The 55,836-nt window shown below is 53.7% G+C and carries 59 protein-coding genes (1 of these 59 only partly in view); 23 read left to right on the forward strand and 36 right to left on the reverse strand.

All coding sequences use genetic code 11. The annotated features are described in order from the left end of the window. Positions 1-29: 29 nt before the first annotated feature. Positions 30-596, reverse strand: a complete 567-nt coding sequence (locus tag QWF21_RS16625) for an acyl-CoA thioesterase (protein ID WP_330089241.1) — start codon at positions 594-596, stop codon at positions 30-32. 264 nt (positions 597-860) lie between these two features. Here QWF21_RS16625 and QWF21_RS16630 point away from each other — a divergent pair, with 264 nt between their 5' ends. Next, entirely contained in the window at positions 861-2,042 is a 1,182-nt protein-coding gene (locus QWF21_RS16630; protein ID WP_330089178.1) for an ATP-binding protein, read from the forward strand. 76 nt (positions 2,043-2,118) lie between these two features. Here the strand turns inward: QWF21_RS16630 and QWF21_RS16635 are convergent, their stop codons facing one another. The 5 genes from QWF21_RS16635 to QWF21_RS16655 all read right to left on the reverse strand — a co-directional run bounded on the left by QWF21_RS16635 (position 2,119) and on the right by QWF21_RS16655 (position 6,207). Further along, positions 2,119-2,457, reverse strand: a complete 339-nt coding sequence (locus tag QWF21_RS16635) for a DUF2288 domain-containing protein (protein WP_330089179.1) — start codon at positions 2,455-2,457, stop codon at positions 2,119-2,121. Between the two features lie 85 nt (positions 2,458-2,542). Then, a complete protein-coding gene (locus QWF21_RS16640; RefSeq protein ID WP_330089180.1) occupies positions 2,543-3,892 on the reverse strand; it encodes a sigma 54-interacting transcriptional regulator in 1,350 nt (449 codons plus the stop codon). Then, the gene (locus QWF21_RS16645; protein ID WP_330089181.1) at positions 3,879-4,472 is read right to left on the reverse strand and encodes a hypothetical protein; all 594 of its coding nucleotides are present in this window, start codon (positions 4,470-4,472) and stop codon (positions 3,879-3,881) included. The genes QWF21_RS16640 and QWF21_RS16645 overlap by 14 nt, the downstream gene beginning before the upstream one ends. Next, positions 4,469-5,887: a sensor histidine kinase gene (locus QWF21_RS16650; protein ID WP_330089182.1), complete on the reverse strand. Its 1,419-nt coding sequence runs from the start codon at positions 5,885-5,887 to the stop codon at positions 4,469-4,471. The genes QWF21_RS16645 and QWF21_RS16650 overlap by 4 nt, the downstream gene beginning before the upstream one ends. A 137-nt stretch (positions 5,888-6,024) precedes the next feature. Further along, positions 6,025-6,207 carry a hypothetical protein gene (locus QWF21_RS16655; RefSeq protein WP_330089183.1) on the reverse strand — a complete coding sequence of 61 codons (183 nt, stop codon included), beginning with the start codon at positions 6,205-6,207 and terminating at the stop codon, positions 6,025-6,027. A 581-nt stretch (positions 6,208-6,788) separates the two neighbouring features. On the opposite strand from QWF21_RS16655, the gene leuA reads away from it, so the two are divergent. The 6 genes from leuA to QWF21_RS16685 all read left to right on the forward strand — a co-directional run bounded on the left by leuA (position 6,789) and on the right by QWF21_RS16685 (position 12,551). Continuing rightward, a complete protein-coding gene (gene leuA / locus QWF21_RS16660; RefSeq protein ID WP_330089184.1) occupies positions 6,789-8,363 on the forward strand; it encodes a 2-isopropylmalate synthase in 1,575 nt (524 codons plus the stop codon). Further along, positions 8,360-9,433: a 3-isopropylmalate dehydrogenase gene (gene leuB / locus QWF21_RS16665; RefSeq protein WP_330089185.1), complete on the forward strand. Its 1,074-nt coding sequence runs from the start codon at positions 8,360-8,362 to the stop codon at positions 9,431-9,433. Before leuA ends, leuB begins: the two co-directional genes overlap by 4 nt. A 2-nt stretch (positions 9,434-9,435) precedes the next feature. Further along, positions 9,436-10,842 (forward strand): 3-isopropylmalate dehydratase large subunit, encoded by a 1,407-nt coding sequence (gene leuC, locus QWF21_RS16670; protein WP_330089186.1) that lies wholly within the window; start codon positions 9,436-9,438, stop codon positions 10,840-10,842. Further along, the gene (gene leuD, locus QWF21_RS16675; RefSeq protein ID WP_330089187.1) at positions 10,839-11,453 is read left to right on the forward strand and encodes a 3-isopropylmalate dehydratase small subunit; all 615 of its coding nucleotides are present in this window, start codon (positions 10,839-10,841) and stop codon (positions 11,451-11,453) included. Before leuC ends, leuD begins: the two co-directional genes overlap by 4 nt. A gap of 128 nt (positions 11,454-11,581) precedes the next feature. Beyond that, complete coding sequence (locus QWF21_RS16680; protein WP_330089188.1) at positions 11,582-11,902, forward strand: heavy metal-binding domain-containing protein; 321 nt, start codon at positions 11,582-11,584, stop codon at positions 11,900-11,902. Positions 11,903-12,155: 253 nt separating this feature from the next. Continuing rightward, positions 12,156-12,551: a DUF4019 domain-containing protein gene (locus QWF21_RS16685; protein WP_330089189.1), complete on the forward strand. Its 396-nt coding sequence runs from the start codon at positions 12,156-12,158 to the stop codon at positions 12,549-12,551. 16 nt (positions 12,552-12,567) lie between these two features. On the opposite strand, the gene QWF21_RS16690 is transcribed toward QWF21_RS16685, so the two are convergent. Both QWF21_RS16690 and QWF21_RS16695 read right to left on the reverse strand, forming a co-directional pair. Further along, positions 12,568-12,987, reverse strand: coding sequence for a hypothetical protein (locus tag QWF21_RS16690; RefSeq protein WP_330089190.1), 420 nt, complete (start codon positions 12,985-12,987; stop codon positions 12,568-12,570). 67 nt (positions 12,988-13,054) lie between these two features. Further along, on the reverse strand, positions 13,055-14,032 hold the full coding sequence (locus QWF21_RS16695; protein ID WP_330089191.1) for a DUF3667 domain-containing protein: 978 nt from the start codon (positions 14,030-14,032) through the stop codon (positions 13,055-13,057). Positions 14,033-14,188: 156 nt separating this feature from the next. On the opposite strand from QWF21_RS16695, the gene sthA reads away from it, so the two are divergent. Further along, positions 14,189-15,622 (forward strand): Si-specific NAD(P)(+) transhydrogenase, encoded by a 1,434-nt coding sequence (sthA, locus tag QWF21_RS16700; protein WP_330089192.1) that lies wholly within the window; start codon positions 14,189-14,191, stop codon positions 15,620-15,622. Between the two features lie 64 nt (positions 15,623-15,686). On the opposite strand, the gene hemE is transcribed toward sthA, so the two are convergent. After that, complete coding sequence (hemE, locus tag QWF21_RS16705) at positions 15,687-16,760, reverse strand: uroporphyrinogen decarboxylase (protein WP_330089193.1); 1,074 nt, start codon at positions 16,758-16,760, stop codon at positions 15,687-15,689. Between the two features lie 249 nt (positions 16,761-17,009). Then, positions 17,010-17,825, reverse strand: coding sequence for an NAD(+) diphosphatase (gene nudC, locus QWF21_RS16710; protein ID WP_330089194.1), 816 nt, complete (start codon positions 17,823-17,825; stop codon positions 17,010-17,012). A 163-nt stretch (positions 17,826-17,988) separates the two neighbouring features. Here nudC and rsd point away from each other — a divergent pair, with 163 nt between their 5' ends. Continuing rightward, positions 17,989-18,474 carry a sigma D regulator gene (rsd, locus tag QWF21_RS16715; RefSeq protein ID WP_330089195.1) on the forward strand — a complete coding sequence of 162 codons (486 nt, stop codon included), beginning with the start codon at positions 17,989-17,991 and terminating at the stop codon, positions 18,472-18,474. A 65-nt stretch (positions 18,475-18,539) separates the two neighbouring features. Here rsd and fkpA read toward each other — a convergent pair whose 3' ends face one another. Continuing rightward, a complete protein-coding gene (fkpA, locus tag QWF21_RS16720) occupies positions 18,540-19,271 on the reverse strand; it encodes an FKBP-type peptidyl-prolyl cis-trans isomerase (RefSeq protein WP_330089196.1) in 732 nt (243 codons plus the stop codon). Positions 19,272-19,351: 80 nt separating this feature from the next. On the opposite strand from fkpA, the gene QWF21_RS16725 reads away from it, so the two are divergent. After that, positions 19,352-20,350 carry a WD40 repeat domain-containing protein gene (locus QWF21_RS16725; protein WP_330089197.1) on the forward strand — a complete coding sequence of 333 codons (999 nt, stop codon included), beginning with the start codon at positions 19,352-19,354 and terminating at the stop codon, positions 20,348-20,350. 45 nt (positions 20,351-20,395) lie between these two features. Continuing rightward, on the forward strand, positions 20,396-20,623 hold the full coding sequence (locus QWF21_RS16730) for a SlyX family protein (RefSeq protein ID WP_330089198.1): 228 nt from the start codon (positions 20,396-20,398) through the stop codon (positions 20,621-20,623). Positions 20,624-20,627: 4 nt separating this feature from the next. Here QWF21_RS16730 and QWF21_RS16735 read toward each other — a convergent pair whose 3' ends face one another. Further along, on the reverse strand, positions 20,628-20,834 hold the full coding sequence (locus QWF21_RS16735; RefSeq protein ID WP_330089199.1) for a YheV family putative zinc ribbon protein: 207 nt from the start codon (positions 20,832-20,834) through the stop codon (positions 20,628-20,630). 142 nt (positions 20,835-20,976) lie between these two features. Here QWF21_RS16735 and QWF21_RS16740 point away from each other — a divergent pair, with 142 nt between their 5' ends. Together QWF21_RS16740 and QWF21_RS16745 are read left to right on the forward strand one after the other, a co-directional pair. After that, positions 20,977-22,878, forward strand: coding sequence for an ATP-binding cassette domain-containing protein (locus QWF21_RS16740; RefSeq protein ID WP_330089200.1), 1,902 nt, complete (start codon positions 20,977-20,979; stop codon positions 22,876-22,878). Continuing rightward, positions 22,871-23,347 (forward strand): TIGR02444 family protein, encoded by a 477-nt coding sequence (locus QWF21_RS16745; RefSeq protein ID WP_330089201.1) that lies wholly within the window; start codon positions 22,871-22,873, stop codon positions 23,345-23,347. Before QWF21_RS16740 ends, QWF21_RS16745 begins: the two co-directional genes overlap by 8 nt. Positions 23,348-23,373: 26 nt before the next feature. On the opposite strand, the gene QWF21_RS16750 is transcribed toward QWF21_RS16745, so the two are convergent. Continuing rightward, a complete protein-coding gene (locus QWF21_RS16750) occupies positions 23,374-23,631 on the reverse strand; it encodes a hypothetical protein (protein ID WP_330089202.1) in 258 nt (85 codons plus the stop codon). 138 nt (positions 23,632-23,769) lie between these two features. Here QWF21_RS16750 and QWF21_RS16755 point away from each other — a divergent pair, with 138 nt between their 5' ends. The 4 genes from QWF21_RS16755 (at position 23,770) to QWF21_RS16770 (ending at position 25,546) form a co-directional block, all read left to right on the forward strand. After that, positions 23,770-24,171 carry a helix-turn-helix domain-containing protein gene (locus tag QWF21_RS16755; RefSeq protein WP_330089203.1) on the forward strand — a complete coding sequence of 134 codons (402 nt, stop codon included), beginning with the start codon at positions 23,770-23,772 and terminating at the stop codon, positions 24,169-24,171. A gap of 119 nt (positions 24,172-24,290) precedes the next feature. Next, complete coding sequence (locus QWF21_RS16760; protein WP_330089204.1) at positions 24,291-24,431, forward strand: DUF3149 domain-containing protein; 141 nt, start codon at positions 24,291-24,293, stop codon at positions 24,429-24,431. 168 nt (positions 24,432-24,599) lie between these two features. Continuing rightward, complete coding sequence (locus QWF21_RS16765) at positions 24,600-24,902, forward strand: hypothetical protein (protein WP_330089205.1); 303 nt, start codon at positions 24,600-24,602, stop codon at positions 24,900-24,902. An 83-nt stretch (positions 24,903-24,985) separates the two neighbouring features. Next, on the forward strand, positions 24,986-25,546 hold the full coding sequence (locus tag QWF21_RS16770) for a CBS domain-containing protein (RefSeq protein ID WP_330089206.1): 561 nt from the start codon (positions 24,986-24,988) through the stop codon (positions 25,544-25,546). 65 nt (positions 25,547-25,611) lie between these two features. Here the strand turns inward: QWF21_RS16770 and pmbA are convergent, their stop codons facing one another. Beyond that, positions 25,612-26,970: a metalloprotease PmbA gene (pmbA, locus tag QWF21_RS16775; RefSeq protein ID WP_330089207.1), complete on the reverse strand. Its 1,359-nt coding sequence runs from the start codon at positions 26,968-26,970 to the stop codon at positions 25,612-25,614. Between the two features lie 106 nt (positions 26,971-27,076). Between pmbA and yjgA the strand changes: the two genes are divergently transcribed. The 3 genes from yjgA to QWF21_RS16790 all read left to right on the forward strand — a co-directional run bounded on the left by yjgA (position 27,077) and on the right by QWF21_RS16790 (position 29,838). Further along, the gene (gene yjgA / locus QWF21_RS16780; protein WP_330089208.1) at positions 27,077-27,598 is read left to right on the forward strand and encodes a ribosome biogenesis factor YjgA; all 522 of its coding nucleotides are present in this window, start codon (positions 27,077-27,079) and stop codon (positions 27,596-27,598) included. A gap of 88 nt (positions 27,599-27,686) precedes the next feature. After that, a complete protein-coding gene (locus QWF21_RS16785; RefSeq protein WP_330089209.1) occupies positions 27,687-28,244 on the forward strand; it encodes a PH domain-containing protein in 558 nt (185 codons plus the stop codon). Further along, entirely contained in the window at positions 28,237-29,838 is a 1,602-nt protein-coding gene (locus tag QWF21_RS16790) for a PH domain-containing protein (RefSeq protein WP_330089210.1), read from the forward strand. Before QWF21_RS16785 ends, QWF21_RS16790 begins: the two co-directional genes overlap by 8 nt. 37 nt (positions 29,839-29,875) lie before the next feature. Here QWF21_RS16790 and QWF21_RS16795 read toward each other — a convergent pair whose 3' ends face one another. Continuing rightward, positions 29,876-30,946 carry a WD40/YVTN/BNR-like repeat-containing protein gene (locus QWF21_RS16795; protein WP_330089211.1) on the reverse strand — a complete coding sequence of 357 codons (1,071 nt, stop codon included), beginning with the start codon at positions 30,944-30,946 and terminating at the stop codon, positions 29,876-29,878. A 285-nt stretch (positions 30,947-31,231) separates the two neighbouring features. On the opposite strand from QWF21_RS16795, the gene QWF21_RS16800 reads away from it, so the two are divergent. From QWF21_RS16800 to QWF21_RS16810, 3 genes are read left to right on the forward strand one after another with little or no spacing between them, the layout of a single operon-like run. Beyond that, positions 31,232-32,071, forward strand: a complete 840-nt coding sequence (locus QWF21_RS16800) for a hypothetical protein (RefSeq protein WP_330089212.1) — start codon at positions 31,232-31,234, stop codon at positions 32,069-32,071. Further along, the gene (locus tag QWF21_RS16805) at positions 32,071-32,622 is read left to right on the forward strand and encodes a hypothetical protein (RefSeq protein WP_330089213.1); all 552 of its coding nucleotides are present in this window, start codon (positions 32,071-32,073) and stop codon (positions 32,620-32,622) included. Before QWF21_RS16800 ends, QWF21_RS16805 begins: the two co-directional genes overlap by 1 nt. A 5-nt stretch (positions 32,623-32,627) precedes the next feature. Beyond that, positions 32,628-33,116 (forward strand): hypothetical protein, encoded by a 489-nt coding sequence (locus QWF21_RS16810; protein WP_330089214.1) that lies wholly within the window; start codon positions 32,628-32,630, stop codon positions 33,114-33,116. A 9-nt stretch (positions 33,117-33,125) separates the two neighbouring features. Here the strand turns inward: QWF21_RS16810 and QWF21_RS16815 are convergent, their stop codons facing one another. The 21 genes from QWF21_RS16815 to QWF21_RS16915 form a co-directional block, all read right to left on the reverse strand. Next, entirely contained in the window at positions 33,126-33,395 is a 270-nt protein-coding gene (locus QWF21_RS16815) for a type II toxin-antitoxin system YafQ family toxin (RefSeq protein ID WP_330089215.1), read from the reverse strand. Further along, entirely contained in the window at positions 33,382-33,666 is a 285-nt protein-coding gene (locus QWF21_RS16820) for a type II toxin-antitoxin system RelB/DinJ family antitoxin (protein WP_330089216.1), read from the reverse strand. The genes QWF21_RS16815 and QWF21_RS16820 overlap by 14 nt, the downstream gene beginning before the upstream one ends. 159 nt (positions 33,667-33,825) lie before the next feature. Then, the gene (locus tag QWF21_RS16825; RefSeq protein WP_330089217.1) at positions 33,826-34,821 is read right to left on the reverse strand and encodes a branched-chain amino acid aminotransferase; all 996 of its coding nucleotides are present in this window, start codon (positions 34,819-34,821) and stop codon (positions 33,826-33,828) included. A gap of 117 nt (positions 34,822-34,938) precedes the next feature. Then, on the reverse strand, positions 34,939-36,378 hold the full coding sequence (gene tldD / locus QWF21_RS16830; RefSeq protein WP_330089218.1) for a metalloprotease TldD: 1,440 nt from the start codon (positions 36,376-36,378) through the stop codon (positions 34,939-34,941). Further along, complete coding sequence (locus QWF21_RS16835; protein ID WP_330089219.1) at positions 36,375-37,223, reverse strand: carbon-nitrogen hydrolase family protein; 849 nt, start codon at positions 37,221-37,223, stop codon at positions 36,375-36,377. Before QWF21_RS16835 ends, tldD begins: the two co-directional genes overlap by 4 nt. Next, positions 37,201-41,055: a YhdP family protein gene (locus tag QWF21_RS16840; protein ID WP_330089220.1), complete on the reverse strand. Its 3,855-nt coding sequence runs from the start codon at positions 41,053-41,055 to the stop codon at positions 37,201-37,203. The genes QWF21_RS16835 and QWF21_RS16840 overlap by 23 nt, the downstream gene beginning before the upstream one ends. Beyond that, a complete protein-coding gene (gene rng / locus QWF21_RS16845) occupies positions 41,055-42,518 on the reverse strand; it encodes a ribonuclease G (RefSeq protein WP_330089221.1) in 1,464 nt (487 codons plus the stop codon). The genes QWF21_RS16840 and rng overlap by 1 nt, the downstream gene beginning before the upstream one ends. Next, the gene (locus QWF21_RS16850; protein ID WP_330089222.1) at positions 42,515-43,087 is read right to left on the reverse strand and encodes a Maf family protein; all 573 of its coding nucleotides are present in this window, start codon (positions 43,085-43,087) and stop codon (positions 42,515-42,517) included. Before QWF21_RS16850 ends, rng begins: the two co-directional genes overlap by 4 nt. Positions 43,088-43,097: 10 nt before the next feature. Further along, complete coding sequence (gene mreD, locus QWF21_RS16855; protein WP_330089223.1) at positions 43,098-43,580, reverse strand: rod shape-determining protein MreD; 483 nt, start codon at positions 43,578-43,580, stop codon at positions 43,098-43,100. Continuing rightward, complete coding sequence (gene mreC / locus QWF21_RS16860; RefSeq protein WP_330089224.1) at positions 43,580-44,428, reverse strand: rod shape-determining protein MreC; 849 nt, start codon at positions 44,426-44,428, stop codon at positions 43,580-43,582. Before mreC ends, mreD begins: the two co-directional genes overlap by 1 nt. A gap of 42 nt (positions 44,429-44,470) precedes the next feature. Next, positions 44,471-45,514, reverse strand: a complete 1,044-nt coding sequence (locus QWF21_RS16865) for a rod shape-determining protein (protein WP_091345165.1) — start codon at positions 45,512-45,514, stop codon at positions 44,471-44,473. A 207-nt stretch (positions 45,515-45,721) separates the two neighbouring features. Continuing rightward, the gene (locus tag QWF21_RS16870; protein ID WP_330089225.1) at positions 45,722-49,075 is read right to left on the reverse strand and encodes a DUF6701 domain-containing protein; all 3,354 of its coding nucleotides are present in this window, start codon (positions 49,073-49,075) and stop codon (positions 45,722-45,724) included. Beyond that, the gene (locus QWF21_RS16875) at positions 49,072-49,539 is read right to left on the reverse strand and encodes a type II secretory pathway component (protein WP_330089226.1); all 468 of its coding nucleotides are present in this window, start codon (positions 49,537-49,539) and stop codon (positions 49,072-49,074) included. Before QWF21_RS16875 ends, QWF21_RS16870 begins: the two co-directional genes overlap by 4 nt. Beyond that, the gene (locus QWF21_RS16880; RefSeq protein ID WP_330089242.1) at positions 49,529-50,329 is read right to left on the reverse strand and encodes a PilW family protein; all 801 of its coding nucleotides are present in this window, start codon (positions 50,327-50,329) and stop codon (positions 49,529-49,531) included. Before QWF21_RS16880 ends, QWF21_RS16875 begins: the two co-directional genes overlap by 11 nt. Continuing rightward, a complete protein-coding gene (locus tag QWF21_RS16885; RefSeq protein WP_330089227.1) occupies positions 50,329-50,862 on the reverse strand; it encodes a prepilin-type N-terminal cleavage/methylation domain-containing protein in 534 nt (177 codons plus the stop codon). Before QWF21_RS16885 ends, QWF21_RS16880 begins: the two co-directional genes overlap by 1 nt. Next, entirely contained in the window at positions 50,856-51,314 is a 459-nt protein-coding gene (locus tag QWF21_RS16890) for a type II secretion system protein (protein ID WP_330089228.1), read from the reverse strand. Before QWF21_RS16890 ends, QWF21_RS16885 begins: the two co-directional genes overlap by 7 nt. A gap of 13 nt (positions 51,315-51,327) precedes the next feature. Next, complete coding sequence (locus QWF21_RS16895) at positions 51,328-51,804, reverse strand: prepilin-type N-terminal cleavage/methylation domain-containing protein (RefSeq protein WP_330089229.1); 477 nt, start codon at positions 51,802-51,804, stop codon at positions 51,328-51,330. Positions 51,805-51,821: 17 nt separating this feature from the next. Beyond that, positions 51,822-52,349, reverse strand: a complete 528-nt coding sequence (locus tag QWF21_RS16900) for a type II secretion system protein (protein WP_330089230.1) — start codon at positions 52,347-52,349, stop codon at positions 51,822-51,824. A gap of 70 nt (positions 52,350-52,419) precedes the next feature. Next, positions 52,420-53,643, reverse strand: coding sequence for a type II secretion system F family protein (locus QWF21_RS16905; protein ID WP_330089231.1), 1,224 nt, complete (start codon positions 53,641-53,643; stop codon positions 52,420-52,422). After that, complete coding sequence (locus QWF21_RS16910) at positions 53,636-55,369, reverse strand: GspE/PulE family protein (protein WP_330089232.1); 1,734 nt, start codon at positions 55,367-55,369, stop codon at positions 53,636-53,638. Before QWF21_RS16910 ends, QWF21_RS16905 begins: the two co-directional genes overlap by 8 nt. A 3-nt stretch (positions 55,370-55,372) precedes the next feature. After that, positions 55,373-55,836, reverse strand: partial view of a tetratricopeptide repeat protein gene (locus QWF21_RS16915; protein ID WP_330089233.1) — the end only. The gene runs 589 nt beyond the window's last position; the window shows 464 of its 1,053 coding nt (coding positions 590-1,053); the start codon falls outside the window, past its right edge — the gene reads right to left on this strand; the stop codon is at positions 55,373-55,375.

Genomic DNA, 55,836 nt, shown 5'->3' on the forward strand with positions numbered 1-55,836 from the left:
CCGATGCGCCCATCTAACCCCTTTCAGCCCTAACTAAGCTCAGAATCAGCCAACTCAATTTTCGCATCAAAATGCTGGCGGATTTCAGTCAGTGCCGCCTGCAGGGCGCCGCCGCAGGGTAGTGTCATCGCCTGGCGGGCTTTGCGTTGGCGGATGCGCTCGGCGCTTTGCAGGTAGCGCATCACTTCCAGTTCGCTGGTTAAAATAAGCCGGGGTACCGGCACGCTTTGGCCCTGCTCGTCTTTGGCGATCATGGTGAAGTAAGAGGAATTGCAGTGCTTCACCGCATCGGTCTGGATGTTTTGCGCATCTACCCGGATGCCGATCACCATGGAGCTGCTGCCAACAAAGTTGACCGAGGCTTTTAAGGTGACCAGCTCGCCGACTTCGATCGGGTTGAGGAAATCCACCCGATCGACCGAAGCGGTGACGCAATAGCGGCCGCTGAACTTGGAGCCGCAGGCAAACGCCACCTGATCCATTAAGGACAACAGGTAACCGCCGTGGATTTTACCGCTGAAATTGGAATGCGATGGCAGCATCAGCTGCGATAAGGTGACTTTGGAACTGGCAACGGTTTTGTAGTCTGCGCCCATAAAAGCTCCGGCTGGTGTTTTAAACACTGTAGCCGAAGCTGGTTGGTCGGTAAAGCGCACAGCGCCCTCCCCTAAAGCAGCAGGTGTGGTAGCTGTTTCGCTTCAGCTAGCGACTTACTTGCCACTGTAGTGGCCAGCCCAAAGCAGGCAATAGTTTGCTATAGATTGATAAGTTATAGTAATTTCCCTATAATCATAGCCGCATCACCAACTGATAGATTGGTAATTTAGTGTAAGTCTACTCAAAATGAGGTCGTAGCTGCGATGGACCCAATAAGAAATCCGTTCGCACCCGGTGCAGGAACCCCTCCTCCCGCCCTGGTGGGCCGTGATGACATTCTGTCAGCGGCGGAAATTACCTTACATCGTATTCGAAAGGGTCGTCCCGAAAAAAGCTTGATGCTTCTTGGGCTTCGCGGCGTTGGCAAGACTGTACTGCTTAATAAAATCGGGGAACGGGCTGAAGAGATTGGCTACAGTCTGGTAAAACTCGAAGCACCGGAAGGGCAACGTTTGGCTCAGTATCTCGCGCCAGCTTTGAAGGGTGTGCTGATTCGGTTGAGCAAGCTGGAAAAGGCCAAAGAGCTGGCAAGCCAGGCACTTGGGGCTTTACAGGGATTTGCAAGTGTCTTCAAAGTTTCAATCGGTGAAATTAATCTGGAGGTTGCCGACCCTCATGTAGCAGACAGCGGAAATCTCGAAATTGACTTGCCAGGATTGCTAACGACCGTTGGCAAAGCTGCTCGTGCAGCACAAACCAGCGTAGCAATACTGGTAGATGAAGTTCAATACCTTGGCGAGGAGGATCTTCGTGCTTTAATCGTCGCGTTGCACGCCATAAGTCAGGGCGGTTTACCCATAGTCCTATTTGGTGCCGGACTGCCCCAGGTTGCCGGACTGGCAGGGGATGCGAAATCGTACGCTGAACGCTTATTCGACTATCCGACGGTTGGGCCGCTTCGTAGCCCGGCTGCCAAGGCTGCCATTAGACAGCCCATTCAGGATGAAGGCGAAGAGATCCAGGAGCAACCGCTAACCATGATCGTAGAGGCGACCGGTGGCTACCCATATTTTCTCCAAGAGTGGGGAAAACATACCTGGCGAGTCGCTGAAAAATCACCCATTAACGAACACGATGTCGAAATAGCGACCGCAGAGGTAACCAAGGCATTGGATAGCAGTTTTTTCAGGGTACGATTTGATCGCCTCACCCCAAAAGAACAGGACTACCTGCGGGCGATGGCTGAGCTTGGCCCCGGGCCACATCGCTCAGGTGAAATTGCAAAGCTTTTAAAGAAGAAGGTGGAAAGTTTAGGGCCGCTCCGTAGTGGGCTGATCAAAAAAGGGATGATTTGGAGTCCATCGCACGGCGACACCGCATTCACAGTGCCACTTTTTGACGAGTTTATGAAGCGAGAAGTACCGAACTGGGAAGGCCCCACCTAAGGCAGATCTCCCAATGCAGCCAGTGGACTGGCAAGCTTTCAATACGAACTAAGCACCAGATAAAGCACTGAGCCAGCTAGTTCAGCTGGCTGGCGGTGGGTTTGTCCTGCACCAGTACCCAGGGCGCGATCACCACGGCCCACAGCTCTTGCTTGGCATCAAACCACTGTTTGGCTTGTGCTTCCTCGACCCGCTTCACTTGCCCCTGCGTTAGCCAGCTTTGCACCTGCTGGCTGTGATCCTGACTAAAGGCATAGGCTACGTCCACCAAATCCAGGCTGAGATCCACCGCTACCACCGAACCGGCGGCGTAGAATTTTTGCAATTCCAGCCAGTTGATGCGGGCGGTTTCGCTGGTGATTTTGGCTTTGATCAGTTCCGGGGTTTCAACCTCCGGCGGGGTGATGGCAGTCATGGGGTTTCCTTAAAAGCAGTTACTGCCCGCAGTATACCATGGCCCAGCGCTGGGTTTTAACCCAGCCTGGACTGGCCGGGGCGCTTTACTCGCTGGCTTCTTTGTCTTCCGTTACCTGCTGGGCGCTCAGATCGTGTTTTTTCAGCAGCTTGTAAAAATCGGTGCGGTTACGCCCGGCGAGCTCGGCCGCCCGGGTGACATGGCCGTCGGTCATTTGCAGCACCCGCACCAGGTACTGGCGCTCAAACTGATCGCGCGCTTCGGTTAAAGTGGGCCAGTAGCTGCTGTCCTGCGCTAAGGCCTGCTCGACCAGACTGGCACTGATCACCGGGCCATGGGTTAAAGCCACACACTGCTCCACCACATTAACCAGTTGGCGAACATTGCCCGGCCATTTGGCGGTGGTGAGCAGCTGCATCGCATCGTCGGTAAAGCGGGTGGCCTTCACCTGATGGCGCTCGGCACTTTGCTGCAGCGCATGGCGCGCCAGCAATGGAATATCTTCCGGCCGCTGTTCCAGTGGTGGCAACTGCAAATTGACCACATTCAACCGGTAGTACAAATCTTCGCGGAAGCTGCCCTCGCCCATCGCCTGCTGCAAATCCTGATGGGTGGCCGACAATACCCGCACATTGATCGGGATGGTTTTGCTGCTGCCAACCGGCCGGATTTGCCGCTCCTGCAAGGCGCGCAATAATTTGACCTGCAGCGGCAATGGCATATCGCCGATTTCATCCAGAAACAAGGTGCCGCCATCGGCTTCACGGAACAGGCCATTGTGCTCATTGACCGCGCCGGTAAAGGCGCCTTTGGTGTGACCAAACAGCTCAGACTCCAGCAGGTGCTCGGGCAAAGCGCCGCAGTTAATCGCCACAAAGGGTTTTTCTGCCCGTGGGCTGGCACAGTGAATGGCCCGCGCCAGCAGCTCCTTGCCGGTACCACTGGCGCCGGTGATCAGCACACTTACATCGCGCTGCGCCACCCGCTGCGCTTGCTGCAACACGGTTTCCATCTGCTCGGAGCGGCTGATAATGGCCGCGCGCCAATCCGACTGCTCCGGCACGCTTTGGTGCAGCGCCTGCTGCAGAATATCGCGCAGCTCGCTGTGATCGAGCGGCTTGGTTAAAAAACCAAACACACCGCGCTGGGTAGCGGCTACCGCTTCGGGGATCGAGCCATGGGCCGTCATTAAAATCACCGGCAAGCCGGGATTGCGGCGGGCGATTTCATCGAACAAGGCCATGCCATCCAGCCCCGGCATCCGCAGATCGCTCAGCACCACCTCGACATCCTGTTTGGCCAACACCTCCAGCGCCGCCTCGGCGCAATCGGCAGTCAGCACCACAAAGCCTTCGCCTTCCAGTCGCAGCGTCAGCAAACGCAGCAAACTGGGATCATCATCCACCAATAAGACGCGGCCCTCAGGGTTGCTCATTGTTCACTCCGTTATCCGGCTGATTCAATCGGGCTTCAATCTGGGTCAGGGCTTCGATTTGTTGCTCCAGCTCCAGATTGCGGGCCCGCAGCTGTTCGTGTTCATGCTGCACATCGGCCAGGGTGCGCGACAGCGCGCTGATGGCAGACTCGGCCTCCAGCAGCTTTTGGTTAAAGGCCAGATCCCAGCCAAACAAAGCAGCCAGATCCGGCGCCGCCAGCATCAGGTGCTCGGCCAGCTGCATCTGGGCCCGAAAACGGGTTAAGTAGTTGTTCTCCGGGTGCAGCTGCATCAGGCTGGTCTGGATGGCGGCCAGTTCAGGCTGCTCCTCCAACTCCCACTGCTCCCGTTGCAGCGAGCTGCTGCTGAGCACCTGCTGGCGAAACTGCAACCAGGCCAGCAGGCTGTCGCTATCGTCGGCAAGGCTCAGTTGTCGCTGTGGCTCCGCAGTCGGCTCCGGCTCGGGTTCTAGCTCTACCTGCTCGGCCACAACCTCAGGTTCGGGTGCAGCCTGCTGCGAACCAAGCAACTGGCACCCCACCAGGCTGAGTAGCACCAGACCAACCAAGATCACTTTCATACCAATTCCTCGGGCAAAGGCAGGCGGATACGGACACAAAAATCCGCCTGAGGTGAATCGACAATGTCGGCTTTTCCACCCAGCAAGCGGGCGCAATCTGCGACAATGGACAGGCCAAGACCGGAGCCCTGCACCTGATCGTGGCGCGGGCTTTGGCCGCGCTGGAAAGGCTCAAACAAACGTTCGCGCTGCTCGGGCGCTATGCTGTGGCCTTTGTTGGCGACATCCAGCCACCACTGCTGCTCATGCTGCTGCAATTCAATCCGTACTTCGCTGTTCTCAGCACCATAGGCTTGGGCATTGTTGATCAGATTATCCAAAATACGCCGGAACAACATGCCATCGGTGTACAGCTGTTCAACCTGGCAATTAAGCCGAATGGCCTGGCCGCGTTGCTGCAGCGCCAGGGTATGATCCTGCACACAGGCTTCTATCATGGCACGGGCCGGATGCCATTTTAACTCAGGTTTGGCTTGTTGCAGTAAGCGGTTGTAATCCAGCAACTGCTCGGTCAGTTGGCTGAGCCGGTCGGCACTGCCGTTCAGCAAGGCCACCACTTCCTGCTGCTGGGGCGTTAAAGGCCCGACCAACTCCTCAGTCAGTAAGGAGCAGCCTTCCCGGATACTGGATAACGGCGTTTTCAGTTCATGCGAGGCATGGCGCAGTAAAATCAGCCGCAAGGACTCCAGTTGCTGCAAGCGACCAGCCAGTACCCGCAGCTGCTCGCCCAGCTCGGTCAGCTCTTTCGGGCCCTGCACTCTGGCTTCCGGAAACGGCTGCTGCCGGCCAATGGCGCGGATCATCCGCTCCAGCATAGTGACCGGGCTGGTAATACGGCGCGAACCCCAGATCACCAACAGCAGGGTTAAAAACACCAACAGAATGGTTTGCCAGGTCAGTTGCTGCTGGGCTGAGGCGACATCGCGCTGCTGCGCTGCCAGTTGCAGCTCCAGTTGTTGCCAGATCTGCTGCGACAAACGGCCCTGCTGCTGTCGCAGCTGCTGCAATAAGGGTTCGAGCTGGTCGGCACTTTGCTGGGTAAAGGATTGGTTGAGCTGCTGCAGGGTGAGTTCTTGTTGCTGGCATAAGGTGCTTTCGGTTAAAGACTCACAAACCTGAGGCAACAGTTGCTGGTAGCTGGCCAGATGGTTTTGCGCCAGCCGGGCCAATGCTTCGGTTTTTAGCACGGCAAACTGGCGAATGGCACGCTCGATATCCACCACCTGGTTTTGCATTTGCTCCATCCGCCGCACGCTGGCAGCCGAGTTGCTGGCCTGCTCCACCGCCTGCTGGCTGATGCCGGTTAAAGCACGGTGACTTTGCCACATCAACACCGCCACCGGGATCAGCGCCAGCACAAAGCTGGACAACACCAGTTGTCGCAGGGAAGCGGTTTGCAGCAGTTGAAGTTTCATCGATTGGATACGGTCGTCCGATTTAATGCAAGCATACCGTGTTTAGAGCAGAAACGACAGTCTGTGACCCAGCGAACCGGAGTGACCCAAGTAACCGGAATGAACCGGGTGACCAGGCCACAGACCATCAAGGGGAATCAATTGCCCGTAACAGGCTCAACCTCTGACGACAGGGCTGTTGCAGCAGCATCTGTCAGTACCTGCTCACGTTCCCAGGCAATAACGCTTTCATTGTTCAGGTCGATACGACGCAGCATGGCGGTAACCAGCATCAGATTCAGAATCAAAAAAGTGACCAGTGCAGCAATTACAGGGTCCATCGTAGTCTCCTCAGGCGCCATGATACAAAGTTCGTGATAAATTCCAGCGCGTTCTGAGGTGACTAATACAACTGTTGTGCCAAGTTTATTATATTTTCATTATCAAGCACTTAGATCAAAACCAGTGAAAGAAGACCGCGAAAGTGTCTCTGATTGGCGACAGCAAAAGCGATATAAAAACAAAATCATTTAAAAACAAGTGGTTATACTGTCTTTTTTTTGCGACACCGGCTGTGAAGCCGTGAACAACCGGGGTTTGGCCATTTCTCACGTTCTGCGCCGACCACTGAAAAAGATCGACGTTTAGCCATCTATACTGTTGCAACCTAAAAAAAATGGTGGTACTAATAGAGCCAGTACAAAAATAAGGCGAACCACAATGCCACTGAATGCTTGCCACAACAGCATTATTTTCAACCTCCTCCTCCGTCGTATACCACACGGGGCAGTTGGTGCTGTGCGCAAGTAACGCAGCCAAATTCTGAAAAAACCCCGTGCCTAAGGCCGGGGTTTTTTGCTTTTAGGCAGCGCCATCCCAGCCGGGGCCTACCACTGACAAGTACGATGAAAGGAAAAGCAGCATGAGTGCGGACAATAAAATCTGGATCTTCGACACCACCCTGCGAGACGGCGAACAGGCGCTACGGGCCAGTTTAAGCCAGAAGCAAAAGATCCAACTGGCCCATGCCATCGCCCGGCTGAATGTCGATGTGATGGAGGTCGGCTTCCCGGTGTCGTCCCCCGGTGATTTTGATTCGGTGCAGCGCATTGCCCGCGAAGTCAAAGGCCCGGTGATCTGCGGCCTGGCCCGCGCGGTAGCCGGCGATATTGAAGCTTGCGGCGAAGCGTTAAAAGACGCCGAGCGTAAGCGGATCCATACCTTTATCGCCACCTCGCCGCTGCACCTGGAGTACAAGCTGCGCAAGACTCTGCAGCAGGCGACCGAGCAAGCGGTGGCGGCCATCCGTCAGGCCAGCCGTTACACCGACGATATCGAGTTCTCCTGCGAAGATGCCGGCCGCACCCCGATAGACGATCTGTGTTACATCATTGAACGGGCCATTGCCGCCGGCGCCACCACCATCAATATCCCGGACACCGTGGGCTACACCATCCCGACCGAGTTTGCCGCCATTATTCATGCACTGAAAAACAAGGTGCCGAACATCGACAAAGCCCGTTTGAGCGTGCATTGCCACAACGATTTAGGGCTGGCCGTGGCCAACAGCATCAGCGCGGTGCAGGCCGGAGCCCGTCAGATTGAGTGTACCGTCAATGGCATTGGCGAGCGCGCCGGCAACTGCTCGCTGGAAGAAGTGGCGATGATTGTACGAACCCGCCAGGATGTGTTTGCGCCGCTGTACACTGACATTAAAACCACCGAGATTTACCGCAGCTCGCATCTGGTCAGCCAGATCTGCAATATGCCGATTCAGCCGAACAAAGCGGTGGTCGGCGAAAATGCCTTTGCCCACTCATCCGGCATTCATCAGGACGGCGTGTTAAAAGCACAGAATACCTACGAAATTATGGCCCCGGAGCAAGTCGGCATTCGCCAGAACGAACTGAACCTGACCTCGCGCTCCGGCCGCCATGTGATCCAGCACCGGTTAAGCGATCTGGGCTACAGCAAAGACGACTACAACCTGGATGAGCTGTACCAGAGCTTTCTGGCACTGGCCGATCAGAAAGGCCGGGTGTTTGATTACGACCTGGAAGCCCTGGTGTTTTTCCAAAACCTGCAGGAGCAAGACGAGTTTTACCGGTTGGAGTTTTTAAGCTCTTCCACCCATACCGGCCATGTGGCCAGCGCAACCGTCGGTCTGCGCTGCGGCGACGACCTGCTGACCGAAGCCGCCACCGGCAATGGCCCGGTCGAAGCCGCATTTTTGGCCATTCAGCGCATCAGCAAACTGCCCATCCGGATGGTGGATTTTAACTTATCCGCCAAAGGCAGCGGCGAAGATGCGCTGGGCCAGGTCGATATTATTGCCGAGTTTGAAGGCCGCCGTTTCCACGGTGCCGGCCTTGCCACCGACATTGTCCGCGCCTCGGTGCTGGCCTATGTCCATGTGTTGAATATGATCCAACGCGCCCAGCAGGTCGATGCCTGCAAGCAAGCGCGTCAACGAACCGCAGGAGCAGAAACAGAATGAGTCAGACACGTTTTAAGGTTGCCGTCCTGGCAGGCGATGGCATCGGCCCGGAAGTAATGGCCGAAGCCCACAAGGTACTGAATGCGGTGGAAGCGCGTTTTGGCCTGACTTTTGAGCGCACCGAGGCGCTGGTTGGCGGCGCTGCCATTGATGCCGTTGGTCAGCCGCTGCCGCCGCAGACCTTATCCATCTGCCAGCAAAGCGATGCCATTTTGTTTGGCTCGGTCGGTGGCCCGAAGTGGACCGGGCTGGCACCGGATCAGCAGCCCGAGCGTGGCTCTTTGCTGCCGCTGCGTAAAACCTTCGATTTATTCTGCAATCTGCGCCCCGGCCAGATTTACCCGGCCTTTGCCGACTTGTCGCCGCTGCACCCACGGGTCAGCAGTCAGGGCATGGATGTGCTGTGCGTGCGCGAGCTGACCGGGGGCATTTACTTTGGTGAAAAAGGCCGCGGCGAGAACAGCGCCTTCGATACCCAGACCTACAGCACAGCCGAAATCAGCCGCATTGCCCGGGTGGCTTTTGAAGCGGCGCAAAAACGCAGTCACAAAGTGACCTCCATCGACAAAGCCAATGTGCTGCAAACCAGTATTTTGTGGCGCGAAGTGGTGACCGAAGTGGCGAAAGATTTCCCGGATGTTGCGCTGGAGCATATGTACATCGACAATGCCGCCATGCAGCTGATCCGTAGCCCACAGCAATTTGATGTGCTGCTGTGCGACAACCTGTTTGGCGATATTTTATCCGATGAGCTGGCCGCCATTGCCGGCTCGATGGGCTTATTGCCTTCGGCCAGTCTGAATGGCAGTGGCTTTGGCCTGTACGAGCCGGCCGGTGGCAGCGCGCCAGATATCGCAGGCCAGGGCATTGCCAACCCCATCGCCCAAATTTTAAGTGCCGCCCTGATGCTGCGTTACAGCTTTGGGCTGGAAGAGGCCGCCAAAGCCATTGAGCAGGCGGTGCAGCAGTGCCTGCAACAGGGCATTGTCACCCGCGATATTCAACCCGATTCGTCCTATGGCACCGCCGATGTCGGCAGTGCCATCGCCAACGCCATTGCAGGAGCCTGAGCATGGGCCAGACCTTATACCAGAAAATTTACCAGAGCCATGTTGTCGGTCAGTTAAATGCCAGCACCGATCTGCTGTACGTCGACCGCCACCTGATCCACGAAGTGACCTCGCCACAGGCCTTTGCCGGTTTAAAGCAGGCCGGGCGGCCGGTGCGCCGGCCGGATCTGACCTTTGCCACCATGGATCACAATGTGTCGACCCAGCGCCGCAGTATGGACGCCGCTGACGAAACCTCGCGCAAGCAACTGGAGGCCCTGGCAGAGAACTGCGATGAGCACCGCATTCCACTGCTGGATTTAACCCACCCGGATCAGGGCATTGTGCATGTGATTGGCCCGGAGCTGGGCTTAACCCAGCCTGGCATGATCATTGTTTGCGGCGACTCGCACACCTCAACCCATGGCGCTTTTGGTGCCCTGGCCTTTGGCATCGGTACCTCCGAAGTCGAGCATGTGCTGGCCACCCAAACCCTGCCACAGCAGCGCGCTAAAACGCTGAAGATTGAAATTAACGGCAGCCTGTCGGCGCATGTGACGCCAAAAGACGTGATCCTGGCGGTGATTGGCCAGTTGGGCACCGCCGGGGGCAATGGCTATGTCGCTGAGTTTTGCGGCAGTGCCATCCGTGCCATGAGCATGGAAGGCCGGATGACGCTGTGTAATATGAGCATTGAAATGGGCGCCAAAGCCGGTTTGATTGCACCGGACGACACCACCATCGCCTATTTACAAGGCAAAGAGCATGCGCCCAAAGCCGAGCACTGGGAGGCGGCGGTCAGCTACTGGCAAAGCCTGTATTCAGACGCGGATGCTGTGTTTGATCAGGTGGTCACGCTGGATGCCAGCCAAATCAAACCGCAGGTTAGCTGGGGCACCAGCCCGGAGCAGGTGATCGCGGTCGATCAGCCCATTCCGGCCGCCGAGTCCTTTAGCGAAAGCAGCAAGCAGGATGCCGCCCGCCGTGCTTACGAGTACATGGGGCTGCAGCCTGGCCAGAAGCTGACCGACTTAGCGGTGGATGTGGTCTTTATTGGCTCTTGCACCAACAGCCGGATTGAAGATTTACGCGCTGCTGCCAGCCTGGTGAAAGATAAAAAGGTGGCTGCCGGCGTGCGCGCCCTGATTGTGCCTGGCTCTGGCCAGGTGAAGCGTCAGGCCGAAAGCGAAGGCCTGGCCACCATTTTCAAAGACGCCGGTTTTGAGTGGCGTGAACCGGGTTGCTCGATGTGCCTGGGCATGAACGACGACCGGGTTGAAGCCGGTCAGCGCTGCGCTTCGACCAGCAACCGCAACTTTGAAGGCCGTCAGGGCCGGGGCAGCCGTACCCATCTGGTCAGCCCGACTATGGCCGCCGCCGCTGCCATCGCCGGCCGTTTTGTAGACATCACCACAGGAGACTGGGCATGAATCCAAGCATCCACCCGGTATTTGCCAGCGGCCTGGTTTGCCCGCTGGATAAAAACAACGTTGATACCGATCAGATCATTCCAAAGCAGTTTTTAACCTCGGTCAGCCGCGATGGGTTTGCCGAGGCGCTGTTTTACGACTGGCGCTATCTGGCCGATGGCAGCCCAAACCCGGATTTTGTGCTGAACTTCCCGCAGTATCAGGGTGCCACCATCCTGCTAAGTCGCGCCAACTTCGGCTGCGGCTCCAGCCGGGAGCATGCGCCCTGGGCTCTGCAGCAGTATGGTTTTCAGGTGATTATAGCCGAGAGCTTCGCCGATATTTTCTACAACAACTGCGCCAACAACGGCATGCTGCTGATTGCGCTGAGCAAAGGCAATATCGACAGCCTGTTCACCCGCTGCAACGAAGGGCCGCAGCAGTGGCAAATCGATTTAAAAAATCAGGAAATCCGCTTTGGCAACAATGCGGCGCTCGGCTTTGAGATTGACCCGGATATCAAGCAGCGCTTGTTAAGCGGGCTGGATTTTATCGGCAGCAGCGAGCAGTTCGCACCGCAAATCAGCGATTTTGAGCAAAGCCGCAAAACCAGCCAGCCCTGGCTGGGGTAAGCACCTGGCATCAGCCCCGGTTCCGGGGCTGATACTATATTTCGTTACAAATTCATACGGCCATCACACTTACATTTCCACAACCGATTCGCTACCTTGGAGGCTCACCAGCTTACAGGAGCCCTGCCATGTTATTTACCACCACCGATACCCTGCCCGGCTATCAGATCCAAACTGTGCTTGGTGTTGTCACCGGCAATGTGGTGCAATCCAAGCATGTTGGCCGCGATATTATGGCGGGCTTAAAAGGCATTGTTGGCGGCGAACTGAAAGGCTACACCGAGATGATGAGCGAAGCGCGGGACAAAGCCATTCAGCGACTGGTGGAAGAAGCCAGCAAACTGGGCGCCGATGCCGTGGTGGGTATTCGTTTTAGCACCAGCGCGATTTTGGCCGGTTCCAGCGAACTGCTGGCCTATGGCACTGCTGTCAAATTGCAGCAGACCTGATTGATGCTCTCAGTGGAGGCGATTATAGCATCGAAACACGGCAAGACTTTTTACAGCCATTATTATTGCTTTGGATGACCAACTATTCGGATCAACACTTCAGCCAGAATAGGGATGCTTTGCTACACGCCGTGCAGTCAGACCGCCAAAAACATCACAAATAAAAACCTTTTATTTCACAAAATAGTTTTTTATTATGGTAAGCGAGCGGCGAAACAGTCCCGCCCTTTTCAGCAAAGGAGCCTGATCCGTTATGAGACATTACCTTATTGCCAGCTGCTGCCTGCTGTTTAGCAGTTTTTGTTTTGCCGCCGCGGATGGCAAGAACACAGCCTTAAACTGGCTGCAGTTGATTGATCAAGGCCAGTATGAAACCAGTTGGCAGCATGCCGGCACTATAGTGCAGCAGCAACTGACTGAAACCCAGTGGCAGCAGATGGTGCAAAAGGCACGGCAACCTTTTGGGGCCTTGCAAAGCCGCACAATACTTAGCCAACAAGAGCACAGCTCTTTGCCCGGCGCACCGGATGGCCGTTACCTGATCCTGACCTTACAAAGCCAGTTTGAACACAAAGCTGCAGCCATTGAAACTCTGACATTAAGCTTCGAACAGGATGAGTGGCGCACTGTTGGCTATTTTATCCGTTGAGATTGCGTTAGCACCGTTACCGCTGTGACGGTGCAGTCTTCGGCCACAGATACTGCCGGCTCAAATATAAAAAGTGAGCAGAAACCACAATGGGTGGAGCAAGCATCAAAACCAGGCTCATGGGTGGCGGGCCAATAAAAACTGACGCCAGCAGCAGCCCGACCAGACCACAGGCAATGTATCTTAGTAAGATCCCAGGTGCTGCCACCCGGGCATCGGGCCTAAGCACTTTAATCATCAACTGCAATACTCCCCAGACACCAAAAGCCCCTAACACAAGTGCAATCAAAGGCAACACCAGCTCAAAGGCTCCCTCAGCTACCAAAGCTAACAATAGCAAGGGGCTCATCATCACCCCAAAAACCCACAAGTACAAGGGCAGACAGAACCCGATAAAGGTTTCAAATAGTAGTAAAAAAGCGCGAAGCTCTTTCATAGCGAGCTGTAAACCTGGCTTTTACGCATAGCGATGCCGTTGTTATCCAAAAACATACGGCGCATTCCTACATCCACAGCACACTGAGCACAATCAGTGTCAGAAAAGCGCTGATGAAAGTCAGATTGTAGATGGAACTGGTTAGCCAGAATTTCAGCAGGGTTTTACCCCACCCTTGTTGGTAGTAAAACTTTTGGCACAGCAGCAAATACAGAGGGATCCACCACAGTAAAGCAGTTTTCAGCCAACCGACCGGACTGGCAAGCCAGGCCCAGGGGATGCTGCTTTGCAGCATGCCAAGCAGCAACACAAAAACGCCCATTTGCAAAATAAAGCTGTGGCTGTGCAGCGCCAGGATCAGGTGCTCCATGTAAAAGCGGTTGGAGCGGATGTACATCAGCTTCAGCAATAAGGCAAACAGCGGCAGCAGCAAAAACATCATTTGCGGTGCCAGCGAAAAAAACTTGTTGATCGCGAGCTTGGGGCTGGCAATCAAGGCATTAAAACGCTCATCAACCCGCTGCTGGGTTGCATCGGAAAGAAAAGGCAGTGGCAACGCATAGGGCAGCTTTTCCGCTCCAAGCAACTGAGGCAGCTCATTGCCAGGTTCTGTTGTTGCGTCACCACGGGCCTCAGCTTCAATTTTCCGCATCAGCTCGCTAAGAGTGAGCTTACTGCCATCTTCAATTTCGATCAGAATGCTGTCTGGATCGGTGTGAGAACTGTCTTCAATCGCCTGATGCGGGACCAACTGGGCCAGAATAAGAAAGGTGAGTACCGAGGTAAAAATATACAACCGCAGCGGCGGCACATAAGGCACCCTGTGTCCCTGCACATAGCGGCGGGTTAAAAACCCAGGTCGAAACCACAGCGGCCATAAGGTTCGCCATAAACGGCTGTCCCAGTTGCTAAATTCGCCAAAAAACTCGCTCAGCACCCCGGTCAAGTTGCGAATGTAGCTCTTTTTCTCTTGACCGCATTCATGGCAGAAGGCCCCTTCCAGAGCAGTGCCGCAGTTATCGCAGTGTTTTAGCAAGGTTTCCATGCTGTTTATTCTTGTTATGTAAAAAGTCCTGACCTGATTTTACGTGAGCACTGTGTTTTGGCAATAGCCCGCATAAAAGCCACCGTACCGACCTTCGTCGGCTTTTTTTCAGTGTCAAATCAGGCTATTGTTATACTAATTTTGAAACTCGCTAAGATGGAGCCGCCTGTGGCGACAAAAACCAAGCAAAAAACCCCTGCCTACGACTTTGACAGCATTATTATCGGCACCGGCCCGGGCGGTGAAGGGGCGGCGATGAGTCTGGCCAAAAGTGGCCAACGGGTCGCCGTAATTGAACGCTATCAGTCGGTCGGTGGCGGCTGCACCCATTGGGGTACCATCCCCTCCAAAGCGCTGCGCCACTCCGTCAGCCGCTACATTGAATACAAAGAAAACCCGTTGTTTCAGCTGGATGAAAACAAAACACACCTGACCTTTGATGAAATTTTAAAGCACGCCGCCGGTGTTATTCGCAAACAAGTGCGACTGCGCAGCAGTTTTTACGACCGTAACCGGGTGACGATTTTTCATGCGGATGCCACCTTTGTTGGCCCGCACCAACTGGAAATCACCGAAGCCGATGGCTCCAAGCAGGTGCTAAGCGCCGCCAATATTGTCATTGCCAGCGGCTCGCGCCCTTACCGGCCAGCCTCTGTCGACTTTAACCACCCACGGATTTACGACAGCGATACCATCTTGTCGCTGCGTGACGATCCGCGCCATGTCATTATTTATGGTGCTGGCGTGATTGGCTGCGAGTACGCCTCGATTTTCCGCGGCCTTGGGGTACGGGTCGATTTGGTCAATAATCGCGATCGCCTGCTGGCCTTTATGGACAGCGAGATTTCCGATTCGCTCAGCTACCACTTCTGGAATTCCGGTATCAATATCCGTCATGGTGAGGAATTCGACAGCATCGAAGGCCGCGACGATGGGGTGGTGCTGCATTTAAAATCCGGCAAAAAAATGAAAGCCGACTGCATTTTGTTTGCCAATGGCCGCACCGGCAATACCGACAGCCTGAACCTGGCTGCGGTGGGGCTAAAAGCCGATGGCCGTGGCCAGTTGAAGGTCGACGACAACTACCAGACCGAAGTGCCGCACATTTATGCGGTGGGCGATGTGATTGGTTACCCCAGCCTGGCAAGCGCTGCCTACGATCAGGGCCGCATTGTCGGTACCGCTATTGTGAAGGGCCAGTGTGAAAGCCAGCTGATTACCGATATCCCGGTGGGCATTTACACCATTCCGGAAATCAGCTCGGTTGGTAAAACCGAGCAGGAACTCACCGCTGCCCGCATTCCCTACGAAGTAGGCCGGGCTCAGTTCAAACACCTGGCCCGGGCGCAAATTGCCAACACCAATGCCGGCAGTTTGAAACTGCTGTTTCACCGCGAGACCAAAGAAATTTTAGGCATCCATTGCTTTGGCGAGCGGGCGGCAGAAATCGTCCATATCGGTCAGGCCATTATGATGCAAAAGAATGGCGGCAATACCATCGAGTACTTTGTGCACACCACCTTCAACTACCCCACCATGGCCGAAGCCTACCGGGTGGCAGCATTGAATGGCTTAAACCGGTTGTTTTAAGGTTTTGCGCTGCCCTAAACGCACAAAGCCTGGCAGTTGCCAGGCTTTGTGCGTTTTACTGAATTTAATCGTCGGTATTCATATGGTAAGTCGGGCTAAACGACTGCACGGCCTCGACAAAGACACTGACCCGCTCCGGATCTACATCCGGCGTGATGCCATGGCCAAGGTTAAAGACATGGCCTGTGCCCTGGCCGTAGCCATCCAGGATGGTCTGCACTTCCTGGCGAATGCGCTCTGGCGTACCGAGTAAAATATTCGGGTCCATATTGCCTTGCAGCGCCACTTGATCGCCGATGCGCTTGCGCGCCTGGCCGATATCCATGGTCCAGTCCAGGCCCACACCATCACAGCCAGTGGCGGCGATTTGCTCCAGCCAGAGACCACCATTTTTGGTGAATAAGGTCACCGGTACCTTGCGGCCATCGGCCTCACGGGTCAGGCCATCGACAATCTGCTGCATGTAACTGAGCGAATACTCTTTGTAATCGCGCGGCGTGAGCACCCCACCCCAGGTATCGAAAATCATAATGGACTGAGCGCCAGCAGCGATCTGAGCATTCAGGTAGGAGGTGACGCTCTGCGCCAGCTTATCCAGCAGCATATGCAACACTTCCGGCTCGCTGTACATCATCTTTTTAATGATGCTAAAGGTTTTACTGCTGCCACCTTCGACCATATAGGTCGCTAAGGTCCAGGGACTGCCGGAGAAGCCAATCAGTGGTACTTCGCCATTCAGCTCGCGGCGAATGGTACGCACCGCATCCATCACGTAACGCAGCTCCTGCTCAGGATCCGGGATAGGCAAATTCACCACATCCATAAAATCACGGATTGGCCGCTCAAACTTTGGCCCTTCACCTGCACCAAAATAAAGGCCTAAGCCCATGGCATCCGGGATGGTCAGAATATCACTGAACAAAATCGCCGCATCCATCGGGTAACGGCGCAGCGGCTGCAAGGTGACCTCGCAAGCCAGCTCAGGGTTTTTGCACAATGACATAAAATCACCGGCTTGAGCCCGGGTCGCACGGTACTCCGGCAAATAACGGCCAGCCTGGCGCATCATCCAGATAGGGGTACGGTCTACAGGTTCTTTGCACAGTGCGCGCAGGTAACGATCGTTTTTTAATTGCATGATGTCATCAATCCAAATAAGAATGCTGTTATCTTAGCATTGCTAGCCAGTGGGCTCTAGCTCGAATACTGATCCGAATCAAACTGACTGCAGACTGAATATCACAAAAAAAGTTCAAAAAGATGCTTGTATGCTGAAAATACATCTGCTATAAAATGAGGGCGCTAGTGAAGAATAAGAATAAAGAAGCCCGTTCACGGGACCTGTTAATCACCTTGTGTTTTCAAGCACTTAGTGATTTAAGCCACGTTAAGTGGCTTTTTTATTGCCTGCGATTCGCTGCTTCACTTGTTCAATCATTTGCCCGGATAGCGTTTGCAGCGGTGGTACCTCTGGCAAAGCAGCTAAATCAAACCAATGCGCTTCTTCAATTTCATTCGGCTGACACCGAATCGCACCGCCGACATAACGAGCAATAAAACCAGTCATCAGTGAATGGGGGAAGGGCCAGGGCTGGCTGCCGACATACTCTAGCTGGTCAATATCAATGCCCACTTCTTCTTTTACTTCACGCACCGCGGCTTGTTCCAGCGTTTCGGCGGACTCGACAAAACCGGCCAGAATAGAGAAAAAGCCCGCTTTGTGCCGGCTGGATCGCGCCAGCAACAACTGATCGTCTTTCACCACAGCCACCAGTACGCAAGGGGCAATACGCGGGTAACAGCGATGACCACAACGGTGGCACAAAGCCGCCAGTTCCCAGCTTACCAGTTGCATGGCCGAGCCGCATTGGCCACAGTAACGATGTGTTTGTAAAAACAGCGCTACCTGCACAGCCCGGGCCGCCAGCTCAAACACCGCTTCACCCTGTTGCAGTAATTGCCGGGGATTCAGCCAGTTTTCTTCATCCTGTCGCTGGTCATTGAGCACCCAATAATACACCGGCTTACCATTAAACAGGCCTAGCGTGCCGCTTTGCTCTGGTTCACCAAAGAATGGCACCAGCTCCGCCATGCTGCTGTAGTGCAAACCATGCTGTGTTGGTGGCCAGTAAATTTTCTGCTGATTTACTACCAGCCAGTAGCCATGAGTCTCTGCCTTGAGCGGTAAGCTGTGACTGATCATACTCCATCCTCATTTTAGGAACATTTGGCAACAATGGTTGGCCTGTTGCCTGACTGGGGGTATGATAAATGGTCAAAGAGTTCAGACCAATGAAAAAACCATTGATTTTAGCAGCTGAATTCTTTTAAGTAGACCAAAGACCAGACAGGGTAAGGAGCAAGTCATGTACAGGCGGGTTCAGGCAGCACAACAAAAGTGGGGCGGCGCTTTAACCGCAATCGATCATTGGCTGACAGAACGCCAGCAGTTGATTATCAGTTACTGCAAACTGGCAGGCTTACCGCCCTTTGATGACAAACAGCGCGCCAAACCAAGTCAGGAAGCAGTGCAAGAGTTCTGTCAACTGCTGATGGATTACCTCTCTGCCGGTCATTTTGAGGTGTATGAGCAGATCGTATCTGAATGTGCTGTCAACGGCACCGACAGCCGCCAACTGGCCAATCGCTTGTATCCTAAAATTGCCGTATCAACCGACTTGGCGCTCGAGTTTAACGATAAATACGCCGAGCATTTCAGCACCCGGCAAAGTGGCGCCTTTGATCTGGAACTATCCGATCTGGGACAAGCGCTGGAAGGGCGCTTTGAGCTGGAAGACGAGTTGATCCATACCCTGCATCATAAACACAGCGATCAGCAAACCACAGCCTGATAAGTTTCCAGGCCAAAATAGCAAGGGCAGCTGTAAAGCTGCCCTTTTTGTAGACAAATACCGCTTTATTCAGTGGCGGTCTTGATATCCAGCAATTCCACTTCAAACACCAGCACGCTGTTCGGTGGGATCACGCCCATATCGCGGGTACCGTAAGCCAGTTCAGACGGAATGGTAAAGCGGAACTTAGAACCAACATTCATCAATTGCACACCTTCAGTCCAACCTGGAATAACCCGGTTTAATGGGAATTCAATCGGTTCACCACGCTCGTAGGAACTGTCAAAGGTCGTGCCATCCAGCAAGGATCCCTGATAATGCACCTTTACGGTATCCGTAGCAGCAGGCTTAGCACCATCACCTTGCTCCAGTACTTCGTACTGCAGGCCAGACTCCGTCACTTGCACCCCTTCCTTGCTGGCATTTTCGTTCAGATACGCCTGACCTGCCGCCAAAACTTCAGCAGCTGCGGCTTCCGCTTGCTGCTCTTGCTTTTCCCGGAAGCTTTTATCCAGCGCAGTCAGGTGCTGCTGGATCTCTTCCTCTGTTACGATGGCTTTGCCAGCAATCGCATCCTTCATGCCACGTACAATCAGATCGGCATCCAGATCAATGCCCATAGCCTGATGCTCAGCCACTGCATTCTCAATATAGTAACCGGCAGAGACACCAAAGCTGTAGGATTGCTGCTGAGTGTCCGTCTCCAGTGTCACCGGACCTTCCGTTGGAGCGGGTTGACAGGCAGACAAAGCAAGGATGGATGCAGCCACCAGGCTGAGTTTGGTTGTTACGCGCATTATTTTCTCCAAATCGGGCAGCCTAAGCTGCACACTGTGTTATGATTTTAATCGTCATCCTATACTAACGGTTTGTGGAGATGAGGTTAAGCCATCACAGCAAATATCTGCCAATTTTCCTGTTTTTGCTGATAACAGCCGCCTGTAGCCGGGTGGAAACCACCCCGATACAGCAGTGGAAGCATGCAGCTCAAGCAACCTATGCAGCAGCCATCTCCAGCGATGGCCGCTATGCGGTGCAATCGTCGGTGCAGCATGGCATTACCATTTGGGATACTGAGCGCGAAGGCTTAATGTATCAATGGAACCATCGTGATGCCGATGCAAACATTGTGTTCGCATTGGCGATTAGCCCGAACAACAGCCATGTGCTCAGTGCCGACCGCACCAACTTTGCCTTATGGCGTATTGCCGATGGCGAGAATGTTGGCTACTGGCAACTGGATGAATCCTCGGTGCGTGATATTGCCGTTTCGCACAATGCCGAGCATCTGTTAATTGGCAAAGGCAATGGCGGTGTGCAACACATAACCTTTGCAAGTGGCCGCCGGCTGGAGTTTCTCGGCCACAGTGAGCGCATCAACAGCGTCGATTTATCGCCCAATGGTCGCTTTGCCCTGACCGGTGGCAACGATTACATGGCCTATTTGTGGAATACCGAGACTGCCCAGATCATTCACAGCTTTCCGCACCCAAGCCGGGTCACCAAGGTAGCGCTGGACCCGCAAGGCCGTTTTGCCTTTACCGCCGATAGCCAAAGCACAGCGCAAATCTGGGATATTCAGACCGGTCAGCTGGTGAGCCGGCTGCAATTTACCGCCCGCCAGCAAATTTTCAGTGCCGTGCGCTTTAGCGACGATGGCCGCTGGCTGGCCACTGGTGCCCCCAGCCGCAACTTAGCCTTATGGGATGTACAAACGGGCCGGGAATTGCAGCGCTGGCGGGTCTCGCCCCGCGTCGGCAGCCGGCCACCCAGCGCGGCCGTGCATGCAGTCGCCTTTTTTGGCCCCAATCAACTGATTAGTGAAAGCTCCAGTGGTTTGGCTGAAGTCTGGCAAATCCAACTGGACAAGGACTAAGCGGGTTGCGTAGACTTCAGCACCGCGAACAAAGCGAATCACATTATGAGCACCTCAGAACACGACAAAGTCGAACTTCATATTATTGAATTGGAAAGTAAGATTGCTTTTCAGGATGATGCCATGCAGCACCTGAGCAAAGAGTTGCTGGAGCACCAGAAGCAAATTAAGGTACTGCAGCAGCAGGTACTGCTGCTGGCGAAGCAATTGCAGCGGCAGGAGCAGGATGAAATGATGCCGCAGGATCAGGAGCCACCGCCGCCGCATTACTAACAGGTTAATCCGGCTTAAAAACCCCAATCAATTGCTCACTGCTGCCTGCTGCCTTGCTCACCTTCGCATCCGGCTGGGTCATCTGGTAGCCGCAGTGTACGCACTCCACCTTTTCTACATTGTGCTCTAAAAACAGCATCATGCTGTCCATGGCATGGCATTTGGGGCAGGTTGCGCCGGCGATAAAGCGCTTTTTCTTGCGGGTATCCATAAAACTCTCGATCAGTGAACTCTGGCCATTATACATCAGTAGCCACAGAAATGATCAGCACGGTCACCCACTGTACTCGCTGAGCAGCCCCCTCTTCAGGTATACTGCCTGCTTTGTGCCAGCCCGCAACCGAGATGCTTTCATGATCCAACTGCAACAACTTGAACTACGCCGCGGCAGCAAAGCCCTGTTCAGCGATGCCAACCTGACCATCTTCCCCGGCCAGAAAATTGGCATTATTGGTGCCAATGGCTGCGGCAAGTCGTCCTTATTTGCCTGTTTTTTGGGCCAATTGGCCCCCGATGCCGGAGAGCTGAGCATCCCGGCCAGTTGGGAAATCTCGACAGTAGCGCAGGAAACACCAGCACTGGACTGCCCGGCAATGGAGTATGTATTGCAGGGTGATGAAGCCCTCTACCCTTTACTGCAGTTATTGAAACAAGGCGGCGATGGCGAGCTGCTGGCCACAGCGCACCAACAGATTGAACAGCTAAACGGCTACAGCGCTGAGGCCAAAGCCGGCATTTTGTTGGCGGGACTGGGGTTTGATGGCGCCATGCAACAGCAGGCAGTGAAATCCTTCTCCGGTGGTTGGCGTATGCGATTGAACCTTGCGCGAGCGCTGATGAAGCCCTCGCAACTCTTGCTGCTGGATGAGCCGACCAACCACCTGGATTTGGATGCCGTGCTCTGGCTGGAAAAGTACCTGCAAAGCTACGATGGCACCTTATTGCTGATCAGTCACGACCGCGACTTTCTGGATGCCGTCACTGACAGCATTATTCACATTGAACGCCAACAAGTGCAACTGTACAAGGGCAATTACAGCCAGTTTGAGCGCCAACGCGCCGAGCGGCTGGCTCAGCAGCAATCCATGTTCGAGAAACAGCAGCAGCAAGTGGCGCATTTGCAGCAGTTTATCGACCGCTTCAAAGCCAAAGCTTCCAAAGCCAAGCAAGCGCAAAGCCGGGTGAAAGCCTTAGAGCGCATGACGATGCTGGCGCCAGCCCATGTCGACTCGCCCTTTAGTTTTTCGTTTCGCCCCCCCAAAGCCTTACCAAACCCGCTGCTGAAGCTGGAAAAAGTACAACTGGGCTATGGCGATCACACCATTTTGCACAACATCAACTTTCAGTTGCTGCCGGGCAGCCGCATTGGCTTACTGGGCCGTAACGGTGCCGGTAAATCAACGCTGATCAAACACCTGGCAGGCAATCTTCCAGCCCAGGCCGGTGAGCTTTGGACCGCCAGCGGCATCAGTCTGGGTTATTTTGCCCAGCACCAGCTGGAAACGCTGCGCCCAAGCGACTCAGCCTTGCTGCAATTGCAACGGCTAGACCCTGCCGCCAGCGAGCAAAGCCTGCGTGATTTTCTCGGTGGCTTTGGTTTTCATGGTGATAAAGCGCTGGAGCCCTGTGCACCTTTTTCCGGTGGTGAAAAAGCCCGGCTGGTGTTGGCCTTGCTGGTGTACCAACGCCCAAATTTACTGCTGCTGGATGAGCCAACCAACCACCTGGATCTGGATATGCGCGAAGCCATCGTGATGGCGCTGCAGGACTTTGAAGGCGCCATTGTGGTGGTGTCGCACGATCGCCACTTGCTAACCAGCACCACCGATGAGTTTTATCTGGTGGCAGATGGCAAGGTCGCCCCTTTTGCCGGTGATTTGCAGGATTATTACCAATGGTTGCAGCAAGACAGCCGCAAGCAAAACAACCAGGTAGAGCCAAAACCAGACAGTGTCAGCCAACGCAAAGATCAAAAACGACTGGAAGCCGAGCTGCGTAATCTGCTTAGGCCACTGAAAAAAAAGCTGGAGCAGGCCGAAGCCCAACAAGAGCAGTTAACGGCCCGGCTAACTTTGCTGGAACAACAACTGGCCGAGCCAGAGCTGTACGAAGCAGCGCGCAAGGCGGAACTGACAGAGCGACTGGCCGAACAGGCCAATGCCAGCAAAAGCCTGGCTCAGGTAGAAGAAGACTGGTTCTTGCTGCAGGATGAGCTGGAACAAACCGAGCAAGCCTTCTGGCAGCAACATGGCTAAGTTACCGACTACTGAGCAATTCTGGCAATTTTGTCTTGAGTGCTATCCAACTATACAGCAGCCTTTGCTCCAGTTGCAGGATGACTGGGGTGCCAATGTCAATCTGCTGCTGTTATTGCTTTATGCAGAGCAACAACACTGGTACTGGTCTGCAGCAGAGATAGCCCGGCTGCATCAGGCGGTGCTGCCAGCTAATCAGCAGTATACCCTGCCCATTCGCCAGTTACGCCGCCAGTTAAGTGAACAGCCAACCATAAAAGCGGCCTTGCTGCAAGCCGAGCTGGCAGCAGAGCAATTGGAGCAACAAGCGCTGCTGGCCGCCTGCCCGAAGCCAAAGCCAAAGGAAAGCCTGCTCCAGCCTCAGTTACTTGAACAGTACCTGTCGCTCAACGGCATTGGCGTAGTAACTAACACCAGCAACCTAGTGCAGCAACTCAGGCAGACTATTCACAGCATCAGTAATGGCTGATTGCTACGGCTACTCCGATGCCGTCACTAGCTACGTTTGCGTGCGATTGTTCGTGGATGACCGCTATTTAACTGGCGCTGCCGACACCAGCTTTCAACCAGTCTATCCATATGTTCAGCTGGAATTGCAATGGTCACCCAGGTTCCCTCGTCTCCTGTTTCAATAATAAACTCTGGCGGGTCTTGCAAATCAATATACGCCAGCTCTTCTTTCCCAGCAGACAAGTCTGTCGACTTCATATAACTGATGATGGCTTTCATCTGACATCGTTCAACATCATCCATAGATTTCCCTAATAGTACCGTCTCTTGAACGGGCGTTGATTGATATTCAACCATCATATTGCGCCAAGCGCAATTTATCTATTACTTTTTTGTAAAACTCGCCTTGTGTAGCCTTTCTTAACAACCGACAATCGCTTGATGAAAATCGGCAACATACTGAGAAAAAGAAGAAAAATGCTAGGCAAGACCCTGGAGGATATTGCCTATGCTGCAGAAACGGATGCCGGCAATCTATCCCGAATAGAGCGGAACGAACAACGGCCATCGTTGGAACTGTTAGAGGCGATAAGTAAAGCGCTCTTGATTCAACTATCAGAGCTCTATCGCATGGCAGAAGAGCAAGAGTACCTCACTCGGGAAACAGCAAGCCCTTATACCGCTATTGAGGCAGATCCTCAACTTGATCAACTGCTTCGTCATTACCACCAACTGAATGCTGAAGGACGTTTTCTGGCTTGCAATCTGCTGGCAACCCTTCGCAAAACACACGCAATCAACAAAGCATCCGAAGATGGAGCGGATCAAAAGCCTGTTGTTTGATCTGCATCAAAAACGACTTTACGAAAAACCACACCATTTGCAAAGCTTGATCCAGGTCAGTTTTTGCCCAGCCACTTGCTTCTACACTGAATGCAGTTATCAGACAGGAGGAGCATCCCATGAACCTGTGGCAAGAGTTTATATCCGATCCGGTGATCTTTATTTCCTTTACTGGCCTCGCCATTGTGATTGGCCTCTGCATTTTTTACGCAGTGTACTTTTTGTATAAAATTGGCCATGACGAGCAGCAAGCCAAGTAAGCATAAAGCAGCACAGCCGTAAGCTTGCGCTTGCGGCCTGTCGCTTTTAACAAAGTAGCGCCAACCGCCAACTACCGCATCGCGCAGTTTTTTTGACGTCCCCCCCTTGCCTTTTTTCGGCACAACCGCCATCTTAGGATCTACCCTTAGCTATTTTGCGAAGCATTGATGCAGTTGATCCGTTCGCTTTGGTTGTTGTTGCTGGTCACTGGCTTTAGCCAGTCGCAACCTTATGCCAGCAGCGAAGCCTCCCTGCTGCCATTGCAGGACTGCAGCGCTGCATTATTGCAGCACAACAGCGACTGGCTGCAGCACGCCGACTCGCACGATGACCATGACGCTGCAACCCTAAACGTCACGCCATCGTTGTTGGCATGCTTGCAACAAACGGCGAACCATACCAATACTGTTGAGCTGGCTGCCACACGCAATCCTAACCCTGCCAGAGCCCCACCGGTTTTATCCTGCTAACACAACAGTCATTTTTTTGCTCCGACCAAGGAGCCTAACTGCTTTGTTGCATCAGCCGAAACGGTTGCTGCGGAGGATTGACCATGAAACACCTGACCCTTTACCCACTGGATGCCAACGATCATCTGGTACAACCCAATGAATGTAATTCGCACGAACTGAATACACCGGCCATCAGCTGGCTCACCGATTTTCAGCAGCACCAGCCTAGTTTGCTGGAAGCCGATACCCTGGCCACCGATGCGCTAATGATGCTGGAACGCGAGCACAGCCATCTGAAACTGGTGGTAGATGCAGATGAGGAGTTGGTTGGACTGATTAGCCCACAGCAATTATCGGCACAAAGCATTATGCGCCGGGTGGTGATGGGCGATGCACGGGATGAGATCACCGTGCGTGATCTGATGCTGCCACGCACCAAATTAAAAGCCCTGGCCTATCAGGATGTAGCACACAGTAAGATAGGGGATGTACTGCATACCTTGCAACGGGAGGGAGAAGCATTTTGTTTGGTGCTGGAGCGCGACAGTCATCAGATCCGCGGCGTACTGAGCAGTGAGGTGATTGCAAAGCGCCTGCAGCTACCACTTGAAGTCACCCCTGCGCCCACTTTTTTGCAATTGTTCGATTCGGTGCTGGCCTGAAGGCCTGCCTATCGGTTGCCTGCTGCAGACCCGCTCACGCGGGCCTGCGTTTGGCACTGTACCCGTTAATTGCCAGCCAGCTGCATCGACTCTATCAACACCGAGCCGGTTTGCACGCCGCCGCGCACATCCACATCCTTGCCGATGGCGATAATGCGCTGGAACATCTCGGTCAGGTTACCGGCAATGGTCACTTCAGCCACCGGGAACTGGATTTCACCGTTTTCGACCCAGAAACCTGCGGCACCGCGCGAGTAATCACCGGTAACGGTGTTCACTCCCTGGCCCATCAGTTCGGTCACCAACAGGCCCCGGCCCATTTGCTGACAAAGGGCCGCTAAATCCTGCTCGCCATGCTGTACCAGCCAGTTGTGAATACCGCCGGCATGGCCGGTACTGGCAAGGCCCAGTTTGCGGGCCGAGTAACTGGTCAGCAACCAGCTGGTCAGTACGCCCTGCTCAATCACGGCTAAGTCGCGGGTTTTCACCCCTTCCGCATCAAAAGGACTGGATGCCAGCCCTTGCAGCAGATGAGGCCGCTCAATGATGTTCAGATGCTCCGGGAAAATACGCTGGCCTAACTTATCCAGCAAAAAACTGGACTGGCGGTAGATGCTGCCACCACTGATGGCACTGACCAGATGGCCAAACAAGCTGCTGGCAATATCCGCGCGGAAAATCACCGGTACCTTCTCGGTAGGTACCTGGCGCGCATCCAACCGCGCAATGGTCTCTGCTGCCGCCTCACGGCCCACCTGCTCCGGGCTGAGCAATTTGGCAAAGTCACGGTGCACGCTGTAGCTGTAATCACGCTGCATGTCCTGCTCGGTTTTACCGATCATCACACAGCTGATGCTGTGCCGGCTGCTGGGGTACCCTACCAGTTGGCCATGGCTGTTGCCATAGACTTTGATGCCCTGATGCGATGAAAACGACGCCCCTTCGGAATTAACAATACGGCTATCGTAATCAAATGCCGCTTGCTCAGCGCGAGCACAGCTGGCAATGGCGTCGCTGGTATCCACCTGGTGCGGGTGAAACAAATCCAGCTCTGGCGGGTTAAACTCCAGCCAGGCAGCTTCGGCGACACCGGCGCAGGGATCTTCCGAGGTATAGCGGGCAATATCGACCGCGGCTTCAACCGCACGCTTCAGCGCTTGCGGGCTGAGATCAGCAGTAGACGCCGAACCTTTGCGCTGACCAAAGTACAAACTGATACCAAGGCCACCATCCTGATTAAACTCCAGTGTTTCCACCTCGCCATGGCGCGTTTCGACACTCAGGCCGCGGGTACGGCTCATCGACGCCTCAGCGCTGCTGGCGCCCAGCTGTTTGGCATGCGCCAGAACCTGGCTGACCGCTTCTTTAACTTCCGCAATTTCCTGCTGGATATCTTGCTGTATGTGCTGCTGTGATGCTTGCATAGCCCCTCGTTATTGCAATAAAGAGCAGGCTCGTTGCAAGGCGCTGCTCTTTCCCACCGCGATACGTTATAATGATGGCATATAGTGTACTCAGATAAGTGACAAGATGACAGAATTTCTCCACGGCGACTGGGATGAAGACGAAGAACTAAAGAGCAAGAGCCAGGTAAAGCGCGAAATGGAAGCCTTGCAAAAACTGGGCGAAGAGCTGGTAGCACTGGCACCGGCCTCCCGTGCCAAAGTTCCGATGGACGACGAATTGAAAGATGCTTTGCTGCTGGCCGACAAGCTATCCAGCAAGCGCGAAGCGCTGCGTCGCCATATCCAGTTTATTGGCCGTTTAATGCGCAGCCGGGATATCGAACCGATTGAGCAGGCGCTGGCGCTGATCCGCAATACCAACCAGGCGGCTACCCGCAAGTTTCATCTGGTGGAACAATGGCGCGATCGCCTGCTGGCAGAAAAAGATGCCGTCACCGCCTTTGTTGCCGAGTACCCGGAGGTAGACGTGCAGCAGCTGCGTCAGCTGATCCGTCAGGCGCAAAAAGAGCAACAGAAACAGCAGCCACCGAAAGCCTTTCGTGAACTGTTTCAATTGATCCGGCCCTGGGTGGTGGAGGCGGAGTAACCCAACCTTCGCCCTTTGAAAAGCCATAGTCGGCAGCACTAAATTCAGTTACCATTCGGCGTACTTATGGTAAATGGAACACTGCCGTATGGCTAGCAGCTCATCCGACGCAACGCCTTTTCAGAATGCACCGCTGCCACCCAGCCTGTTGCCAGAGCTGCAACAACTGACATGGCAGCCGCTGTCGCCCCGTTACAACCGATTGGCCTTTTGGCTCAATAGCTGCGTAACATTCCTGCTGGTGCTATTGTCGCTGACCTACTGGCTGCAACCGTTCTGGCAACCGGATGAGTCGAATCATAAGCTGCTGCTGGGTTTTGCCGGCCTGTTGGTTGCCGCCAGTCTATGGAAAACTCTGTACTGTTTGCTGGCCTATCCGCGTAAGCGCTATGCTCTACGCGAACACGATATCAGTTTTCACAGTGGCTTGCTGTTTGAGAAAAGCGTCACCCAGCCGATTTTGCGTATTCAGCACATCGAACTCAAGCGCGGTCCGATTGAACGACGGGCTGGCCTTGCCACCTTGCAGGTATTTAGTGCCGGTGGCGCCATGCATACCTTCGAAATCCCCGGCTTGCCGCTGATTGAAGCCAAGAAGATCCGTCAATTTATCCTGCAGCATAAGGATAACCGCCAGCATGACTGAACCACACGCCAGTGCGACCACCACCCCGGTTTTACGGTCGCTGACTCACTGGCAACGAGTATCACCCATTGCCCTGCTGTACTTTGCGCTGCGGCTGCTCAAAGCTGTCTTTGGCAATCTTGCTTATTTAGCACCAACTTTGCTGGTGTTTTATCAGGGCATCAAGCGCCAGCCCGGCTATTTTGCCCTCGGCCTTCTGGCACTGATTGGCCTGTTGCTGTTGATTGCTTTGCTGCGCTACCTAGCCTTTCGTTTTCGGGTGCATGGTAATACGGTGGAGATCCGCTCCGGTGTACTCAGAAAAACCCAGCTCAATTTGCCCTTTAGCCGCATTCAGAATGTGCGCTTGCTGCAACCTCTGTACTACCGCCCAACCGGCCATCTGTGCCTGCAACTCGATACCGCCGGCTCCAGGCAACAGGAAGCTCAATTGGCGGCTTTACCCAAAGCACTGGCTACTGAGTTGCAACAAGCGATTTATACCAGCCAGCGACAGCAGGAAGTTCACCAGGCGCAAGCACCAGCAGAGCCAGCCCCGGCCGCCGAAACCAGCATGGTCACAAAGAGTCCGGTAGCGGCCCCCACTCAGGACGAACAGCTGCTATGTCAGCGTTCGGTCGGCGATCTGGTGCTGTACGGTATCAGCAATAACCGGGTACTGCTGGCACTTGGCCTGGCGGCCCCTTTTTACAACCGACTTAGCAACCTGGCAGGCGACTTGTTGCAACGGTTCGGGCTGGATATCGCCCACTGGTTTAATCCGGAGCAGCAATCCTGGTTTTGGCTGGGACTGGCAGTGCTCACCTTAACCCTGATGATCATGCTGTTGATCACCTTGTTTTCGATTGCAGCGGCAGTACTGAGTTACTATGGTTTTACCCTGACGCGCAGCGAAAAGCGCTATATCCGGCGTAGCGGCCTTTTTACCCGCCATGAAATCAGCATGCGCCCCTCGCGTTTGCAGTGGCTGCAGTTGCAACAAGACTGGCTGGATAAACTCTTTGGCCGCTGCAATCTGCACTACGAACAGGTGCAATCCATGCCCATGGCTGCGGCGCAGGGACATGCCGGTCACGGCAAAATCATGGTACCCGCATTGCAGCCAGAGCAAGCCGGAGCTCTGATGACGGAGGCCATGCCCGACCAAAACGTCAGTGGCACCGCCTTTTCAGCAGTGAACTGGCGCTTTTTACTGCCCTCACTGTTGCTGTTCTGGTTGCCGGCACTGGTCTTCAGCCAATGGGCATTGCGCCCGGACGATGCGCTGCTGGCCAATCTGTTACTGCCACTATTTGCGCTGTTGCTGGGGCTTTTACTGCTGCGCTGGCACCGCTTTGGCTATGCAGTGGATGAGCACTACTTCTACCTGCGCCGCGGTGTGATCGGGGTGGATTATTACTGCCTGCCACTGTACAAACTGCAGCAATTAAGCCGCCAACAACACTGGCTGATGCGTCGCGCCGGTTTGATGCACCTGCAACTGGTGTTTGCTTCCGGCAGCCTGACCGTGCCCTATATGCCCGCACCGGACGCCGATAAAATCGCAAATACCTTCCTCTACCACAGCCAAAGCAGTGGTAAGGGTTGGATGTAAGGCGCTGCATCTACAGAGTATAACAAAGCGGGAATGCTCAGCGCGGTGTGACCCGCATAATACCGCCCCGCCATAACCCAAGATAAAGCACAGTGGCATCTTGCTCTTGTACCAGCAGCATACTACGCACACCGCCATAGAAGCTCGCCGCGGCCGGGTACTGATAACGTTGCCATTTGGCACCGCCATCGTACGACCACTCCAAAATAAGCGGCTGAGGCTCATCAAACTTTTTATCCCAGCCTGCCGTAAAGAGTCGCTGCGGGTCAGCAGGATCAATCGCCAGATCGTAATAAAAGCGGTAATCGACATCGCCGAGCAGATTGTGCCAGTGATTGCCATAATCGGTCGATTTTACGATACCGCCTTCGCCACTGATGTACAGCGTATCGGCATCATTGGGTACAAAACGGATACCGTAGACGACTGCAGGAGCTGGAAATAATGTCGGGTAGATGGTGGCCTCAGAGCCATCAAGCGGTACCTGAAAAAGCACAGGGTTTTCCATGGCACCCTGGCCGCCGTACCAGAGTTCGTTGTGCTGCGCATGATAAGCCAAGGCCGACTTAGGTTGACCAAAACCGCCCCAAAAACCATGGATGATTTGCCAGCTCAGGCCAAAGTCATCCGAATAGGCCAGTACCTCTATCCCGGAAGCATACAAACGGCTCTTTTCTGCATCATAAAGCAAGCCGTATATGCCTTCTTCCTCCCCGGCAAAACCAAACTGGTGTTTGACTTCCAGCCAATCGCCGCCGGCATTGTAGCTTTCGAATAACAGATAGTGGAAATAGCCGTCGTCATCCTGCCGGTAGCTGCTGGCCATAAAGTGCTGCTCGGTAATGGCAACCACATCGAACAGGGAGTAACCCGCCAAACCGGCTTGCTGCCAACTGCCATCGCCATGACTAAGGTAAAGTCCATCGCTGGTGGCAGCTAATAGCCAGTCCTGTTGCTGATAGAGGCGATTGACCGTGATGCCGGTTAACCCCTGATGCTGAAAGGTAAAAGGTGCTTCCTGGGGCGGGGAAATCTCCGCATCCGGATCCGAACCACAAGCAGATAGCAGCAGAATAAAGCCCAAGCATGGAAAAAAAGTACGCCACATGATGTTTCTCCGAATCACCTCGTTGCCGGATCACACTATCCTACCTTGCAGGATTAGACTGTAATTAATTGTGATGTCTACCGTTGCATCTTTAGTACACAAACAGAGGCTTTACAGCATCAGCAAGAGCCGGGGCTTTTAAGCTAAGCTGCAAGTGGTGTTTTTCTCGGTAACTTGCACAACAAAAGTCCAACACAGGACAGCTGCAACTGCAGAGCGACTCAATATTAACATTGGTTTCTCTACGTTATAATCCCGCGCCTGCCGTATTGCGAGTTTAGTACCATGAGTTACAACCTGTTTATTGCACTTACCCTGTTTGCTTTTAGTACAGCTCCTGCACTGGCCGATGAACGGGTTCGTTGCGGCAAAAGCACCCTCTGCTCGGTGGAAAACGCCAGGGCGCCCTTTGTGCTGCGCAACCTGCCGATGCCTGATGGTATTCAGGCCAGCCGCTTACCGGTTCTGATAAACACTTTCTCTGATGATCGGATAGTTGACGTTGCCTTTACCGCTGAGCTGCTGATGTCATTGCAGCAGATGACAGAACGATGGCTGCAGCAGCATACCGATCTTGCGGTGCTGCCGCCCCCTGCGGTGCATAATCAGCATTACCCAGGCCTAAAGCTGTCTCATAATGCCGAAAAGCAGCACAACTATCTGTTGGCCTGGGGGGCAAGTACCGCTTTTGCTGAGGCAATGAAGCAACCACAGTACCAGGCGACAGACAGTCTGTTGCTACTTTTTATTGGCCGCAATACCCTGGTTCCCCGAGGCAGCATACCGCCCTACCTGACACAAAGCAGTTGGCAGGGGCGGGGCGAAAAAGCCAGACTGGGGACTGAGTTTTTTGAATCGCTGGCTTACCAGGCGGTGCTGATTGACCGACAAGGGGAAGTGATTGCCGCTGCAACGGAAGGCTTTCAGGCCGGGACCAGCTATTACGATGACGGCTTGTTCTGGTCATCATTAACCCGCAGTGATCGCAGGATATGGTATCAACTGAATGCAGGTGATATCCGCCAAAGCATTACTGAGTGTGAGCACAATGCAGCCTGCCCTGCCTTTCAGGCGTTGTTTCAGCTATTTGCCAACTTACAATTGACCATCAAAGGGATGCACTAATGGCCCATACAATTCGATGCAACCTTCTGATACTGCTCTTCACTGCAAGCCTTGCAGCCTGCAGCACGATAGATTTTAACCACTACAACTGGGATGAAGATCCAAACGGCTGGCTAGACAAATATCGGGTATACCGTGCCCTGCAAAGCGATGAAAGCGCACCACATTGGATCATGACCACAAACCAGCTGACACATGTCGGCCTGTTGCCTGTATCTTTGGATCCACGGCTGATCGACAGTCACCCAACCACCCGCATCTTTCAAAGAAAAGACAACAAAAAATACCGCGGCACAACCTTATACAAAGCTTCATCTTCTTATGGGGCTGTTGTGAATGCATCCCTACTGACGCAGCTTCAATCGCAGATAACGACTGAGCTGCACTCGACCTTGGCTAAGGCGCCACAGTTGAACAACCAATTGCCATGGGATCGTGAGCACAAGCCAGATATTTTTTGGGCACCATCGAGCAGTTTCGTTTTATTCATGGTGCTACTCGCTACAACTATCTGGATTGTGCTTTTCCAACCCCAGAGCCATGCACGCTGAAACCAATGCCCGTTAGTTGGGCATGGGACGCTTCTTCGGCCTGGCAACTCGAAGGGTACCTAACTGCTCAGGCCACAGATGACTCCCGCTATCTATTGGTCATGAACTGGAATCCACAAAGCTCAATCTTCGAGCGCGAAGATCGTTTTAACCTTGATATCAAACCCACCCGCCGTTTACTGGGTGCACTTTCGGATGAGCTGGGCGTCAGCCATTGGCTGATGCTGCAGTTAAGTGTCGCCGATTTTGATCAGTGGCTGGAAGCGGATGCCCATGGGGATTACCAGCACGATTTTGTGCTGCAGGCCCTGCTACTGGATACCGCTGGAAGGGTGCAGCAAGCCAAAATCAGCCCCTTTACCCTGCGCTGGAATGCTGCTTCCCTGCTGTTGTCTGAAGATGAGCTGGCAAAGCTGCAGCACAGCTGGCTGCCGGCGCTGCAACAGGTGCTGCACGCTTTTGGCCTGCAGTCACAGCAGCATGAAGGCACTTAGGAATAGCAGCTAGAAAAGGTCGCTGTGGGAACCAATGCGTGCAAGTTGCAAAGTCTCATTGGTTATTCTGTAGATTAACACCAGATCGGGTTTAATGTGGCAATCACGAAACCCCAGCCAATTGCCCGTGAGTGGATGATCGACATTTTTGGCAGCTAGAGTTTCACCCCGTTGCAGTTTTGAGATGATGTTGCCCACTTCCACTATGACAGGGATAGGCATTTTGGCAATTTTTTTAAAGTCTTTTTTGAATTGAGTAGAGTATTCAAGACTGAGCATTGCGAACTTTGCCCTCGGTCAACTCATTGAGCATCTGATCAATGGATTGACTGCGGTTGCCTTTCCCTTCAGCAAGTTCATGAATTGCAGCAGCAGTCGTTGCATTCGGCTGAGGCACCTTCAGCTCAAAGGGAATGCCTCCGTGGTTAATAACGGCACGTGCAAAGAGCTTAAGTGCTTGCGATGGGCTTAAACCAACTTCATCACAAATTGTAGTAAACGCGACTTTGGTGTCATGATCAATGCGCGTACTGAGCATTTCGCTTTTCATACGACCCCCACCCCATAATGTGTTGCAATGTATAACATTGTATCACACTGCCTGAAGAATGCACAAAAGTACTCTTTAAGGCCTTTGATTTTGGGTCACTGAATGCGCGGAAACAATAAAGGCCCATTCAAGGGCCTTTGGGGAGTATGGCAGCATGGCTTAGACTTTACGCAGCCAGCCGTGCTTGTCTTCCGCTTTGCCCCACTGAATAGCATTCAGTGCCTGGCGCAGCTTCATGGTCACCGGGCCGGCTTCGCCGCTTCCTACCTGGTGCTCCTGGGTACCACGGATCAAGGTGCCCACCGGGGTCAGCACGGCTGCTGTGCCAGACAGCGCGGCTTCGGCGCCTGGCTTGGCCGCGCGTTCCAGCAGCTCTTCCACACTTAGCTCACGCTCTGATACCGTCATGCCCAGATCGCGTGCCAGCGTTAAAATAGAATCGCGGGTTACACCGTGCAGGAAGCTGGTATCCAATGCCTTGGTAATGATTTCATTGCCGTCAATCAGCAGGAAGTTGGCGGCACCGGTTTCCTGCACATCGCCACCCGGGCAGAACAGCACCTGATCGGCCTGCACACTGGCGCGGGCTTTTAAAATGGGCTGCAGCGCGCTGGCGTAGTTACCACCACTTTTCACCATGCCCATATGGGCGGCGCAGCGGGCGCCGTTTTCTTCCAGCAACAAGCGCAATGGCTTGGCACCTCCGGCAAAGTAATCACCAACCGGCGACAGCAATACATACAGCATGGAGGATAAGGTCGGTGCCGCCGCTTTACCGATAGCCGCTTCGGTACCAATATGCGTAGGCCGGATGTACATGGATCCCGGCGGGGCCGGTACTTCGGCGGCAAAGCGCCGCACGATGTCGATGATCATCTGCTCCAGCATCGGTGTCTCAAAGGCTGGCAAAGACAGCAACTGACTGCTTTGTTGCATCCGGGCCACGTTGCGATCCATCCGGAACAGATGAATGGAACCATCTTCATGGCGGAAGGCTTTTAAACCTTCAAAGCAGGTGCTGGCGTAATGCAGCACATGCGCGCCCGGGTGCAGGCTGATGCTGTTGGATGAAACAATCTCTGCGCTGCTCCAGGCGCCATCGCTGAAGCGGGCCACTGCCATTTCTGGCATAAAAACGGTACCAAATGCTGCCATAACTTCTTCCTGTAAGGGTTCGGGTAAAACCCGCTCTATGGCGGGCTTCAACAAGATAAGTGAGTGTACTCAGTCACCGCGGTACTGGCAAACTAATCGCACCAGCAAGCGGAAACTTTACTGGGTTCCGCCCACCGTCATTGCATCCAGTTTCAGGGTAGGCTGACCCACGCCAACCGGGATGCTCTGGCCTTGTTTGCCACAAACACCAACGCCGGTATCCAATGCCAGATCATTGCCCACCATCGACACCTGCTGCATCGCAGCCGGGCCATTGCCTATCAGGGTTGCTCCTTTGATCGGCGCTGTGATCTTGCCATTTTCAATCAGGTAAGCTTCCGATGCCGAGAACACAAACTTGCCGGAAGTAATATCGACCTGACCACCGCCAAAATTCGGTGCATAGATGCCTTTTTTCACGCTGGCGATAATGTCTTCCGGTGCATGGTCGCCGGCCAGCATGTAGGTGTTGGTCATCCGTGGCATCGGTAAGTGAGCAAAGGTCTCACGCCGGCCATTGCCGGTAGGCGCTGTATTCATCAGCATGGCGTTGTGTTTATCCTGCATGTAACCTTTTAATATGCCGTTTTCAATCAGCACATTGTACTGCGATGGGGTGCCCTCATCATCGACATTAAGCGAGCCACGCCGGTGCGCCAGGGTGCCATCATCGACAATGGTGCAGTGTTTGGACGCCACCTGCTCCCCTATGCGGCCACTGAAGGTAGAAGAGCCCTTGCGGTTAAAATCACCCTCTAAGCCATGGCCAACCGCTTCGTGCAGCAGTACGCCGGGCCAGCCAGCGCCCAGCACCACCGGCATGGTGCCAGCCGGTGCATCAATGGCGGTCAAATTCACCTGCGCCATCCGCACTGCTTCGCGGGCATACAGCTGCCAGCGTGGGCCGCCATCCACCTCGGTGGTGAAGTAATCGTAATTGCTGCGGCCACCACCGCCGGCACTGCCGCGCTCGCGGCGCTCACCCTGCTGCAGCAGCACGGAGCAATTGAGCCGGATCAACGGCCGGATATCGGTGGCAAAGGTGCCATCACTGGCCACCACCAGCATTTCTTCGTACACGCCGGATAAACTGACCATCACCTGCTTAACCCGCGTATCCAGTGTGCGAATAAAGGCTTCAATCTGATGCAACAAGGCCACTTTTTCGGTATTGCTCAGGCTTTGCAGTGGCTCACACGGCAGGTAAATCGCCTGATTTTCCCGCCGGCTAAAGGCTTTCACTGTGCCTTGCTGACCATGGCTGGCAATACCCCGGGCAGCAGTGGCGGTTTGCAGCAGCGCATCCTGACTGATGGTATCGGCATAAGCAAAACCGGTTTTCTCGCCACTGATGGCGCGCACACCAACACCTTGCTCAATATTGAAAGAGCCGTCTTTTACCAGACCATCTTCCAGCACCCAGGACTCATGCACGCTGGACTGAAAATACAGATCGGCATAATCCAGTTGATGCTGCAGCAAATAGCCTAAATTCTGTTGCAACTGCTGCTCGGTCAGGTCATGGGCATGCAGCAGGTTTTGTTCGACTCGGTTCATGGTGTCAACTCACAATTAAAACGGTTGTGTTGCCAAAGTGGCATGGCCTGACGCACGGCCGTCAATTCGTTCAGATCAATACGGCTGCTAATCCAGCCTGGCTCAACGCCGGCATCCGCCAGCACCCGGCCGTAGGGATCAATAATCAGGCTATGACCAAAGGTCTCACGGCCATTGGCATGCACACCGGTTTGGTTCGGCGCCACCACAAAGCACTGGGTTTCGATGGCTCTGGCCCGCAGCAAGCTGTGCCAATGGGCAGCACCTGTTACCCTGGTAAACGCTGAGGGTACCGCCAGCACCTGCATGCCTTGCGCTGCCAATTGCTGCATCAGGCTGGGAAAACGCACATCATAACATATCGTCAAACCAAGCTTCAGCCCCTGACAATCGGCTAGCGTGACTTTTTCACCCGCCATGGTACTGTCCGACTCGCGGTAACTACCAGTGCTGTCCGCCACCTCGACATCAAATAAATGCAGTTTCTGATAATCGGCCAGCAAACTGCCATCAGGAGCAAACAGTAAGCTGCTGGCAGAAAAGCGGGCAGGATCGGTACTTAAGGTTGGGAAAGAGCCCAGCAGTAAATAAAGCTGAAACTCACATGCCAGCGCTGACAATTCTCTCTGCCAGGGCCCCTGTCCTAGTGGCTCGCTAAAACCTTGCTGCCAGCCCTCGGGCCCACCGAAAATAAGTGCACACTCTGGCAGCACCACCAGATGATGCGGATGCCTTGGCAGCAAAGCCAGTAACGCACGCAGCCTGGCCAGGTTCTCGGCCGGCTCTGGTGTGCTGCACCACTGCAAGGCCGACAGTTGCCAGTCAGTCACCATGCGGCTGGTCATTATGCAACTCGGATTCATCGCCTGGCTTTGGCTGCGCTACCCGGACAGGCACAGGCACTTCGGTACTATGACGGTTCACCTCGGTCACGATAGGTTCATCAATGGTACCGGTTACCGTGAAATTAACCCGGGAAATCACTTCGGCCGAGGTAAACATTTCATCCAGCGCCAGCGCCGCCAGGCCTGATACCGGGTTGACCATCCAGGCAATAATCACTGGCAAACTGGAGGTCACCTTGGGCACCAAGGTCATTTGGTAATCCAGCTTACGGTTCACCAGGTCCGCATAGCCTTGCATGCTAAGATTGCCTGCCACGCCATCAATGGTGCTGTTGCTGGTTTGCGCCACCCCCTTGTGCAGGCTGATATCCCCCTGCATCCGATTGTAATAGAAGCCTTTGGCAAACACATCACGAAAATCAAGCCGTAGTTTTCGCATCAGAGAGTTCAAGCTAAACAGCGAAAATAAACGGGCACCTTTGTCGCTGACTTCAGACAAAGAGCCTTCGCCCAACAACCAACTGGCGGTTCCCCCCAGACTGGCCAGCTCAAATTGCAGCGGGCTACCCTGCCAGTGCAAGTCGAACAGAATATCTGCCCGGCTGCCGCTGATGGCGCTGCTGAGTTCGTATTCACTGAGCAAGGCCCCAAAGTTCGGGCTGCTCAACTGGCCCTGAAAATGGCTCTGGCCAAGACCATGGTCTGGTTGCCAGTACCCACTTAACTGCAGTTGGTTGCGCTTATAGTCAGCCTGTAAACGTTTGAGCTCAAGGCCCTGCTCAGTATTGGCCAGTTCGGCCTGTACCTGCCCCAGCGCATAGGAGTTATAGCTGCAGTCCTGACAGCGCAGCCGAATGGGAGGCAATTGCTGCAGCCAGGTCATCGGCTGCCGCTCTGCTGCAGGCTGCTGGTCGGTTTGGGGCTGCTCAGTGCTTTGCGCTTTAAGACGCAGATAATCCATCTCTATTTCGATGCCACGCTGATACCAGTCGTGATAAAAACGCCATTGACTGGCCACCTCAGCGCCATTTAGCTGCAACCCCCAGTACTCCTCATTGGGAGTGAGTTCGAACAGGGTCTGATGCAATGCCAACTGGTCGGTCAATTGCATACTGGCCACCCGGCCCCGCACCCGGCTTAAAGCAGGCCAAAGGCGGTGGGTCCCCTGCGTGTCCGCCGTCAGTGGAGGCAGTAACAGCTCAAACCAGGGCATCAACTCGGTTGCCTCCAGCTCAATATCCACCACCAGGCCTGGCTCCAGAGTTCCGTAATGCCGCCCTCCCAGCCGAAGCAATACCTGATCCATTGCACCGCTATCGTGTTGCAAACGGGCCTGAAAATACAGTGGCTTTGAGTACGCTGCTCGGATCAGGCTCTGCTCGGTAGTACCCTGCACCCAGACTTCCAGAGCTGCTTCCTCGCCAGCGGCTTTGGCATAAGGAGCCGGCAATGCCAGTTCGGTCTGGTCAAAATTGGCCTGCAGCTGGGCCTGATAGGCAAAACCATCACCCGGCAATTGCACATCCAGTTGCAGTTGCCAGCCGGCATCCCCACTGGCCAACTCAGGCAGTGTGATGGGCAGTTTACTCAGCAACTGGGCAGCGTCCTGTTGTCCTGCCAATTGCAGTGCCAGCTCGTATTGCTCATTGTCTTGCTGACCCGTCAGTTGCAGTGCAAAAGGCAATCCCAGCCAACTGGCGGCAAGCTCAGTAGCATCAATCCGGTCATTATCAAACTGCAGCTGGCCGCTGATCTGCTCAATTTTTAGTTCGGGAGCCCGCAAATAGGCCTGGTTACCATCAAACCGTACTTTGCCCTGCGCCCGCACACTGGGCTGCTGCAGACCAATAGCAAGCTGCACCGAGCTCTGAACCGGCCCCTGCAGACCAACATAGGCCAATGCTTCACCTACCGAGCCCGCTAGCGGGGATTGCTGCATCAAAGCTTGCACCTCATGCGCCTCGGCCGCGGTTTCAATCGCGATGTATAAGGTGTCCGCCTGAAACAAGTCATCAATCCGGACTTCCACTTGCTCACTGATATGCAGCCCTAACAAATGTGCAGCGCGACTTTCTATCTGCATGCTACTGTTTTCAAACCAGAGTTCGGCAGCAATACCAGTGAGTTCCGGCCAGTCCGGCTGGAATTGCATCCGACCCTGCTCTACCTGACCGGTCGACTGGAACACGCCCTCCTGCTGACGAAATGGAAAGCTGGCCAAAGGCCCATGCCAGAGCGTGGCGGCATGGCGGACTTCGCCCCCTTGCAGGGATTCGGATAAGTAATCGATAATACTTGCAGGCATGTAATGACGCGGGTAAAAGTGCATGGCATTACTGACCGCTACCCCATCGGCTGTTGCCAGTAGAAATAACTCTGGCTGGTCAGAAAAGTTTAGCACCAACTGAGCATCAGCCTGTACCTGCTCATCCTGCATACTCAACTGATGCACCCGGAGCTGCCAGTTATTCCGGCTTTGACGCAACTGCAACCTGGCCTGCAATTGCTGGTAACGCATCGGTTCGCTGAATGCTCCCTGCCAGAGCAACGCACTGTCCTGGCTGTGCAGCTCGAGCTCAGCAAAGCCCGCCGCGGCAACCAGGTGACCGTTCAATTGTTGCACACCCGGAATATCGCCATCAGGCTGACTGTGCAGGTCCACCAGCTCTGCTGTCAGTTGCCAGTCATCAGGTTGCACTTGCCAGGACAACTTTGATACTTGTCCACCTGGCTGCAGTCGTGCCAACATAGCCAGCTCACTGCGCTGTTCTGCTATCAAGGCAATCAGTGGTTGCAGTGCATCCAACTGCAGTTGCTGCAACTGACCAAACACCGCTTGCTGTTTACGGTGTACTTGCAACTCTATCCCGGGGTAGCTCTGTTCAGCATCGCTCAACTGCAATTCAGACGAGAACAGGGACCAGCCACTGCTGTGCGGATACCAAAGCAACTGCCCCTGGCTGAGTTTAAGCCATTGCTGTTGCTGCTGGTCGTGCCATCCCAGCGTATTATCAGCCAAATCCACCTGGATGCGTTGAATCGCACCTTGATCTACCCGACCCCAGGCCTGTAGATTGACGTGGGCGTACTCCAATTCAGCCAGCTCCGGCAAAAATTGGCGAAGCCAGGGCTGAATGTCCAGTTGCTCACTTTGCACATACAATTGACCAAAGGTAGTTTCAAGTCGCTCACCGTGTAGATCCAACACAAAGGACAAGCTGTTACCGGTCACCCCTTCAACCGCAATGCGGCCCTGCCCCTGGTGACGCAACCCTTGATTTCGCCAGCTCAACTCCCGTACAGACAGCCAAATCGGGGCGCTGTGAGCTAACTCCAGCCGGACGCGGCTATCATGGATAATAAATTGCTGTAGCTGCCGGAAAAACAGCTGCTCCAAGGCCTCGGTCAGTGGCTCCTGCCGGTTGTCGTCACCGCCAGCAAGCAGATGATCAGCGACCAAACGCAATTCAACACCAGAGAGTCCAACATGGCTGGAGCGCAGCTGCATACTGCGGATGCTGCGCCAAAAATCCAGCTGAATACTGGCTTTGGCAACGGAAAAGCCCAATTGCTGGCTGTCACTGGCAAACTCCAGTTCATGCAGCAATAAAGCCGGGCCACCCGCTTGCCAGTTGGCACTGAGCTCACCAATGCGCACTTCGGTTCCATACTGACTGGAGAGAAAGGTTTCTATCCCGCTTTTATAATGTGTGGCATAAGGCAGGCTGTAACGCAGGATAGATACCAGCGCCGCCAGCAGCACCAAACTGACAGCCAGCAATAGCCACAGTTTGTGCAAACAAAATAAACAAAGCCGTCCGACTTTTTGCACTAAATCATCACCACATCGAATTGTTCCTGATTGTACAGGGGCTCCAACTGAACACTAATTTGCTTGCCAATAAATACCTGAACTTCCGCCAGATTATGAAACTCATCATTGGTTAAGGCATCCTTCACGGCTGGCGACGCATACACCACAAACTCATCAGCATCGTAAGCCCGATTCACCCGTACAATTTCCCGCAGCACCTCAAAGCAGACAGTTTCTACCGTCTTCAAACTGCCACGGCCCTTACATACTGGACAATCGGAACAGAGAATATGTTCCAGACTTTCTCGGGTTCTTTTGCGCGTCATCTCCACCAGCCCCAAGGCAGAGAAGCCATGAATATTGGTTTTAGCCCGGTCACGGCTTAGCGCCACTTCCAGGCTATGCAGCACCCGACGCTGATGTTCTTCATTTTGCATATCGATAAAATCGATAATAATAATGCCCCCCAGGTTGCGTAGCCGCAACTGCCGGGCAATGGCCTGAGTGGCTTCAATATTGGTGTTAAAGATGGTGTCTTCCAGATTGCGATGGCCAACAAAAGCGCCGGTATTCACATCGACCGTGGTCATCGCTTCGGTCTGGTCGATAATGAGGTAACCCCCACTTTTTAGCATCACTTTGCGTTCCAGGGCCCGTTGGGTCTCATTTTCAACATCAAACATATCGAAAATTGGCCGCTCGCCTGGGTAGTACTCTAGCAAAGGGGTCATCTGAGGAATAAACTCATCGGTAAAGGCCAGCAATTCCTGATAAGTCAGCTTGGAGTCAATGCGTATCCGTTCCAGATCGGTGCCAATAAAGTCTCGCAGGATCCGGTAAGATAAATTGAGATCTTCGTACACCCGGCCTTCTTTGCGGGTTTTTTGTTTGCGTTTGCTGATTTTAGCCCAAAGCTTCTTTAAAAAACGCGCATCCTGTTTCAGTTCTTCCTCACCCGCGCCCTCTGCGGCAGTACGGATAATATAGCCACTGTGTTCATCAATAAATTCCGAGACCACGGCTTTTAAGCGTGCCCGCTCTGTTTCACTTTCAATACGTTGCGACACACCAACATGATTGGCATCGGGCATAAACACCAGATAACGTGAAGGCAGGGTAATATCGGTGGTTAAGCGGGCCCCTTTGGTGCCCAAAGGATCTTTCACCACCTGCACCAGCAACAGCTGCCCTTCATGTACCAGGCCGCGTATGTCTTTACTGACTGACGATGGTTCGGCGTCTTCACCCAACTGAGGCTGCACGATATCGGAAGCGTGTAAAAAAGCAGCTTTATCTAAACCAATGGACACAAAGGCGGCTTGCATCCCCGGCAACACCCGGCTGACCTTGCCAACGTAAATATTGCCCACTAAGCCCCGCTTGGCCTGACGTTCAATATGGACTTCCTGCAACACCCCATTTTCAATCAGCGCCACCCGGGTCTCACTGGGCGTCACATTCAGCAACAGCTCAGAGCTCATAGTGCTTCCTCCATCTGCTGCAGCAACAGGTCCGTTTCGTACAGCGGTAAACCAACTACAGCACTGTAGCTGCCTTCCAGCGACACCACAAAACGACCACCTATCCCTTGAATACCATAGCCACCGGCTTTGTCTGCCGGCTCACCACTGTGCCAGTATTCGCTGATCATCTGCTCAGACAGAACGCAAAAGTGCACCCTGGTACTGACCAGGTGCTGCAACAATTGCCCTTGAAAGACCAGAGCCACAGCGGTATGAACCTGGTGGATGCGACCTGACAGCAGGTGCATCATCCGGCGAAAGTCGTCCTGATCCCGAGGCTTCCCCAGCACTTGATCGTCAATTACGACGATGGTATCGGCACCAAGCACCGGCATCCGTCCCGCGCAGGCAGCAAGGCCAGCTTCCGCTTTGTTACGAGCCAGTCGCTGTACATAGTCCAGTGCCGCCTCATTAGGTAGCAGACATTCATTCACCTCGCCCTTAACCAGTTCAAAGGGCTGTTGCAGTAAGCTTAGCAGCTCACGCCGACGCGGTGAGGCCGAAGCCAATCCAATGGTAGTTTTCATCGATTTGTTCTTAACGTACTTTAAATTGTCGTCGCACCCGGCGCAGCAGCCAGAAAATCCATGGCCATACCAGAGTACCAGTGAGCACCGGCCACAGGTATGCAGGCAGAAAGTAAACGCCGGTCAGAAAGTGGCTTAACCAGAAAATAAGCAAATGGTACAAAGCCAGCAACAAGCCAATCAACAAGGATTGCTGCAGCACGGAAAAATTCCTGATCTTCAGATGGTTTGAGGCCACCACAAAGGCAACCAAAGAGAATGCCAGTGCATTCACCCCTAAAACGGTCCCGACCAGCACATCGACCCAAAAGCCCACCACAAAGGCAGTGCCAATATTAGCCCGAAAGGGTAACGCCAACACCCAGTACAATAACACCAGCAAAGCCCAATCAGGCCGGAATAGCTTGACCATGGCAGGCATGGGCATCACCATTAAGATCAGCGCCAGTAATAAGGATAAATAAATAACACCAATACCCTTGGCTTTTTGCATCAGTCCTCTTCCTCTTGCATTACCTGCTCAACCTGAGGCCAGAGCAACAAGACATAACGAATGCGGTCCAACTGGGCAAAAGGCTCTGCATGGACCTGCATAAACGGCTGACTGACATCACGCTGGATTTGACTAACCCGGGCAACCGGATAGCCTTCCGGGAAGCGACCATCCAGACCCGACGTCACCAAACGATCGCCTTGCTGGATATCAATGCTGTGTGGTAAATGCACCAGGCGAATGCGGTCCCACTGGCCAAGTCCTTCAGCCACGACGCTGACTCCGGTTCGTTCAATGCGCAAAGAAATACCGTGGGTGGTATCGGTAATAAGCAAAGCCCGGCTACTGGTGGGGCCAACACTAACCACCTGCCCCAAAATACCCAACTCATCGATCAATGGCTGGAACTCAGTCACTCCATCGTTGCTGCCTTTGTTCAGTACAATTTGGTGGCTAAATGGGTGACTGTACACGGCCAACACTTCAGCCACCAAGCGCTGCCCTTCGGCCACAGGAGCTGATCCCAATAACTCGCGCAGTTTATTGTTTTCCTGCTGCAAAAACTCCAATCGCTGCAGCTTGCCACTTTGCTGCAACAGCCGCTCCCGCAGTACGTCGTTTTCTGCCAACAAGCGCTGATGCGACATAAATTGTTCAGAAGCACCGGTTAAAATCACCTGAGGCAAGCTTGCGACATAGATCAAAGGACTGGCGGCTGCCGTCAAATAGCTGCGTAACTGGGTGGAACTGTCGGTATAACGGTCGACCACCATAAGGCAGATACTAAGCAACAGCGCAAAAACCAACCGCAGCCGTAAAGAGGGACCTCGTTCAAAAATCGGGTTCATCAGGCAGCCCTAAAAGCATAGAGCTGCCACCACCATTGTGGATTATTCATAACTGAATACATCACCACCGTGCATATCAATCATTTCCAGGGCTTTACCACCACCGCGAGCCACACAGGTTAGCGGCTCATCCGCCACCACCACCGGGATACCGGTCTCTTCCATCAGCAAACGATCCAGATCACGCAGTAAGGCGCCACCACCGGTCAGCACCATACCACGTTCGGAAATATCCGATGCCAGCTCTGGCGGTGATTGCTCCAGCGCCACCATCACCGAGCTGACAATACCCGCTAATGGCTCTTGCAGTGCCTCCAGAATTTCATTGCTGGTCATGGTAAAGCTGCGGGGTACCCCTTCGGCCAAATTACGACCACGCACTTCAATTTCCAGCACGTCATCGCTTGGGTAGGCCGAGCCAATTTCAGTTTTGATGCGCTCTGCGGTGGCTTCGCCGATCAGAATGCCATAATTGCGACGAATGTAATTGATGATGGCATCGTCAAACTTATCGCCACCAATACGCACCGAGGAGGAGTAAACCACGCCATTCAATGAAATAATGGCCACTTCGGTGGTGCCACCGCCAATGTCCACCACCATGGAGCCCGTCGCTTCAGACACCGGCATACCCGCCCCAATAGCAGCGGCCATCGGCTCGTCAATCAGATACACCTCACGAGCACCAGCACCCTGCGCGGATTCACGAATAGCACGGCGCTCAACCTGGGTAGAGCCGCAAGGTACACAAACCAGTACCCGCGGGCTTGGCCGCAGGAAACTGTTGCTGTGTGCTTGCTTGATAAAATGCTGCAGCATTTTTTCGGTGACATAAAAATCAGCAATCACACCATCTTTCATCGGCCGGATGGCTTTGATATTGCCAGGCGTTCGGCCCAACATCCGCTTAGCGGCATGACCGACCGCAGCTACACTCTTAGGGCCACCGGCCCGCTCTTGCCGGATAGCAACCACTGAAGGCTCATTTAACACAATACCTTGATCTTTCACATAAATAAGAGTGTTGGCTGTGCCCAGGTCGATGGATAAGTCGTTGGAGAAGATACCGCGCAGTTTATTAAACATGGAACTGATTGATCCTTATGCTCAGTCAAGCCCGGATGCTGTCAGCCAGAGCCCTAAGGGGCTGCCTGCAGTCTCGGGTGCCAGATAGACAAAAATTCTGTGGTTATTCTATGTAACAATGCCGCAAGAAAACAGCTTTATCCAGCATTTTTACTGAATTCCTTGCAGAAAAGAACAATTCGTTGAATTGATGGCTTCGACAGCGCTTTATGGCAATGGTTCACGCCAGTAGATCCGACGTGGATTGCCGCGATAGCGGCCAAAGAACACTTCAGCCTGCGGGTTCTGATCCAAATTAACACCACCATCTCGCAGCCAGGGATCCACCCGATACTCAATGATCCAGTAGTTAACTAGACCTGGAGGATTCAAGTACAACGTCTGTGCTGGGAAACGCCCATTTTCAAGCAATCCCCCCACTCCATCAAGGCTAAGTGTAGAGGGGCCCTCCACTGTCGTCAGCGAATCTTCAGTTTTCGTTACTTGCGTACAGTGGTCAGCTGCATTGTGCACAAAACGTTCGCCATCCCAGTATTCCGCTCGAAAGGCCAGTGGCAAAGGCTCATCCTCCGGGCCAAAAGCATTTTCCAGCATCAAGCGGCCATAGCGCATACGCAATAAACCATTCAGTGCAACGGCATCAGATCCTAAGGTGTAAGCAGCGAAGTCCCGAGAATCTTGCTCAGTTACAATCTGCAAACCGAGTTGTAGCACCTCATAAGGTCCATCCCGCTCTGATGGTACAGCACGCCTAAAGCTGGCATCACTCTGTTCAATCCTGTAAATACCATGCAGCCACTGCCCTGCATTTACTGATAGGCGGCCTGCATCCAGTCTCTCAGTATCATGCTCGGCTATTACCAATACCGCCGCAGTCCCGGTATAGGTGTCTGAGTGATAATTTTCCAGGGTAGTACCGCCTTCTCCCTCAGCTACTAGCTGAAAATTTATGATGAGCTTGTTTTCACCCATATAGCTAAAGTGTTTTTCCGGATCCGCATCAAAGCGACAGGTATTTAACACAGAAGAGTGCTCCAATAATCGGAGGTTTTTTGGATAAAACCGTCCAATCACATCACTTTGCGGCTTTGCCACCACATCGCCGGCAGACAGGTAATCGTTATCGGTCAGGCGGGCAAATAGCCGAATACTCCCGGCTTCATGCCAACGAATTTGATCGCTAGCCAGCCGCCCGGCTATCATAGGATCTGGTTGAAAGTCACCCGCTTGCAGCAAACTGCTATCATCCTGGCCAGGATCGGGGTAAACCAGCTCCTGCAACGCAACCGTTAAGCGCTCCGGTACAATCTCACGGCCAAAGTTTGGGGTTAACTGCCCCAGCGCGTTGCGTGCATCTAACCGCACTCGAAACGCTTCACCGGCTGCCACAAAACCGCTGCCACTATCTGTTGTGGCCGGGTTCGCACTGCCATCTAAACGCTCGACACCGGCAACCTGCAGCGTATGTGGCTTTACCACGAACGCATTGCTGCTGCCGTGTAATGTGGTAACCGGATCAGGTGTTTGCTCCGACAACTCCAGACTGGCATGCAGTATTAATTGCCCAACATCGGGGTAATTCATGGTAAGCGGTGCCGAACCATTGGCATCAAACAGCAGGTTTACGGCCGTACGCTCCACCGTTTGGCCTGCAGCATTGGCAGCAACCACTTCGCTATTTACATTCAAGTTCTGCCCACCACTGCAGGTTGCCGGGTTTTCACAGCTAAAGCCTAACTGGACAGTCTGACTGCCAGTAACTCGCGCTTCACAGGCCCCAGTAGTGGTATTGGTACGAACAGCCCTTAGTACCCCATTAAACTCCACTGCAGCTGTCTGATGATTGAACGGTGTCACACCATCTTGCTCCGCAAACATCAGTCCGGTATCAACAAAGTTAATTTGGCAATCACTGTCCTCACTACCAACCTTGCAAACCGTCTGACTAAAAGACTTTCTCGGCGGCACGGTCTCAACAACACCAATAGTGGTAGTGCCACCAGCAGGATGCCGGAGATAAGCGCTGCCTGTCCCATTTGTCAGCAGCACCGGATTGGCAGACCAGCTACCCCCTGTAGTGAATAAATCAACCGAAACCGGGTCCGTGTATAAGGTACTACAATCGGCATTGAGACAAGCTTTCACTTGCACAGCTGATGCTAAACAGCTAATGGCATCGAGCTGGTGCGTCAATGCTATATGATCAATTTGCACCCCAACAGGTAAAGAGCGCAGCGCGCAGATACTGACATTATCTAATTCATGGTTATTGTTGGAGCCGCCGGTTGAACCAGTAAAAGACAGAAAGAAATTCTCCGGCACAGCTCCCTGACCGGGTTGTGCCAAGGCATTAAAAGGCTCCACCAGGTTTTGGAAACCAGCACCTGCTTTCACATCCCGCGCTACCGATACCAGTGCCTGACCCGATAAGCGCGAGTCAATAACAATACGGTAGCGATGCCCCGGTGCTGCTGTGGCACTTGGCCGTTGATCAATGGGTGGAGAAAGGCCGGCAGCCGTCCCGGCTAGATAACGGTACTGATTTGCTTGTGCCCCACGAATAGAAATAGCATTGCGGCGAAAACCTGGGCCACCTACCCGGCCTTCGGTTGGGTTGGAAAAATTCCCCCATTCATCCAGGCCAATCCCAAGCCAGCCGCCGGCAAAGCCCGGACAATTAGGGCAATCCGTACCGGGCCCCTTTTGCGCATAACCGAGCGACCCGCCAAAGGCACCAGGTTGCGGAGTTACACTGGCATCCGACAAAATCACTGCGATACCATCAGCCCCTTGTCCACTGGCCGGTGACCAGCCAAAATAATCAAACTCGATAATGACCAGGTTGTCTGCAGCCGGGAACAGCCGTTGAAAAGTTACAGAGGTCGATTGGTTGCCAACCGCCTGGGTTAACCGCAAGCGGCCATTCACGACACTGGGGGTAAAGGTGCCACTGCTGCGCGAAGTGACCCAGTCCTCGGAGAGAAGCCCATCACTGAAATTATCGGTCTGGCACCCCAATGTAGCACTGCACAAGCCTCCGCCCTGCAGCCTGGTTAGCGCGTTTGCGTCGAACTGCACAGTGGCACCAAAGTTGGCCAAAGCACCTTTGGCTGTAATGCCTCCCTGGATCTGTACGTTATCATTCAGTGTGATGGCTCCACCAGCCAGAATAAAACCATTGATGCGGGCGCCACTTTGAATGGTAACACTCCCACTCACCACCAGAATAAAATGTTCAGCAACGCCCGTGTCGTTTAAACGACTATTGGCACCTATGGTCAAGTTACCGTTGATAAATAAACGCGCCGTTGGTGCAACAGTAGTTCGGATCGTATTGGCGGGAATTTGCCAGTTTGCATTGTTGTCGTAGTAATAGTCACCAGCCTGCAATGGTTCAGGAAAGCTGGGGTTTGGTGCCGGATAGCTGATCACTGCCGGTACAGGACTATTGCTACGGATGGCCTGTGTCCAGATTTCATCGCATTGTACTGCTGCCGCCGCCGCACTGAGCAAAAGACAGAGCCAAAGCGCCCACTGCAACAGCCTTGCACCATGAGTCACAAGCCCACCTCCATCTGTACCGTTCGACTGGTGCAGAGCTCGTTGCTTTGGCAAGAAGGCTGCGACCAATCCGCCAGGCTGCGACATTGGCCGATACTGGTCAGATGGAATAAATGACCGCTGCGTCCATCCAACTCCAACTGCTCCTCTGCCGATGAGCCTGACGGCCTACATGTCACCCAGGCCCGGCACTGATGCAAACCTTCACCAGCAAACCAATAGGTCACCGGGTTATCCGGACAGTTTGCTGTTGGCTCTGATAAAGGAAAAAGCTCCGTTGCTGCCAACTCCAGGCCACTTTGGGCAGCAAACAGGGCTCGGGTCCCCAAGACTTCGTACACCACCGATTCACTGCTGCTTTGTAGCAGCCGGCTCATTGCCAGCAGCAAGCCGAAGATCACCACAATCACAAAAATGGCCACCACCAACGCACTGCCGGCTTGTTGTTTTATGTTAAGGTACATTAGGCAGATGCACCTCATGGTTGAAAAACAAGTCGTCAGTCAAGGTGCTACCAAAGTTCAGCACTATATGCACCACGGCATTGCGGCTCAGCACCGGCGCATCGTAGCGAAATACCTGTCCTGCAGGCAGTACAGCCGTATTCAAACCCTCGGCCATTAAAACACCGGTGCCCATGGCGGCAGGCGCTAGCTGGCTGGCAGAAAAGTCATAGCCCGAATAACGCCAAAGCTGGCTGCCCTGCACGCAATAGCTGGTAGGCGCTGCCAACAGATAAAAGCGCCGTTCAGGCGAGTGCTGGGGAAAACTGTGAATGCCGGTCAGATTCGCTACCGCCAATGCAGGTGAGGCTCCGGCGGTAATGCCCTCTAAGGCCGCATTCTGAGCCCGTGATGCATCATAAATATCGGCAGCGTCACGTGGGTAAAGCACCAACCGCTCATTGCCCTGTACAGCATCAAAACCAGCAGCACTGGCCAGTTCCAGCTCAGCCGAAGCATCCGGGCTGATGGGTGCCTGCAGATACAAACCACTCAGGACAAAAGGCGTAAACTCCAGACATTGCACAGCCCCACTGCTGGCTATGCGCACACTGTTAGGCACGGCACTTCGCAACTCGCGGCTTAGGCGCTCTATCGCAAAACGGCTTTGCCCCAGCAGTTGTTCACGCTCGCTGACATCCACAAACATCCGGGCAGCAAAGCCAATAAAGCTGGTCACCGAAATAGCCAAAATACTTAGCAGGACGATACTGGTAATCAGCTCAATCAGAGTAAAGCCACGACCAGTCATCACCAATTCCCCTTGTAGGCGCTAAAGATGATTTCGGTATTGGTTGGCGTGGTAATGATCACATCAATGCGTTTCAGCGGAGAACGATTCGTAATCGGATCAGGATCAACATAAGACACAAAGACCTCAGCCTGGTAATTCCGATAAGCATCATTCAACTCTGCAGCCAGAATATTACTGAGAATGGCACTGCCCTCGGCGCCAAAACCATGAAAATCATCCACATCATTGAACCACAGCCGGGTTTCAGCGCCATCCGGACCAAAGTCATTTTGATCAGTACAGGGGGGGCCGCCCTCGTCGCAGCGCAAAAAACCGCCACTTCGGTCGCTCTGTTGATCAAAAGAGCGGGCCAGGATTTCATTCATTAAACTATGACCCAATTCAGCCGCCCGCACCTGATGCCAGGGATCGGTACTGCGGACAAAGAGTGGTGATAAGACCGATGTGATCAGCGTTAACGCCACCGCCAGCACGGTGATGCCAATCACCAGCTCAATCAGAGTCACGCCTTGCTGCTTAGTGGCTAACATGACCGGATATACCCCTGGCTTTCAATGCAGACTTGCAGGCTATTGCGACCAGTGATGGTAATGACACAAGCCGGTGAGGCCACAGCACAACCCTGCGGGCGCCCCAGGGTATCAAAGCTAAGCTGATTAAAGTTAGCGCTTAAGGTGACATTATCGCGACTGGCGATACAGAGATGAGTTGCATCGTTACGACAATCCGCAGTGATGCCCAAAGCAGATGCACTTAATGCTAACTGAGCCTCCGGACAAAAAACACTATCGGTACATTGCATCGCCTGGAGCTGCACCCGGCGTAGCACCGCCAGAGCCTGTTCCCGATACTGATATTCAGACGTACCTGCCCCGCTAAAAAAGCGGGGCAGCAAAGTCACACTCAAAATACCAAGCAGTACCATCACCACAATCAGCTCTACCAGAGTAAAGCCGTTCGATGACCTGTACTGCCTGACCATACGGACTCCTTAACTAGCAGCCTGCCGTTTGCACAGTAATGGTGGGTTTGGCCTGGGCCTCTGTAGACTGGGTGTAGAGCACCTGACAGGCTTGCTCTTCTGTTGCTGTATAAGCGGTGCTACCTGGCGTAATCGCAATAGTCGCTGGCTCTGCATCTGCTACCTCAACCACTGTCCAATCATCCTCACCCAGATCCAGAATAATTGCTATAGCCGCGGGAGTTGCGGCCGGGTAGCCAAATACAGTAGCAATATCTCCCGCCGGATCCGTTACTGTCGCGGTACCCTGATTCTGCACACCGGCAATAATGGCTTTGCCATACACCAAAGCGGATGCTGATTCCAACGAGCCTTTGATTGCATTTAACGTACTGGCACGTGCATCACCGGACAAATTTAAAAACCGTGGCGCAGCCGTCACCGCCAAAATACCCAGAATAACGATCACAATAATCAGCTCGACCAATGTAAAACCTTGATTTCTTTTCATCACGTCAATAAGTCCTGTCAGTTTTTAAATACGCGAACCAAGCCTGTGCCCGGTTCATATTGGAAAAGGTTGCCTTGAGTGGTCGAATCAGCCACACCACCATCTGCAATAGCCCGGATAGACTGCGTTTGATAATAACGGCACAAGGTTGCATCACCATCAGTACGCACAAAAATACTTGCCTGCCGTCTCGCAGCCTGAGTATCCGTTGTTGTTGCCTGTGGTGCTGCTTGCAAAATCTCCTCAAGAATGGTGGCACAACTTGCGGCTGTCACAGCCCCACCACCATTTGGGTACCCATTGGTTCCTACCGCTACGGGGACTCCATCGTATGAAACCACGCCTGCAGGCCGGCCTTCGACTTCCCATTGAGCACGCACCAGCCCGACAGCAGAGGCGAAACCACCAGCCACACCATCGATAGCAGCATCTTCCGCCTGCTCGGTAATATTTAAAAATCGAGGCAGCGCAGTGGCAGCCAGTAATCCTAAGATAATGACCACTATCACCAATTCGATTAGGGTAAAACCTGCTTGCTTTTTCATCGTCCATCTCCCGAGTTACTTTGTTTTAGTATAGAGCGACTTGTTAAAATTACACGCTTTTTCAACTTGGCTAGTTCCCTCCCCGATAGGCACTGAGCATATCCCACATGGGTGTGAAAATACCCAGCGCCAAAATCAGCACCATCACGGCCACTATGGTGATCAAAATCGGCTCAATCCGTGCGGTTAGTGTTTTTAAATCGTAGGCAACTTCACGCTCATAAAAACTGGCGACCTCCGCCAGCATGGCATCCATCTGGCCGGTTTCTTCGCCCACCGCTACCATCTGCATCACCAGTGGGGTAAACATCTGACTTTGTGCACTGACCCGGTACAGGCTTTCACCACGCTCAATTTTTCGCCGCATCTCGCGAATTTTATCGCCCAGATAGGCGTTATCGACCGCCTCGGCCACCAGACTAAGTGCAGTGGTCATCGGCACTCCGGCTTTGAGCATTAAACCGAAACTGCGGGCATAACGCCCCAAAGTAGCACGATTAATAATATCGCCGACCAGCGGCACCTTTAGTTTAAAGCGTCCCCAACGCACCCGTCCTTTATCCGTTTCAATGCTGTAACGCAGTGCTATGCCACTGATAATCAGCAGCACCAACAACAGCCAGCCGTACTGCTGGAAAAAAGCAGATGTTGCCAACAGTACCTGGGTTGACCAGGGCAACTCCGCATTAAAGCGCGCAAACATGGCAGCAAATTGCGGAATAACCAGCACATTCAAAATAACCAGAGCCAGTGCCAGTGCAATCAATACAAAGCTCGGGTAACGAGTAGCCTGCTTGATCAGCTTGCGTGTTTCCTGCTCCTGCTCCAAATACTCCGATAGCTGTAAAAAAGCTTCATCCAGGCGGCCAGTGTTTTCCCCCACATGCACAATACTAACAACCAGCCGATTAAATACCTTGGGATGACCGGCCATCGCCACCGATAAAGTTCGGCCCTTTTCCAGCTCGCCACCCAGTTCAGTCAATACTTGACGCAATCGCGCCGAACTGGTGCTGGTGGCCAGCCCTTCAATGGCCCGGATCATCGGAATGCCAGCTTTCATCAGCGCATACATTTGCCGGCAAAACATGGTTAGCTCACTAAGACTGATGCCGCTAAACCAGCCTGATAGACGAAGTTCGGTCTTGTTCTGAACCGGCACCGGCTCTATTGAAACCGGAATAAGCTGGCGCTGACGTAATAGATCAGCCACACCGGCTTCATTGCCGGCTTCCATCTGGCCTTGTACAGCCATGCCCTGCGCGTCACGTGCCCGATAACTGAACTCAGGCATCTGAACCACCAACGACCGTTGATTCAACCTCCAGATACTCCGACACCCGAATCACTTCATCCAGCGTGGTGATCCCTTGCTGGGCATAGCCAAGTGCCATCTGCCCCAGGCTACGAAAATGCTCACTGTGATAGGCAAGCGAGGCAAAGGCTTCGTTATCCCCCCGTCGCAATGCGTCGGCCAAAGGCTTGGTCATAATCAATAATTCAAACACCCCAACCCGCCCTTTAAAACCGGTGTGATGGCACGACTGGCAGCCCTTACCATGCCAGTACTGCCTGGCAAGATCTGCTTTGCTATGGCGCAGCCAGTTCTGCTCCAGTTCATCCGGCTGATAGGGCGCTTTGCATTTCTCGCAAATGCGTCGCACCAGACGTTGCGCCAAAATGGCCCGCAGCGAACTGGCTACCAGGTATGGTGCGGCCCCCATATCCACCAAACGCAAGGTACTGGTAACCGCATCATTGGTATGGAGCGTGGATAACACCAAATGGCCAGTCAATGCGCCGCGCAACCCCATCTCAGCGGTTTCCTGATCACGCATCTCCCCCACCATGATAATATCCGGATCCTGCCGCAATGATGTTCGGAGCACCTCGCCAAAACCCAGCCCTATCTTATAGTTCACCTGAACCTGATTAATGCGTGAAATACGGTACTCTACCGGGTCTTCAACCGTGATAATTTTACTGCCTTCCTGGTTCAACTCGCTCAAAATGCCATACAAAGTCGTCGTTTTACCCGAACCGGTGGGGCCGGTAACCAGGATCATGCCGTGTGGGCTTTTCATCAGTTGCCGTAATTTCCGAATAAAATCATCTGGCATACCGGTTTGTTCCAGCGACAATAACCCTGCCGTTTGATCCAATAACCGCATCACCACAGACTCGCCATATTGCACCGGCATGGTCGACAAACGAATATCAATGCGATGACCTTTCACCTGGATCTGAAAGCGTCCATCCTGTGGCAATCGCTTTTCGGAAATATCCAGATTGGCCATCAGCTTCAATCGCAACACCAGGGCAGAAGCAATACTAACCTCATTCAAAGTACTCTCTTGCAACACGCCATCCACCCGCTGACGAATGCGGATCAGTGTTTCATCCGGTTCAATATGAATATCAGAGGCCCGCACCTGCACTGCGTCTTCAAAAATCGACTGCAGTAATTTAACAATGGTGGTATCGGATTCGGTGTCCAGGTTCAATGCATTAAGATCGAAATCGCTGGTTTCGGCGTATTCTTCTTTTAACTGGGTCGCAAAACTTTCTATCTGCTTGGTGCGCCGATACAGGTTGTTAAAGGCTTCCATCAGCTGACTTTCGCGCACTACCGCAATCTGTATTTGCCGGGGGGCTAACATGGGGGCCAGCTGATCCAGGATCGACAAATCGGCCGGATCACTCATGCCAAGCAATACCTGCTGCTGATCCGCTTCCAACACCAAAGCCCTGGAACGCCTGGCATGCACTTCGGGCAAGAGTTGCGCTACCTTGGGATCCAGTCGCTGCTGACTTAAATCCAGAAAAGGCACAGCCAGTTGCTGCGCTAAAAAGCGCAATAATTCATCCTCCTGCAACAGGTTCAAATCAATCAGCGTAGAACCCAGCTTGCGCCCGGTCTGGCGTTGTTCTGCCAAGGCCTGCTCCAGCTGTTGCTCGGTAATCATCTGCTCATGCACCAGCAGATCACCCAACCGCATTTTCAGTTTAGGTTTCGCCATCGCTCAATTCAGCTCCTGTAAACGCTGCCGGATATACTCTTTCGTTGCCGGGTTCAAATCATTCCCCAATTGCAAACTGCGTTGAAACTGCGCCACAGCCATAGATCGCTGACCTAACGCATCGGAGCTAATAGCCATCCCCAGCCACCAACGTCCCTGCTGAGGCTCCAGCCTGGCTAATTGCTCAAAAGCAACCACCGCAGCTTGATGCTCCCCCAGTTGCTGCCAGGCCGTGGCCCGAAGTGCCAGCTCAGCAGTCCGCAAACCAGACTCATGCATCTGTGATAATGCCTGAAGCGCTTGAGCCCACAACTGCTGACGACCATAGCTAGCAGCAAGCAGCGGCACCAACTGACTGGCATCGGCCCCTTGTGCCAACCCCAATTGCAACCAATACTGGCTACCTGCCTCATAACCAGCCTGCTGCGCCATGCGAGCCAAAGCCTGATAGGCCTCGGGCTGCTGCG

Source organism: Alkalimonas mucilaginosa (assembly GCF_036327005.1).
Classification (GTDB): domain Bacteria; phylum Pseudomonadota; class Gammaproteobacteria; order Enterobacterales; family Alteromonadaceae; genus Alkalimonas; species Alkalimonas mucilaginosa.

Excerpts from the sequence above, each read along its gene's own strand:
- QWF21_RS16625 (WP_330089241.1), bottom strand. The coding sequence starts at position 596 with ATGGGCGCAGACTACAAAACCGTTGCCAGTTCCAAAGTCACCTTATCG.
- QWF21_RS16630 (WP_330089178.1), top strand. The coding sequence starts at position 861 with ATGGACCCAATAAGAAATCCGTTCGCACCCGGTGCAGGAACCCCTCCT.
- QWF21_RS16635 (WP_330089179.1), bottom strand. The coding sequence starts at position 2,457 with ATGACTGCCATCACCCCGCCGGAGGTTGAAACCCCGGAACTGATCAAA.
- QWF21_RS16640 (WP_330089180.1), bottom strand. The coding sequence starts at position 3,892 with ATGAGCAACCCTGAGGGCCGCGTCTTATTGGTGGATGATGATCCCAGT.
- QWF21_RS16645 (WP_330089181.1), bottom strand. The coding sequence starts at position 4,472 with ATGAAAGTGATCTTGGTTGGTCTGGTGCTACTCAGCCTGGTGGGGTGC.
- QWF21_RS16650 (WP_330089182.1), bottom strand. The coding sequence starts at position 5,887 with ATGAAACTTCAACTGCTGCAAACCGCTTCCCTGCGACAACTGGTGTTG.
- QWF21_RS16655 (WP_330089183.1), bottom strand. The coding sequence starts at position 6,207 with ATGGACCCTGTAATTGCTGCACTGGTCACTTTTTTGATTCTGAATCTG.
- leuA (WP_330089184.1), top strand. The coding sequence starts at position 6,789 with ATGAGTGCGGACAATAAAATCTGGATCTTCGACACCACCCTGCGAGAC.
- leuB (WP_330089185.1), top strand. The coding sequence starts at position 8,360 with ATGAGTCAGACACGTTTTAAGGTTGCCGTCCTGGCAGGCGATGGCATC.
- leuC (WP_330089186.1), top strand. The coding sequence starts at position 9,436 with ATGGGCCAGACCTTATACCAGAAAATTTACCAGAGCCATGTTGTCGGT.
- leuD (WP_330089187.1), top strand. The coding sequence starts at position 10,839 with ATGAATCCAAGCATCCACCCGGTATTTGCCAGCGGCCTGGTTTGCCCG.
- QWF21_RS16680 (WP_330089188.1), top strand. The coding sequence starts at position 11,582 with ATGTTATTTACCACCACCGATACCCTGCCCGGCTATCAGATCCAAACT.
- QWF21_RS16685 (WP_330089189.1), top strand. The coding sequence starts at position 12,156 with ATGAGACATTACCTTATTGCCAGCTGCTGCCTGCTGTTTAGCAGTTTT.
- QWF21_RS16690 (WP_330089190.1), bottom strand. The coding sequence starts at position 12,987 with ATGAAAGAGCTTCGCGCTTTTTTACTACTATTTGAAACCTTTATCGGG.
- QWF21_RS16695 (WP_330089191.1), bottom strand. The coding sequence starts at position 14,032 with ATGGAAACCTTGCTAAAACACTGCGATAACTGCGGCACTGCTCTGGAA.
- sthA (WP_330089192.1), top strand. The coding sequence starts at position 14,189 with ATGGAGCCGCCTGTGGCGACAAAAACCAAGCAAAAAACCCCTGCCTAC.
- hemE (WP_330089193.1), bottom strand. The coding sequence starts at position 16,760 with ATGCAATTAAAAAACGATCGTTACCTGCGCGCACTGTGCAAAGAACCT.
- nudC (WP_330089194.1), bottom strand. The coding sequence starts at position 17,825 with ATGATCAGTCACAGCTTACCGCTCAAGGCAGAGACTCATGGCTACTGG.
- rsd (WP_330089195.1), top strand. The coding sequence starts at position 17,989 with ATGTACAGGCGGGTTCAGGCAGCACAACAAAAGTGGGGCGGCGCTTTA.
- fkpA (WP_330089196.1), bottom strand. The coding sequence starts at position 19,271 with ATGCGCGTAACAACCAAACTCAGCCTGGTGGCTGCATCCATCCTTGCT.
- QWF21_RS16725 (WP_330089197.1), top strand. The coding sequence starts at position 19,352 with ATGAGGTTAAGCCATCACAGCAAATATCTGCCAATTTTCCTGTTTTTG.
- QWF21_RS16730 (WP_330089198.1), top strand. The coding sequence starts at position 20,396 with ATGAGCACCTCAGAACACGACAAAGTCGAACTTCATATTATTGAATTG.
- QWF21_RS16735 (WP_330089199.1), bottom strand. The coding sequence starts at position 20,834 with ATGGATACCCGCAAGAAAAAGCGCTTTATCGCCGGCGCAACCTGCCCC.
- QWF21_RS16740 (WP_330089200.1), top strand. The coding sequence starts at position 20,977 with ATGATCCAACTGCAACAACTTGAACTACGCCGCGGCAGCAAAGCCCTG.
- QWF21_RS16745 (WP_330089201.1), top strand. The coding sequence starts at position 22,871 with ATGGCTAAGTTACCGACTACTGAGCAATTCTGGCAATTTTGTCTTGAG.
- QWF21_RS16750 (WP_330089202.1), bottom strand. The coding sequence starts at position 23,631 with ATGGATGATGTTGAACGATGTCAGATGAAAGCCATCATCAGTTATATG.
- QWF21_RS16755 (WP_330089203.1), top strand. The coding sequence starts at position 23,770 with ATGAAAATCGGCAACATACTGAGAAAAAGAAGAAAAATGCTAGGCAAG.
- QWF21_RS16760 (WP_330089204.1), top strand. The coding sequence starts at position 24,291 with ATGAACCTGTGGCAAGAGTTTATATCCGATCCGGTGATCTTTATTTCC.
- QWF21_RS16765 (WP_330089205.1), top strand. The coding sequence starts at position 24,600 with ATGCAGTTGATCCGTTCGCTTTGGTTGTTGTTGCTGGTCACTGGCTTT.
- QWF21_RS16770 (WP_330089206.1), top strand. The coding sequence starts at position 24,986 with ATGAAACACCTGACCCTTTACCCACTGGATGCCAACGATCATCTGGTA.
- pmbA (WP_330089207.1), bottom strand. The coding sequence starts at position 26,970 with ATGCAAGCATCACAGCAGCACATACAGCAAGATATCCAGCAGGAAATT.
- yjgA (WP_330089208.1), top strand. The coding sequence starts at position 27,077 with ATGACAGAATTTCTCCACGGCGACTGGGATGAAGACGAAGAACTAAAG.
- QWF21_RS16785 (WP_330089209.1), top strand. The coding sequence starts at position 27,687 with ATGGCTAGCAGCTCATCCGACGCAACGCCTTTTCAGAATGCACCGCTG.
- QWF21_RS16790 (WP_330089210.1), top strand. The coding sequence starts at position 28,237 with ATGACTGAACCACACGCCAGTGCGACCACCACCCCGGTTTTACGGTCG.
- QWF21_RS16795 (WP_330089211.1), bottom strand. The coding sequence starts at position 30,946 with ATGTGGCGTACTTTTTTTCCATGCTTGGGCTTTATTCTGCTGCTATCT.
- QWF21_RS16800 (WP_330089212.1), top strand. The coding sequence starts at position 31,232 with ATGAGTTACAACCTGTTTATTGCACTTACCCTGTTTGCTTTTAGTACA.
- QWF21_RS16805 (WP_330089213.1), top strand. The coding sequence starts at position 32,071 with ATGGCCCATACAATTCGATGCAACCTTCTGATACTGCTCTTCACTGCA.
- QWF21_RS16810 (WP_330089214.1), top strand. The coding sequence starts at position 32,628 with ATGCCCGTTAGTTGGGCATGGGACGCTTCTTCGGCCTGGCAACTCGAA.
- QWF21_RS16815 (WP_330089215.1), bottom strand. The coding sequence starts at position 33,395 with ATGCTCAGTCTTGAATACTCTACTCAATTCAAAAAAGACTTTAAAAAA.
- QWF21_RS16820 (WP_330089216.1), bottom strand. The coding sequence starts at position 33,666 with ATGAAAAGCGAAATGCTCAGTACGCGCATTGATCATGACACCAAAGTC.
- QWF21_RS16825 (WP_330089217.1), bottom strand. The coding sequence starts at position 34,821 with ATGGCAGCATTTGGTACCGTTTTTATGCCAGAAATGGCAGTGGCCCGC.
- tldD (WP_330089218.1), bottom strand. The coding sequence starts at position 36,378 with ATGAACCGAGTCGAACAAAACCTGCTGCATGCCCATGACCTGACCGAG.
- QWF21_RS16835 (WP_330089219.1), bottom strand. The coding sequence starts at position 37,223 with ATGACCAGCCGCATGGTGACTGACTGGCAACTGTCGGCCTTGCAGTGG.
- rng (WP_330089221.1), bottom strand. The coding sequence starts at position 42,518 with ATGAGCTCTGAGCTGTTGCTGAATGTGACGCCCAGTGAGACCCGGGTG.
- QWF21_RS16850 (WP_330089222.1), bottom strand. The coding sequence starts at position 43,087 with ATGAAAACTACCATTGGATTGGCTTCGGCCTCACCGCGTCGGCGTGAG.
- mreD (WP_330089223.1), bottom strand. The coding sequence starts at position 43,580 with ATGCAAAAAGCCAAGGGTATTGGTGTTATTTATTTATCCTTATTACTG.
- mreC (WP_330089224.1), bottom strand. The coding sequence starts at position 44,428 with ATGAACCCGATTTTTGAACGAGGTCCCTCTTTACGGCTGCGGTTGGTT.
- QWF21_RS16865 (WP_091345165.1), bottom strand. The coding sequence starts at position 45,514 with ATGTTTAATAAACTGCGCGGTATCTTCTCCAACGACTTATCCATCGAC.
- QWF21_RS16875 (WP_330089226.1), bottom strand. The coding sequence starts at position 49,539 with ATGTACCTTAACATAAAACAACAAGCCGGCAGTGCGTTGGTGGTGGCC.
- QWF21_RS16880 (WP_330089242.1), bottom strand. The coding sequence starts at position 50,329 with ATGACTGGTCGTGGCTTTACTCTGATTGAGCTGATTACCAGTATCGTC.
- QWF21_RS16885 (WP_330089227.1), bottom strand. The coding sequence starts at position 50,862 with ATGTTAGCCACTAAGCAGCAAGGCGTGACTCTGATTGAGCTGGTGATT.
- QWF21_RS16890 (WP_330089228.1), bottom strand. The coding sequence starts at position 51,314 with ATGGTCAGGCAGTACAGGTCATCGAACGGCTTTACTCTGGTAGAGCTG.
- QWF21_RS16895 (WP_330089229.1), bottom strand. The coding sequence starts at position 51,804 with ATGAAAAGAAATCAAGGTTTTACATTGGTCGAGCTGATTATTGTGATC.
- QWF21_RS16900 (WP_330089230.1), bottom strand. The coding sequence starts at position 52,349 with ATGAAAAAGCAAGCAGGTTTTACCCTAATCGAATTGGTGATAGTGGTC.
- QWF21_RS16905 (WP_330089231.1), bottom strand. The coding sequence starts at position 53,643 with ATGCCTGAGTTCAGTTATCGGGCACGTGACGCGCAGGGCATGGCTGTA.
- QWF21_RS16910 (WP_330089232.1), bottom strand. The coding sequence starts at position 55,369 with ATGGCGAAACCTAAACTGAAAATGCGGTTGGGTGATCTGCTGGTGCAT.